At 59.7% G+C, this 57,671-nt stretch carries 47 protein-coding genes (2 of these 47 cut by a window edge); 14 read left to right on the forward strand and 33 right to left on the reverse strand.

Going from position 1 to position 57,671, the window contains the following annotated elements:
- The 9 genes from WX88_RS12375 to WX88_RS12415 form a co-directional block, all read right to left on the reverse strand.
- Window positions 1-936 carry the beginning of a hypothetical protein gene (locus WX88_RS12375; protein WP_046244706.1) on the reverse strand. Its footprint begins 1,158 nt before the window's first position, so the window shows 936 of its 2,094 coding nt (coding positions 1-936); it begins with the start codon at window positions 934-936; its stop codon lies off the left edge, out of view.
- Between the two features lie 208 nt (window positions 937-1,144).
- Window positions 1,145-2,830, reverse strand: coding sequence for an ABC1 kinase family protein (locus tag WX88_RS12380; protein ID WP_046244707.1), 1,686 nt, complete (start codon window positions 2,828-2,830; stop codon window positions 1,145-1,147).
- A 218-nt stretch (window positions 2,831-3,048) separates the two neighbouring features.
- Complete coding sequence (locus WX88_RS12385; protein ID WP_046244708.1) at window positions 3,049-3,516, reverse strand: phasin family protein; 468 nt, start codon at window positions 3,514-3,516, stop codon at window positions 3,049-3,051.
- A 272-nt stretch (window positions 3,517-3,788) separates the two neighbouring features.
- Window positions 3,789-4,760 (reverse strand): alpha/beta hydrolase, encoded by a 972-nt coding sequence (locus tag WX88_RS12390; protein ID WP_052732626.1) that lies wholly within the window; start codon window positions 4,758-4,760, stop codon window positions 3,789-3,791.
- A gap of 114 nt (window positions 4,761-4,874) precedes the next feature.
- Window positions 4,875-6,020, reverse strand: a complete 1,146-nt coding sequence (locus tag WX88_RS12395) for a lysophospholipid acyltransferase family protein (protein WP_231590691.1) — start codon at window positions 6,018-6,020, stop codon at window positions 4,875-4,877.
- Window positions 6,021-6,150: 130 nt separating this feature from the next.
- Window positions 6,151-6,822, reverse strand: coding sequence for a YggS family pyridoxal phosphate-dependent enzyme (locus tag WX88_RS12400; protein WP_046244710.1), 672 nt, complete (start codon window positions 6,820-6,822; stop codon window positions 6,151-6,153).
- Window positions 6,823-6,924: 102 nt separating this feature from the next.
- Window positions 6,925-7,947, reverse strand: coding sequence for a VWA domain-containing protein (locus WX88_RS12405; protein WP_046244711.1), 1,023 nt, complete (start codon window positions 7,945-7,947; stop codon window positions 6,925-6,927).
- A 148-nt stretch (window positions 7,948-8,095) separates the two neighbouring features.
- Window positions 8,096-8,983 (reverse strand): hypothetical protein, encoded by an 888-nt coding sequence (locus tag WX88_RS12410; protein ID WP_156176095.1) that lies wholly within the window; start codon window positions 8,981-8,983, stop codon window positions 8,096-8,098.
- 145 nt (window positions 8,984-9,128) lie between these two features.
- Window positions 9,129-10,031, reverse strand: coding sequence for a DUF58 domain-containing protein (locus WX88_RS12415; RefSeq protein ID WP_046244713.1), 903 nt, complete (start codon window positions 10,029-10,031; stop codon window positions 9,129-9,131).
- A gap of 36 nt (window positions 10,032-10,067) precedes the next feature.
- On the opposite strand from WX88_RS12415, the gene WX88_RS12420 reads away from it, so the two are divergent.
- Complete coding sequence (locus WX88_RS12420) at window positions 10,068-10,469, forward strand: DUF4296 domain-containing protein (RefSeq protein ID WP_052732627.1); 402 nt, start codon at window positions 10,068-10,070, stop codon at window positions 10,467-10,469.
- On the opposite strand, the gene WX88_RS12425 is transcribed toward WX88_RS12420, so the two are convergent.
- From WX88_RS12425 to egtB, 6 genes are all read right to left on the reverse strand, one after another.
- Window positions 10,462-10,806 (reverse strand): tRNA-binding protein, encoded by a 345-nt coding sequence (locus WX88_RS12425; protein ID WP_046244714.1) that lies wholly within the window; start codon window positions 10,804-10,806, stop codon window positions 10,462-10,464. The two genes, WX88_RS12420 and WX88_RS12425, sit on opposite strands and share 8 nt — an antisense overlap.
- A 12-nt stretch (window positions 10,807-10,818) precedes the next feature.
- Window positions 10,819-11,406, reverse strand: a complete 588-nt coding sequence (locus tag WX88_RS12430) for a DUF922 domain-containing protein (protein ID WP_052732628.1) — start codon at window positions 11,404-11,406, stop codon at window positions 10,819-10,821.
- 362 nt (window positions 11,407-11,768) lie between these two features.
- Window positions 11,769-13,148 (reverse strand): MATE family efflux transporter, encoded by a 1,380-nt coding sequence (locus tag WX88_RS12435; RefSeq protein WP_046244715.1) that lies wholly within the window; start codon window positions 13,146-13,148, stop codon window positions 11,769-11,771.
- Window positions 13,149-13,331: 183 nt separating this feature from the next.
- Window positions 13,332-14,480 carry a pyridoxal phosphate-dependent aminotransferase gene (locus WX88_RS12440; protein ID WP_046244716.1) on the reverse strand — a complete coding sequence of 383 codons (1,149 nt, stop codon included), beginning with the start codon at window positions 14,478-14,480 and terminating at the stop codon, window positions 13,332-13,334.
- Between the two features lie 24 nt (window positions 14,481-14,504).
- The gene (egtD, locus tag WX88_RS12445) at window positions 14,505-15,467 is read right to left on the reverse strand and encodes an L-histidine N(alpha)-methyltransferase (protein WP_046244717.1); all 963 of its coding nucleotides are present in this window, start codon (window positions 15,465-15,467) and stop codon (window positions 14,505-14,507) included.
- A gap of 158 nt (window positions 15,468-15,625) precedes the next feature.
- Window positions 15,626-16,930 (reverse strand): ergothioneine biosynthesis protein EgtB, encoded by a 1,305-nt coding sequence (gene egtB, locus WX88_RS12450; protein ID WP_046244718.1) that lies wholly within the window; start codon window positions 16,928-16,930, stop codon window positions 15,626-15,628.
- Between the two features lie 690 nt (window positions 16,931-17,620).
- Between egtB and WX88_RS27580 the strand changes: the two genes are divergently transcribed.
- Entirely contained in the window at window positions 17,621-20,599 is a 2,979-nt protein-coding gene (locus WX88_RS27580) for a GEVED domain-containing protein (RefSeq protein ID WP_052732629.1), read from the forward strand.
- 570 nt (window positions 20,600-21,169) lie between these two features.
- Here the strand turns inward: WX88_RS27580 and WX88_RS12460 are convergent.
- The 5 genes from WX88_RS12460 to WX88_RS27585 all read right to left on the reverse strand — a co-directional run bounded on the left by WX88_RS12460 (window position 21,170) and on the right by WX88_RS27585 (window position 26,370).
- The gene (locus WX88_RS12460) at window positions 21,170-22,219 is read right to left on the reverse strand and encodes an alpha/beta hydrolase (RefSeq protein WP_052732630.1); all 1,050 of its coding nucleotides are present in this window, start codon (window positions 22,217-22,219) and stop codon (window positions 21,170-21,172) included.
- A gap of 349 nt (window positions 22,220-22,568) precedes the next feature.
- On the reverse strand, window positions 22,569-22,982 hold the full coding sequence (locus WX88_RS12465; protein WP_046244720.1) for a hypothetical protein: 414 nt from the start codon (window positions 22,980-22,982) through the stop codon (window positions 22,569-22,571).
- A gap of 333 nt (window positions 22,983-23,315) precedes the next feature.
- A complete protein-coding gene (locus WX88_RS12470; protein WP_046244721.1) occupies window positions 23,316-23,885 on the reverse strand; it encodes a helix-turn-helix domain-containing protein in 570 nt (189 codons plus the stop codon).
- 216 nt (window positions 23,886-24,101) lie between these two features.
- Window positions 24,102-25,838: an FG-GAP-like repeat-containing protein gene (locus tag WX88_RS12475; protein ID WP_046244722.1), complete on the reverse strand. Its 1,737-nt coding sequence runs from the start codon at window positions 25,836-25,838 to the stop codon at window positions 24,102-24,104.
- Between the two features lie 127 nt (window positions 25,839-25,965).
- Window positions 25,966-26,370: a hypothetical protein gene (locus tag WX88_RS27585; protein WP_052732631.1), complete on the reverse strand. Its 405-nt coding sequence runs from the start codon at window positions 26,368-26,370 to the stop codon at window positions 25,966-25,968.
- A 582-nt stretch (window positions 26,371-26,952) separates the two neighbouring features.
- Here WX88_RS27585 and WX88_RS29450 point away from each other — a divergent pair.
- The 4 genes from WX88_RS29450 (at window position 26,953) to WX88_RS12500 (ending at window position 30,416) form a co-directional block, all read left to right on the forward strand.
- Window positions 26,953-27,222, forward strand: coding sequence for a KGG domain-containing protein (locus WX88_RS29450; RefSeq protein ID WP_046244723.1), 270 nt, complete (start codon window positions 26,953-26,955; stop codon window positions 27,220-27,222).
- A gap of 42 nt (window positions 27,223-27,264) precedes the next feature.
- The gene (locus WX88_RS12490) at window positions 27,265-28,329 is read left to right on the forward strand and encodes an o-succinylbenzoate synthase (RefSeq protein WP_046244724.1); all 1,065 of its coding nucleotides are present in this window, start codon (window positions 27,265-27,267) and stop codon (window positions 28,327-28,329) included.
- A 382-nt stretch (window positions 28,330-28,711) separates the two neighbouring features.
- Entirely contained in the window at window positions 28,712-29,977 is a 1,266-nt protein-coding gene (locus tag WX88_RS12495; RefSeq protein WP_046244725.1) for an aspartyl protease family protein, read from the forward strand.
- Between the two features lie 61 nt (window positions 29,978-30,038).
- On the forward strand, window positions 30,039-30,416 hold the full coding sequence (locus WX88_RS12500; protein WP_046244726.1) for a DUF423 domain-containing protein: 378 nt from the start codon (window positions 30,039-30,041) through the stop codon (window positions 30,414-30,416).
- Between the two features lie 299 nt (window positions 30,417-30,715).
- Here WX88_RS12500 and WX88_RS12505 read toward each other — a convergent pair whose 3' ends face one another.
- From WX88_RS12505 to WX88_RS12520, 4 genes are all read right to left on the reverse strand, one after another.
- Complete coding sequence (locus WX88_RS12505) at window positions 30,716-31,243, reverse strand: DUF1573 domain-containing protein (RefSeq protein WP_072053007.1); 528 nt, start codon at window positions 31,241-31,243, stop codon at window positions 30,716-30,718.
- Between the two features lie 239 nt (window positions 31,244-31,482).
- Window positions 31,483-32,913: an ATP-dependent DNA helicase gene (locus WX88_RS12510; protein ID WP_046244727.1), complete on the reverse strand. Its 1,431-nt coding sequence runs from the start codon at window positions 32,911-32,913 to the stop codon at window positions 31,483-31,485.
- On the reverse strand, window positions 32,913-33,092 hold the full coding sequence (locus tag WX88_RS30020; protein ID WP_156176097.1) for a hypothetical protein: 180 nt from the start codon (window positions 33,090-33,092) through the stop codon (window positions 32,913-32,915). The genes WX88_RS12510 and WX88_RS30020 overlap by 1 nt, the downstream gene beginning before the upstream one ends.
- A 198-nt stretch (window positions 33,093-33,290) precedes the next feature.
- The gene (locus tag WX88_RS12520; protein WP_316932325.1) at window positions 33,291-33,749 is read right to left on the reverse strand and encodes a PaaI family thioesterase; all 459 of its coding nucleotides are present in this window, start codon (window positions 33,747-33,749) and stop codon (window positions 33,291-33,293) included.
- Window positions 33,750-34,152: 403 nt separating this feature from the next.
- On the opposite strand from WX88_RS12520, the gene WX88_RS12525 reads away from it, so the two are divergent.
- Complete coding sequence (locus tag WX88_RS12525) at window positions 34,153-35,052, forward strand: DUF2911 domain-containing protein (protein ID WP_046244729.1); 900 nt, start codon at window positions 34,153-34,155, stop codon at window positions 35,050-35,052.
- A 230-nt stretch (window positions 35,053-35,282) separates the two neighbouring features.
- Here WX88_RS12525 and WX88_RS27590 read toward each other — a convergent pair whose 3' ends face one another.
- From WX88_RS27590 to WX88_RS27595, 5 genes are all read right to left on the reverse strand, one after another.
- Window positions 35,283-35,951, reverse strand: coding sequence for a phosphatase PAP2 family protein (locus tag WX88_RS27590; protein WP_197076769.1), 669 nt, complete (start codon window positions 35,949-35,951; stop codon window positions 35,283-35,285).
- A gap of 91 nt (window positions 35,952-36,042) precedes the next feature.
- Entirely contained in the window at window positions 36,043-37,419 is a 1,377-nt protein-coding gene (locus WX88_RS12535; RefSeq protein WP_046244730.1) for an aspartate kinase, read from the reverse strand.
- An 88-nt stretch (window positions 37,420-37,507) separates the two neighbouring features.
- Entirely contained in the window at window positions 37,508-38,119 is a 612-nt protein-coding gene (locus tag WX88_RS12540; protein WP_046244800.1) for a Uma2 family endonuclease, read from the reverse strand.
- Window positions 38,120-38,201: 82 nt separating this feature from the next.
- Window positions 38,202-40,847, reverse strand: a complete 2,646-nt coding sequence (locus WX88_RS12545; protein WP_046244731.1) for a PIG-L family deacetylase — start codon at window positions 40,845-40,847, stop codon at window positions 38,202-38,204.
- A 113-nt stretch (window positions 40,848-40,960) separates the two neighbouring features.
- Window positions 40,961-41,782 (reverse strand): hypothetical protein, encoded by an 822-nt coding sequence (locus WX88_RS27595; protein WP_156176098.1) that lies wholly within the window; start codon window positions 41,780-41,782, stop codon window positions 40,961-40,963.
- Between the two features lie 464 nt (window positions 41,783-42,246).
- On the opposite strand from WX88_RS27595, the gene WX88_RS12555 reads away from it, so the two are divergent.
- Window positions 42,247-42,663 (forward strand): helix-turn-helix domain-containing protein, encoded by a 417-nt coding sequence (locus WX88_RS12555; protein ID WP_046244732.1) that lies wholly within the window; start codon window positions 42,247-42,249, stop codon window positions 42,661-42,663.
- Between the two features lie 120 nt (window positions 42,664-42,783).
- Entirely contained in the window at window positions 42,784-44,508 is a 1,725-nt protein-coding gene (locus tag WX88_RS12560) for a S8 family peptidase (protein WP_082116005.1), read from the forward strand.
- 182 nt (window positions 44,509-44,690) lie between these two features.
- Here the strand turns inward: WX88_RS12560 and WX88_RS12565 are convergent, their stop codons facing one another.
- Window positions 44,691-45,494, reverse strand: a complete 804-nt coding sequence (locus WX88_RS12565; RefSeq protein WP_046244733.1) for an SDR family oxidoreductase — start codon at window positions 45,492-45,494, stop codon at window positions 44,691-44,693.
- Between the two features lie 288 nt (window positions 45,495-45,782).
- On the opposite strand from WX88_RS12565, the gene WX88_RS31990 reads away from it, so the two are divergent.
- The 5 genes from WX88_RS31990 (at window position 45,783) to WX88_RS12590 (ending at window position 55,772) form a co-directional block, all read left to right on the forward strand.
- Window positions 45,783-48,041 (forward strand): GEVED domain-containing protein, encoded by a 2,259-nt coding sequence (locus WX88_RS31990; RefSeq protein WP_156176099.1) that lies wholly within the window; start codon window positions 45,783-45,785, stop codon window positions 48,039-48,041.
- Between the two features lie 115 nt (window positions 48,042-48,156).
- Window positions 48,157-53,175, forward strand: coding sequence for a gliding motility-associated C-terminal domain-containing protein (locus WX88_RS12575; RefSeq protein WP_046244735.1), 5,019 nt, complete (start codon window positions 48,157-48,159; stop codon window positions 53,173-53,175).
- A 398-nt stretch (window positions 53,176-53,573) separates the two neighbouring features.
- Window positions 53,574-54,986, forward strand: coding sequence for a 23S rRNA (uracil(1939)-C(5))-methyltransferase RlmD (gene rlmD, locus WX88_RS12580; RefSeq protein WP_046244736.1), 1,413 nt, complete (start codon window positions 53,574-53,576; stop codon window positions 54,984-54,986).
- 56 nt (window positions 54,987-55,042) lie between these two features.
- The gene (locus WX88_RS12585; RefSeq protein WP_046244737.1) at window positions 55,043-55,324 is read left to right on the forward strand and encodes a GIY-YIG nuclease family protein; all 282 of its coding nucleotides are present in this window, start codon (window positions 55,043-55,045) and stop codon (window positions 55,322-55,324) included.
- A 73-nt stretch (window positions 55,325-55,397) separates the two neighbouring features.
- Window positions 55,398-55,772 carry a hypothetical protein gene (locus WX88_RS12590; protein ID WP_046244738.1) on the forward strand — a complete coding sequence of 125 codons (375 nt, stop codon included), beginning with the start codon at window positions 55,398-55,400 and terminating at the stop codon, window positions 55,770-55,772.
- A 135-nt stretch (window positions 55,773-55,907) separates the two neighbouring features.
- Here WX88_RS12590 and WX88_RS12595 read toward each other — a convergent pair whose 3' ends face one another.
- The 3 genes from WX88_RS12595 to thiL form a co-directional block, all read right to left on the reverse strand.
- Window positions 55,908-56,363, reverse strand: coding sequence for a YybH family protein (locus WX88_RS12595; protein ID WP_046244739.1), 456 nt, complete (start codon window positions 56,361-56,363; stop codon window positions 55,908-55,910).
- 120 nt (window positions 56,364-56,483) lie between these two features.
- Window positions 56,484-56,996, reverse strand: coding sequence for a YMGG-like glycine zipper-containing protein (locus tag WX88_RS12600; RefSeq protein WP_046244740.1), 513 nt, complete (start codon window positions 56,994-56,996; stop codon window positions 56,484-56,486).
- Window positions 56,997-57,133: 137 nt separating this feature from the next.
- Window positions 57,134-57,671, reverse strand: partial view of a thiamine-phosphate kinase gene (gene thiL, locus WX88_RS12605; protein WP_046244803.1) — the 3' portion only. Its footprint extends 491 nt past the window's final position; 538 of the gene's 1,029 nt are visible here — the last part of the coding sequence; the start codon falls outside the window, past its right edge — the gene reads right to left on this strand; it ends in the stop codon at window positions 57,134-57,136.

Raw genomic sequence — 57,671 nt, forward strand, 5'->3', positions numbered from 1 at the left:
GCCGGCCGTTTGGCGGTGCGTGTTGTACGGCCGGAATAAGCACAGCACCCGGTCGTTGCTCAGGTACTGGCGCGTGAAAATTTCGGCGATGAGCGCGCCGCCGGGCTCTTCCTGGTCTTCAATGCGGTAGGTGCGGTGAAGCTCAAAGCTACGGCCGTTATCAAGAATCAGCTCCACACCCCGGCGGCGGCTCACGTCGTCCATGGTCACGCTGCGCTGGTCGGGCGAAAGAAAACGCAGGCGGCTGGCTTTCACGTTGAACTCCTGCCTGAGCGCGGGCAGTTGGTAACTCAGCCTGCCGCTGGCCAACAGAGTAGGCCGCTCGGTTTGCAGCCGCAGCAGCAGGGTGTGGGTTCCCAGCTGGTTGGGCAACACGTGTAGCCGCAGCATGCCGTTGGCCTCAACTGCAAGGCGGTAGTCGAAATCGGTGCCACGGACCCATTCGCCGGTAGCATGCACATTGCGCACGTTGGAACTGGTGAGTTCAAACACCTTCTCCTCCCCCACAAATAACTCATTGTCATTCACCCGCAAACCCAACGAAGTGCGTGCCACTGGCAGCAGCGGAACCACCTGGCGGCGCACCGGCCGCCCCACCGAGTCGGTAGCCTGCTCCACCACCAGACGCAGAAAGCGGCTACTGGTCAGGTTCTGAAATTTCAGGCGCGTGCGGAAGCCGCCGTCATCTTCCTTGGTCAACGAGTCGAGCTGTTGATAATCGGGGTTGCGGCGCAGGCGCAATGGCTTGGTGCTACCCGCATTGGCTGGGTACAGACGCAGTTCGACGGTTTCATCGTCGCGCCGGTACCAGAAGTAGAGCGTAGACACATCCTGCACGGCCACCACGTGGCGGCTCAGTAGGTAAGTGGCGGTATCAGTGCGCAGGCTGGCTTCGCGCAATACGGGTGGGCCAACCGGGGCAGTTTGGGCTCCCACCAGCCCGGGAACGATTCCACAGAGGAAACCCAAAAGAACCCGAGCTACCCGGGAGCGTAAAAATGCAGACATCCAATCAAGCAGGCGGAAATATCGCCCAATGGCTACAAAGGTCGAGGGATACAGGGTCGGCCACAATGGTTTGCTACCAAAATAACGCGTTCTGCTTGTTTAGATAATCCTCCGGGGTGAGGTGCCCCCGCCAGCATTATCCTTTTTCCCGCCGTCTGGTGCCCAGCAATAATAGTATCAGCATCAAAAAGCCGGTTGCTCCAAGGCTCCACCAGGTTATTTCCGGGACGCCGCGCCGGTAGGGCATGTCGGGCGAGTAGTGGCCCAGCAATGTGAGGCCCGAGAATAACAGTCCGCCCACACTTAGCAGGGCCAGAATGGTGCGGCTCACCAACTGGTCGGCCTTGCGCATCAGGCTTTGGTAGCCCACCAGCTCAAACTTCAGCCGCAGCTCGCCCTTGCTGATTTTGCGCACGATTTGGCGCACGTCGGCCGGCAAGGTTTGGAGCAGCGCCAGGAGCTGGGTGCCCGTGTATTCGGCCTCGCTGAGCAGGTTTTGCCGAGAATATTGCTCCCGGATAATTTTGGCACCGTAAGGCCGCACAAACTCAAAAGTATTGAAATGAGGATGCAGCACCTTGCCAATACCTTCCAGAATAACCAACGCCCGCAGGATGAGGAACACCGCCCCCGGTACCTGTAATTTGTAGTTGTAGATGACCGTTTGCAGGGCATCCGCAAGGTCGCTCATGCTCATCTCCTTCACGTCGAGCGTCGCGAAATCCTCAATCAGTTGGCTGAGGTCCGACTCGAAGGCCCGCATGTCCCGGATTTCGGCGGTGAGGGCGAGACGGCGGAAATTGACGGCCATGCTGCGTGGGTCCTGCCGGGCCATGCCGATGAATACCCCCGCGAAGGCATATTTCTGCTGCTTGGTGAGGCGGCCCACCATGCCAAAGTCGATGAGCACCACCGTACCATCGGGCTGCACCAGCACGTTGCCGGGATGCGGGTCGGCGTGGAACACCCCAAACTCAAAAATCTGGGTCAGATAAATGTCCATGCCGGTTTCAGCCACGGTTTCGGGACTCAAGTTCCAGTCCAGCAGCTGCGCCTTGTCAGTAATTTTACAGCCACTGACAAATTCAATCACCAGAATACGCTCCGTACTAATGTCGCGGAAGGGCTTGGGAATGTAAAAGGTCGTGTAGTTGGCGTAGAGCTTGCGAAATTGCTCCATTGAACGCGCTTCGGCGGTGTAATCCAGCTCCTTGCTCATGCTGCGCTCGAACGCGTCCACGATGTCCTGCGGATTAGAAAGGCCCTGCTTTTGCAAGAAGCCGGAGGTGAGGCGCACCAATTCGTGCAGCAAGGCCAGGTCGGAGCGCACTTTTTCGCGCACGCCGGGACGCTGCACTTTCACCACCACTTCCTCTCCCGTCAGCAGCCGCGCCCGGTGCACCTGCCCGATGCTGGCCGAACCCAGCGGGGTGTCGTCGAATTCGCTGAAGACTTCCGTAATCGGGCGGCTCAGTTCTTCCTCGATTATCTGTCGGGCCACTGCCACGTCAAATGGTGGCACATTGCTTTGCAGCTTCTCAAACTCATCAATCAGAGCCTGGGGCAACAAATCGGCCCGGTTGCTCATGGCCTGGGCCAGCTTGATAAACGTGGGTCCCAGTTCCTCAATAATGAGGCGCACCCGCTCCCAGCGCGTGGTTTCGAACACCTGGCGGTCGGCCCGCTGCCAGGTCAGGCGGCGCGCCTGGCTCACGAGGCGGCGCAATGGCGTGGTAGTTACCACATCCTCAAAGCCGTAGCGTAGCAGCACCTCGGCCACCTGCCGAATGCGGTGGAGATTGGAAATCGTGTTTTTAAACATCAACAGTGAAAGTAGTGCCTACGGGCCGTAGCGCGAACGTTGAGGTCTACGGCCGCGAACGGCCCAAAAAATATCGGGCTAATAACGCCGTACCGCGAACCCCAACGGTCGGGCTACGATAGGGTCAAACCCAGTTACGTCCTAAACCAATTAACAAACAAAAGCCCCGCTCACATAATGCAAGCGGGGCTTTTTTATAAGAACGATAAGCGAACCGCCTACGCGTTGTCGCCAGTAGTAGCGGCAGGAGCACTCGCCGCTGCTGGCTTCTTCGCGGCGGGCTTTTTGGCCGCACCCGCACTGGCGGCGGCCGATTTCTGCGCCGTGCCAGCGGCGGAGCTCACTTTATCGGCAGCTTTTTTGGTGGCACCAGCGGCTTTGCTGGCAGGGCTGCTAGCGGGCTTGGCAGCTGCTTTAGTGGCTGGCTTCTTCGCGGCGGGCTTAGCTTTCGAGTCGCTCAGACCTACACTGCTCTTGATGCGCTCGGAAAGACCCTGGAACTGCTTTTCAAGCTCGGCGCGCTTGGATTCACCGCTTTTCAGCAGTTCATCCACGATTTTTTTACCTTCTTCCTGAGTAATCTTATTGTCTTTCACCAACTTCTCGATGGTGCTTTGTACCGACTTGCTGCCCTGAGCGATGTAGCCAACGCCGGCGTTAACGAACTTCTTAAACAAATCTTCCATGGTAAGGAAACGGGTTGGGGTGAAAAAATGAGAAGGGGGAAGTTATTGAATTAAAAGCCGTTGCTTTATAAAACTAGTATGCAAGCCGACTATTTTCGTTGCAAACCTACGAACCGTCTGTAATATAGTTGGGCTATGTACGCCGCTTTTTTTGAAAAGTAACTCAAAAAGGTCAAAATCAGAATTTATTTTTCCAACCCTCGGGCTTCTGGGACCTTCTATTTTGCGCGGTTGAGTACGCATCTACACAGGAGCAAGAGCTGAAAACGGCACTAAGCAGCACGACGACGGGCGATGGGGCGCCGCTCCAGGGGTAGCACCGTCGCCGCCACCTCCTGATTGGCCCACATCTTTTCCAGAAAGCGCGCTACCTGGTCGAGTGCTTGCCGGGCCTCCGGCACAATGCGCCAAAATAAGTGCCACCAATGAACCAGACCCTCAAATGGTTGAAACGTGACTGCCACGTCCGCCGCCCGGGCCTTATCGACGAATTTTACCACGTCGTCGTACAGCACTTCGGCCGTGGAAATCTGGATGAGCAACGGTGGCAGGCCGTGTAAATCGGCCTGGGAGGGGGAGAGCATTGGGTGCGTGAGGGCAGTTTTATGAGCGTAAAGGGGACCCCAGGTGCGCATTTGCAGAGCTTCGAGCAAGAGACCTTCTTCGCGGGCCACACGGCGCAGGGCAGTGATGGGCAGGTTGAGGTCCGTCCAGGGTGAGAGGCCGATACCGGCCGCGGGCAGGGCTTGGCCAGCCTCGCGCAGGGCGAGCAGCAGGGCCAGGGCCAGCCCGCCACCAGCCGAGTCGCCGGCAATGGCAATATCGTGCGGCTGGTGGCCGTGGCGTAGCAGCCAGCGGTAGGCCCGCTTGGCATCGTCGAGAGCAGCGGGGAAAGGATGGTCGGGTGCTTTGCGGTAATTGATAGTCAGCACGTTGAGGCCGCTGCGCTGGGCCAGGCTGCCTACCAGACTGCGGTGGGTGTTGAGTGAGCCCAGCACGTAGCCCCCGCCGTGCAGATACAGTAGCACGCGCGTGGGGTGAGCGCCGCGGGGCCGCAACCATTCCGCCTCGAGGCGATTATCGAGCTTCAGGCTCTCCAAATGCACGTGCCAGGGCATAAACTGGAACAGGGAGCCAGCCTCCATGGCCAGCCGCATGGCGCCAACGCTGGGCTTGCGGCGGGCCAATGGCGCCGCCGCCGCGGTGAGTAGCTGCTTGAGCAGCAAGTGCTGAAACGAGGGCATTGGGTGGGATAAATGCGGGAGGTGTAAGTAGCAGGAAGCGCGAAATGGAGTAAGCTGGCTAGTCTCTAAATTATACTTGTAACATGCTTTTATGCTAGGTTCAGACAGAAAATACTACGGCTTCTGACCTAGCTTATTACCCCGATATCCTTTGATAGCCAGCGGTATCCAGCCAAGCAAGGGGATAAAATACGCCAGGGTAATAGGATTGCGCCACAGCATACGCAACCATGCGCCGGGCTGGTCGAGTTTCATGCGAAAGTTGCGGCAGCCTTCTTTTACGTAAAGGCGCTCGAACTCGGTGAATACAGCAGGCCACGCGAAGGGCAGGAAGAACGGGAAAAAGCGGCGGTTTTCCTTCATGCGCTGCCAGAGTTCGCCCCAGCGGTAGGGTTTCTGGCCGTGGGCGAGCACGGCGGCGTCCATCTCGCCCTGCATCTGCTGGCGGATTTGCTCGGACAGGCCCAGGTAGTCTTCCCGGGTGAGCTCGGCGGTGGATTTGCTTGTGAGGTCGGTGGGGCGAATACGGGTGCCCATCACGAAGACGAGCTTGGCTGGGAAGGCCAAGTAGAAGGCCCAGGGCTGAACCAAGACCAGCAGCAGCAGCAACGTGAGCGGCAAAAACGGGATGCCTATTTTCTTGGTCAGATTATTAATCCCATCCCAGGAGTAGGCGTAGGGATTAAGGTATTCGGCGTTAATGGTGTAGAAAGGAACAATGTCGGTGCCGTGCTGCAAGGCCAAGCGAATCATGCTGGTAGCCAGGCGCTGAAGCTGGTACTTGCGGTTGAAGCCCTTGCCGATGCCGGGCACGCCTTCGGGGTAGAGCATCAGGTTGTGATTCTGGTAGTACATCATGGTTTCGAAATTCAGCGTCGTGGCGTCCACGCAGCCGCATTTCTTCCAGAAGTCCTTCACCAGGTAGGGGTTCATCAGAGCCGTTTGCGAGAGCAGCGGGGCTGAGAGTGGGCGCGGCAAGTCGCGCATGGAGCTGGTCTTGGGCAGGTACCGAAACAGGTGCGACAGAGCCACAATGGCATCCCAGGGGAAGGCCATGCCGGAGTGGTTCGAGGCGAAAATCAGCGGCCGGTCAGGGTTGTTGCGCTGCGGGAAATCCTCGAAACCCACCAGTTCGGAGCGAAACCAGACCCGGTCGAGCAGTTGCAGAATGTTCTCATCCACCGTCCGGGTGAATTCTTCCTCAAAATGGTCGTCGTAGATGTGTTGGTTGGCCGCAATGGCCGGCGGGGGGGAATTCAAGGAAGGACGAAAAATGAAGAATAAGGAATTATTCGCTTGGTAGTGAGAGAAAGGTAAGATTTTTATCGCATTCTAAACTCCTCTTTTCAAAGCGGGACGTTTCTTCCTCCTTCTTCAGGAAGCGCAATGCTCAGCGGCTGCCGAAAATGGCGCTGCCCACCCGCACTAGGGTACTACCTTCGGCCACGGCCAGCTGGTAGTCGCCGCTCATGCCCATCGAGATTTCACAAAAAGCGGCTTCGGCCGCGAAATACACATTTTTCAGGTGCTCAAAATAGCCGCGCAGCTGCTGGAACTCCCGGCGTAGCTGGGCTTCGTCGTTGGTAAAAGTGGCCACGCCCATTACGCCGGTGAGGCGCACATGGCGCAGCTCCCGGAAGGCTTCGGATGCCAGAATTTCCTCGGCCTCGAGCAATGAAAGGCCGGATTTTGTGTCCTCCTGGGCGATGTGGAACTGGAGCAGACCCTGGATGACGCGCTGGTGAGCGGCGGCGTGCTTATCGATTTCCTTGAGCAGCTTCAGGCTGTCGATGCTCTGCACGGTGTGCACGAAGGGCGCCAGCAGCTTCACCTTATTGGTTTGCAGTTGGCCGATGAGGTGCCATTCGATATCGGCCGGCAGTTGGGGCTGCTTGGCGGCCATTTCCTGGGGGCGGTTTTCACCGAAGAGGCGGGCGCCGGCGGCATAAGCCTCTTCCAGCCGCTCAACTGGGTGGGTTTTGGTGACTACAACCAAGCGGGCGGCAGTGCCGGTCAGCTCAGCGTCGATGCGATGGATATTTTCGGCGATGGAGGATTTCATTTAACAGATATCAGTTAATATTCAACATTCAGAAGCCGCCAGAAAGGCGCCGCTGTTCGGCCAATAGCATTGCAATCAACGGCTGTTGACTGTAAACGACCTTCAATCTTCCAGCGGATTGCTGAGAAAAGTGCTTCTGAGGAACAGCCACAGCAGCCACAGCCCAATGCTGAGCCACAAATAGGGCGGGTAGAAATCCTTGGTATTGCGGAAGCGCAGCTGCTTGATTTCAGACTTTTCGAGGCGATTGATTTGGTTGAAAACCTCGCGTAGACCGGCTGCGTCGGTGGCCCGGAAGAACTGGCCGTCGGCCGCGGTGGCGAGCTGGCGCATGGTAGTTTCGTCGAGGCGGGTTTGCACGTAGCGCGTGCGGCCGAGCGAGTCCTGCTTGTAGGGCACGAAGCCGTCCTGCCCCAGCCCGATGGTATAGATGCGGATGCCAAAAGCGTGGGCCAGCTGGGCGGCCAGCTGCGGATCGAGGCTGCCGGCATTGCTTTCGCCATCGGAGAGCAAGATGCACACCCGCGAGCGGGCCGTGGACTCGCGCAGGCGGTTGGTGGCCACACCCAGCGCCGTGCCAATGGCCGTGCCATCGGGCTTAATCATGCCCACGCGGAGGCTAGCGAGGTCTTCGCGCAGCAGGTCGTAATCGGTGGTGAGGGGAGCCAGGGAATAGGCTTCGCCGGCAAATGCCACGAGGGCCAGCCGGTCGCCGACGCGGGTTCTCAGGAAGTCGGCGGCAATGCGTTTGGCCGCTTCGAGGCGGTTGGGGCGCAGGTCCTGGATTTCCATCGAGCCCGACACGTCGAGGGCCAAAACCAGGTCGATGCCACGCCCGGACTGCTCCACCCGCTCGTTGGTGCGCTGGGGGCGGGCCAGGGCTACCAAGGCGAAGCTCATGCTCAGCCCGAGCACTACATCGGGCACGAAACGCAAGGCCGCGACCCAATCGCGCCGCACGGGCCCCGGCCCGAAAGCTACGCCCACCCGCGGCCGGCGGCGGGCCAGCACCCAGCGCAGCACAAACAGCAGCGGCACCGCCGCAATGAGCAGCAGCAGGCGTGGCTGCTGCCACTGGTAGCCGGCCAGCGTGGTATAGCGTAGAAGGTTGAGAAAGTCGTTCAAGCAGCCGCGAAGGTAGGATGTAGGGCGAAGCCTTTGCTTCGCCTAGCCCGCGCCAGTTTGGGAGAAGTTGTTTTTTGTTGTGCTGTTTAATTTGGGATGCGGGGGCGCGACGAGACGCACCACAACGAGACGCAGCGAAGGCTGCGTCCTACTGGGTTACGGAGGCGTAGCGCCGTTCGGCGAAGCCGCGCAGGCGCTGAAAGGCCCGGTCTACTTCCTTGGCATCCTCGGTTTGGAGATTACCATAAATAACTTTGTCGGTGGCGGTTAGCGCTTTGCGCACGTCGACATCATTCTCGAAGTAGGCCACTATTTCGCGGGTAGTGAAGGAATTAAGCTCACTGTTTTCCAGTCGGGCGAGGTAGTTTTTCCACAGACCAACGGCCCGCTCCACGTTGGTAGCCGAGCGGGATAGTTCGAACCGCTCGGTGTGGCGGGCAAACTGGGCCAGGAAGTAGCCGTGATTCTTGCGGAGCTTGTACGCCTGGTAGCGCCGCGTGAGGCGCCGCCGAAACAGCGTCGCGCTGCCGGCCAGCAGCAGCAGCGCCCCCGCAGTCCCGGCCAGCCAGTACGGGTAGTTAAATAGCGGCTCCACCGGCACCAGGGCCAGGTTTTGGCGCAGCGCGGGCAGTTCGGCCGCATCGGCGGGTAGTGGTGGGGCCGTGCGCAACAGGCGCACCCGGCTTGGCAGCGGCATTACGCTTAGGGTATCCTGGCCTTGCAGCACAACCACCGGCAGGGCCAAGGTTTGCACCGAATCGAGCTGGAAGGTGCGCAGATGGTAAATAACCCGGTCGAGGCTACGTTCCTGGCGGGTGTGCGTGGGGAAAAACGTTTTGCCAGCATATTCAAACGGCGCGAAGCGAGCCAGTGAATCCGGAAATACAACTTCCAGGTCGGGCGCGTGCTCGTAGCGCAGCTCGTAGTCCAGCGGCGCCCCCACAAGCACCGTTTTCTTCAGGAAACGACCTTGGGGTACGTCCGGCGGGGTCGGGCGCGCCGCAATCCCGCCGTTGAGAAGCAATAGTAGAATCAACGTCAAAAAGAAGGTCAGGCGGCTCGGACTGAAGATTATAGGCTCGGCCACTGCCCCTTTTTCCACAGCCGAATTATTCCTCCGCACGGGATTTTCCGGCTGGTGCCACCAGCCGGGCCAAAACCTTGCAATATTTTCTCTCCATTTATCCACGACGGCCCGACTGTTGGCGGTGACGAAACAGGTTGACGAGCTGGGGCACGAAGTCGCCCTCGGTACTCAAGGCGAGGAAGCCGGTGCGGTGGCGGCGGCAAATGTTCACCAGCTCGGCTTCCTGCCGGTCGGCGGTAGACTCGACGCGGGCCCGGAAACCGGGGGCCGAGGTATTCACCCAGCGCACCTCCCCGGTTTCGGTATCGCGCAGGGGCACGATGCCCAACGCCGGGAACCGGCGCTCTCGCGGGGCCAGCAACTGCACCACAATCAGGTCGTGGCGCTGCGCCAGCATGGTCAGTTCCCGCTCGTAGTTGCCGTCGATGAAATCCGAAATCAGTACCACCAGGCTGCGGCGCTTGATTAGCCCCAGAGCCTGCCGAATGCTCGCGCCTACCCCCGTGCGGCGCGAGGCAGGCACCAACGCAAACAACCGCTGAATGAGGGCGTACGCGGCCCGGGGGCCTTTTCCCGGCGGCATGTACAGCTCTTTCTGATCAGAAAACGCAAACAGGCCCAGCGCGGAACCTTGCCGGGCGGCCGAGAGCGCCAGCAGCCCCGCAATGTCGCGGGCTACATCGAGCTTGCGGCGCTCACCGTCGCCCACCTCCAGCGAGCCGCTCACGTCGAGCAGCACCAGCACCTGCTGCTCCTTCTCCTCTTTGTAGGTCTTAACGAACGTGCCGTGGCCCTTGCTGGATACGGCCCAGTCAATAGCCCGCACCTCGTCGCCGTACTGGTAGAGGCGGACATCATCAACTTCGAGGCCCGTTCCTTTGAAGACAGAGTGAAAATCACCCTGCAATTGGGCCTCCACCGCCTTGCGAATGCGGATTTCGAGGTGGCGCAGGCGGCGCACCAGGGCGGTGAGAGCCGGGGGCACGGAGGGGTTCATACTGGCGAAGCTACGGCTTGGGACTAACTTTGTGGTGTGAAATCATTCCGTCGTTACTGCCTGGGCCTGGCGCTGGCCCCTCTCCTACTGGCCGTGCCGGCCTGCCAGCGCCCTGAAGAGCCGCCTCAGCCCGCCGACCTCGTCCCCAAGGAGAAGATGATATCGCTGCTCGCCGACCTGCACTTACTGGAGGCCCGCGTAGAAAGCAGCCGTCTCTCGCCTGACTCGGCCCGGGCGCTCTATCTGACTCAGCAAAAGAACTTACTCTGGAAGCAAGAGATAACGGACTCGGCTTTCCAGCGCAGCTACCGCTACTACGGCATCCACGGCAAGGATTTGAATGATATTTACGGGGCCGTAATTGACACTCTGGGGCAGCGCGAGGCCAAGCTGAACCCCAAAAAACCCGCGCCCAAGCCGGGCGGGAAAGTTAAATAAGGCGGCTGCCGTCGGGCACGGGGCTGGCCACGCTGGCCAACACAATGTGCCCCTCAGCATCGGCAAAGCCGGTTATCAATACCTCAGAGCGAAACTTGGCAATCTGCTTGGGCGGGAAGTTGACCACGGCCAGCACCTGCCGGCCCACCAGCGTGTCGGGTGTGTAGTGGTGCGTGATTTGGGCGCTGGATTTTTTCAGGCCGATTTCCGGGCCGAAATCAATGAGCAGCTGGTAAGCAGGTCGGCGAGCCTCCAGAAACGGCCGGGCCTCGCGGATGGTGCCGACCCGCAAATCCACGTGCTCAAACTCAGCCCAGGTAAGTGGAGTGGTAATCATAAAATGCTAGTGCTATTGCACGGCAAAGGCCTGTAGCTGCGTCAGCCGAAGAGCGGTCTGCTTTTCCCAGAATTCCTGGCGCGCGGTGTTGAGGCCGTGGTTGGTATCCTGATCGTAGCGGTTTTGCTCGCGGTCCCACTCCGAATACACCGTTTTAGTGAAGTTATTAAAGGCAGGCTGGAGCTTGTTGCAATTCACCTTGGTTTGAAACGCGACCAGCTTTTGCCGGAGCAAGCGGGTGTATACTTCCGTGAGGTCGAAGTGGAGCTGCTCGTGGCGTAGCAGGGCGGGCGTGGCCGTTTTGGGGTCGCGAAACCACGACGTATTGGGGTCGAAAGTGGCCTGCACAGTGCCCGTGAACACAAAATCGCGGCAAGCCGCGTTGGCCTTGATATCGGCCGAGGTCATCGCGGCCAGCCGGTCGGACGGTCCCGGACGGCCCTGAAAGTCAGCCATGGTAAGCGGGCGGGAGGCCGACCACGGAATAGGCGCGGCGGCTGGCTTAGCTGCGGGGGCTTGGGAAGCAGTGGCCGTTGGCTTGGTTGCTGGGCCCTGCAAGAGTGCGGCCACCGCCAGGAAAGAAGTCAAAAACGAGAACATAGGAGCTGAAATTCAGAGCAGAATTAGCGTTGCTTGGCTGGCTGAACATTATTAGTCCCGCAAAAATTGCCCAGACAATTCAATTTACTGGTAGACTCGGCAATCAGCAACCCGCGGTTGCCCGGCGCCAGCGCGGTTTCGGGGTTGGTGTACTATAGCGGGAACTTTGTATTTCGCATCCTCGCGCCATTCCAGTCGTTCTGGAACGCGGACTACAGAGTCCGCGCTACGGCCTAGCCTGATATATGGAGGACGAAACTGTGCTACTGGCAAAACCTCAACTATTCAACAATGTACACGAGCTGCCTCGCTGCACTTCGCATGAATGCCGAATTAGTACCGGCACTCAACTGAATAGCGGGTTACTGAGCGGCGGCGCGCTCCTGAGCCGGTGCCGGCAATGCGGCGGCAAGCTCCGGCTCGGTTTCGCGGCGGAAGCGCACCAGCAGCACTCCCGCTACGATGCTCAGGCCCACGAGCAGGCCCGTCCACACGCCGGGCGCACCCAAATGCAGCTTAAACCCAAGGAAATAGCCCAGCGGCAACGCTACCGCCCAATACGCCAGCAGGGCCACCACGGAGGGCACTTTCACGTCTTCCAGCCCGCGCAAGGTGCCCAGGCCCACCACCTGCAGGCCATCAGACACCTGAAACAGGGCCGCGATGAGCAGCAGTGTCGACGCCTGCGCCACCACCTGCGGGTCAGTAATGTAGATGTAAGGCACCACATGCCGGGTCAGAACCAACAGCAGGCCCATTGCTCCCATAAACCCAAACGTGAGCCAATAGGCCGCAAAACCAGCCCGCCGGGCAGCCAGTAAGTCGCCGGCCCCGCGCAGGTTGCCTACCCGGATGGTGGCCGCCGCCGCAATGCCGCTGGCCGCCATATACGTCATGCTGGCCACGTCGATGGCTACTTTGTGGGCCGCCTCGGTGGTGACGCCTAGCCAGCCCGCCATAAGCAGTGATAAGCCGAAAGCGCCCACTTCCAAGGCCATTTGCACGCCGATGGGAGCGCCGAGGGCCACCACCCGGCGGATGGTGGCCGCCGCGGGCAGCCAGCTGGCAATGGCCGACCGCTCGGCCCGCAGGCGGCGGGCCCGCAGCACGTACGCGGCCATGGCGGCAGCCATCAGGGTACGGGCGGTGAGCGTGGCCCAGGCCGAGCCCATCATGCCCAGTTCGGGGGCACCCCAACGACCGTGGACTAAGGCGTAGCAAAGCAGGCCATTGAACACGTTGCCCAGCACCGAGAGCCACATGGCTTGCCGGGTGAGCCCCAGGCCTTCGGCAAACTCCCGAAATCCCTGAAAGACCATGAGCGGAAACAACGACAGACTGATGACCCGCACCCAGGGGCCGGCCAGGACCACTACCTCCGGTGGCTGCCCCAACAGGTGCATAAAAGGAGGTACGAGTTGGCCCAGCCCGGCCAGCACCAGCCCGGCCAGGGCGCTCATCCACACGGAGGCCACCAGCAGACGGCCGAGTGCGGGCAGGTCGCGGCGGCCATCGGCGGCGGCCACCAGGGGCACGCTACCCATGCTCAAGCCCACACCCAGCACCAGGAGCACACTGGTGGTACTCACGCCCACACCCACCGCCGCCAACGGCACCTTGCCAATGTGGCCCACCACCACCGAATCGACAAAATTCACCAGGACGTGGCCCAGCTGCGAAAGCATAACGGGGTAAGCAAGCAGCAGCGTGGGGCGCAGGTGCGGCCGAAATTCTTTCAACATAGCATCAATAAAACGAGCCCGGCAAAGGTACGGCTCTCCCACCGGGCAGGCGGACCACTAGGTAGCTCCAGCAGGGCGACACTAGGTTAATGAATGTCGCCCTGCCGGGCTTTTGCCTTTGCACCCGCTGTCGTACTGCCAACATGCTGCCCCAATGGGGCTACCGTCCTAATAATCCGAAAACTACGAGATATGAGCCATTGGCGTACTGCGACCTTCTGCCACGTAACTGGGCGATAAAACCGCTATCAGCCGCTTCAGGGCCTGCCGCATGTCGTCTTCCGCTACGGCGTAGGAGAGGCGGACAAAGCCGGGCGCTCCGCAGGTCGCGCCATCGACTACCGCCACCCCGGCCGCGGCCAGCTGCTGCACCAACTGCGCTGAGGCTTCGGGGGCAGGCAGGGCAGGGCCGAGAAAGCGGGTAAAATCAGCGAAAACATAGTACGTGCCTTCGGGAGCAATGACGGTCGGGGCGCCGGGCAAGTTGGCCAATGCATCAAGCAAGAACTGCCGGGTAGGCCGCAGCTGAGCGCACAGCGCTGCGCCAATGGCCTCGGCGGCGCGCGTGGCTGCCAGAGCGGCGGCTTGCGCCGGAATGGGCACGGGCACCCCGGTGCTGAATAGCCGGGCTGTTATCGCCTTGGCCAGCGCGGGCGGGGCCACCACGCAGCCCACCCCCCAGCCTGCCAGAGCCAGTGACTTCGAAAAACCGCTCACCACCACGTGCTGCTGATGCGGGTCGGGTAGGGCGAGCAGCGTCGGCACCGGCTCTGGCCCGAAACAGATGCCTTCGTAAATCTCGTCGCTTAGGACCCAGAGCTGCGGAAAATCTGCCGTTACGGCCAGCAATGCCGCCCACTCGGCCCGCGAATACACGCGCCCAGTGGGATTGTTAGGGTTGCTGATGATGAGCAGCCGAGTAGCCGGTGTGAGGGCCGTCCGCAGCGTTTCGGGTTGCAGGGCGTAGTTATCGGCGGCAGCCAGCGGAAGGGTGCGCAGCACCCCGCCGGCCCGCCGCACTAGGTCGTAGAACCCAAACCAGTTGGGCGTGGGCAGCAGTACGTCATCGCCGGGCTGGAGCATTTCGCTCAGCAGGGCAAACAGACCCGTTTTGGCGCCGGCCGTCACCACCACCTGGTCGGCAGTGAGATAGGTGGCGCCGCGCTGGCGGTAGCGCTGGACCAAGGCTTCGCGCAGCTCGGGCAGGCCGGCGGCGGGGCTCAACTCGAGCGGGGCCTGCTGCTGCTGCGCCGTGGCAAGGGCCGCCTGAGCGGCCTTCATCGCCACGGTGGGCACGGCGAAATTGCCGTAGCCGGATGCTAAGCTAATCATGGCTTCTGCGGTTGATAAAACGCTTTATTCTTCCTGCGTGGCCAGCACCACATCGGCAAAATCAGTCGCGGCATCGGTGAAAGAGGCTACTACCCGCAGCCCAGTCTCGGCGGCCAGCTCCGCTATCTGCGGCAAGGTGAACTTGTAGGAGTTCTCGGTATGAATTACCTCCCAGGCGGCAAAATCGAAGGTTTCGTCCAGCGCCGCGATGCGCACCTGCTGGGCCTGAGTGCTCATCAAGTACGAGCGCACGGCCCCGTTCAGGGGGTTGTAGTCGGTGTAGTGCTGCCAGTGGGCCAGGTTGAAGTCGGCTCCCAGCTCGCGGTTGAGGCGGGTGAGCAGGTTCAGGTTGAAGGCGGCCGTCACGCCCTGGGCGTCGTCGTAGGCGGCCCGGATGCGGCGCGGGTCCTTCTGCAAATCGAACCCAATGAGTAGCCGGTCGGCCGGGGCCAGGGGCGCGGCCAGCTGGCGCAGGAAATCCAGGCGCTCGGCCGGGCCGAAATTGCCGATGTTGGACCCCAGAAACAACACGGCTTTGTTGCCCGGTCGGGTACGGAGCTGAGCCAAAGCTGTGGCGTAGTCTTCGACCACCGGGGCCACGTGCAAGGTGGGCAGTTCGTGCCTGAGGGCCTCGACCAGGCCCGTCATGGCGCCTGCTGAGATATCGACCGGCGCGTAGGTGAACGGCGTGCCGGCCCGCAGCAATTCGCGCAGCAGCAGCTTGGTTTTGGCGCCGTCGCCGGCTCCCAGCTCCACCAACGCAAACTCCTCGCCTACCCGTGGGCTCAGGGCCGCCGCGATGGCCGCACCGTGTTCCTGGAAAATAGAAAACTCGGTCCGGGTAGGATAATACTCCGGCAACTCCATAATTTGCTGAAACAGCCGGCTGCCCGCATCGTCGTAGAAATACATCGACGAAAGTGCTTTGGGTGTTCGGTGGAGACCATCGGCCACGTGCTGCGCCAACTCCGTCAATACATTTATCATTTAGCAATTAGCAGTTAATCATCCGCCTGGAACCTGTGGCGAATGGACTTTTGAAGGGGCAAAGGCAGTTTCATCTAAATTACCGAAAACGAGTCTAATAGTTTGATGAGTATCAACTTATCCCGATTGTGGCGACTCCGCAACGGAGGTTAGCTATGCTACCGGGCGAGCCGGATGCCGGTGAACTGCCAGCGTTTGTCAGCGTGAAAAAAGTTGCGGTAGCTAACCCGGATGTGGCTTTCGGGCGTAGCGCAGGAGCCGCCGCGCAGCACCAGCTGGTTCACCATGAATTTGCCGTTGTACTCGCCCAGGGCACCGGCGGCGCGTTCGTAGCCGGGGTAGGCGTGGTAGGCCGAGTAGGTCCACTCCCAGCAGTCGCCCAGCAACTGGTGGCAGGCAGTGGGGTCGGCGTCGGCGGGAAGGGGCTGCGGGTCGAACCGGCTGCTTTCCAGCCAGGTGCCACCGCTGGTAGCCGCGCCGAAGTATCGAGCGGCGGTTTCCCATTCAACCTCGGTGAGCAGGCGGGCGCCGGCCCAGTTGGCGTAAGCGTCGGCTTCGTAAAAGCTCACGTGGGTCACGGGCGCATCCAGGGCTATAGCTTGTAGGCCGTGGTGGGTGAAGCGGTGCCAGGTTTCGTTCCGCTGCACCCAGTAGAGCGGCGCCTCCCACCCCTGGGTTTGCACCAGGTCCCAGCCCTCCCCCATCCAAAAACGGAAGTCCCGGTAGCCACCCGCTTCGACGAAAGCCAGGTAATCGGCGTTGGTCACCAGGCGGTTTTGCAGCTCGAAGGGCGCTACCAGCATCTCGTGCGCGGCCAGCTCATTGTCGAAACAAAACCCCTCCTCCTGAAAGCCCACTCGATAAATCCCGCCCGGCACCGGCAACCAAGACGCTTTGCTTAAAGAGGAAGTAGCTGGCGTGCTGGCTACTTTCTCCTCAAGCGGAGCATAGGCGGGGGCCAGGGGGCTGGTACTAAGAATGTATTTGATGTCGGTGGCCAGCAGCTCCTGGTGCTGCTGCTCGTGTTGCAGGCCCAGCTCCAGCAGCTCGTAGAAGGTAGCGGGCAGCTCATTGTGTTCGGCTAGTAGTGCAGCCAGGGCGGCGTCTACGTGGGCGCGGTAGGCCAGCACGTCGGCCAGGGGCGGGCGCGAGAGCGTGCCGCGGTCGGCCCGGTTCACGCGCGAGCCCAGAGAGTTATAATACGAGTTGAAGAGAAAGGCGTACTCAGGATGAAATTGCTCGTAGCCGGGGGCGTATTCTTTTAGCAGGAAGGTTTCCCAGAACCAAGTGGTGTGGGCCAGGTGCCATTTCGGCGGGCTCACGTCAAGCATGGGCTGCACCACGGTGTCTTCGGGCAGCAAGGGGGCACATAAGGCCTGGCTTTGCGCCCGTACGGCCTGGTAGCGGGCCAGCCACGACTGCACAACGCGGGGCGCTACTGGGGAAGCATGAACTTGGGGCATTAGGAACAGGTAAGAAAGAACAACCAGAACGCTAACCGTATGAACCGGCCCGAGGTTGCACCGCCTCGCGAATATCGGCTGGCTCGAACCTCGAACTTAGACCAGTCCTGGAGCGGCTACGTGGGAGTTGCACTGGAATCGTTTGGTGTGTGGAGCCCAAGCGACTGACCGTTATATGAAACCGGGGAACCGCTGCGGGCCATGGCACTGGCCTGATCCTACCCGCTATAAAACAACCCTTTCAGTGCCTCAATGCCCCGTTTTGGTGCAACTCCGACTGCACCCTGCTTCTTTCTCAGCGCCAGTGTTTCGTCATTTCGGTCATCAGCCCTATTGTGTTGTTGGTCACTGTTTTTTAACCGTTGGACCATGTTCCGCGTCCGTTGGACACTAAAGCAACTCGCGCGTTTGGGTATCGCCGCTGAGGGAGCAATCTTTGTAGAGGACAATAACCATCTATTTTTCAATCAATTCCAACCACATGGTTTTGTAAAAAACCTTCTCTGACGGTAGTGTTAGGCGACTTCTGTTTGCCCAAGACCTGAGTAATGGAGTATCTCGCTCGGGCCACTAAAAGACATAAACGGTCGAATTGTGCTAACAACTCGATAATCATTTTTTTACTACTCATTCGCTTACCCGATTCTGCCGGGCTCTCAACTGCCACCATTCATACTTTCAACTTATCTGATGAAAATCTTACAATCGTTTGGGCTCAGTGCAGCCTTACTTTTAGCCGGGCTCGGCGCCCAGGCCCAGCAACGGCCGGCGGGCCCCAGCTACCCGCTCGGGACCAGCCAGGCGCTGGTGCGGCAGCTTGAAACACAGGTAGATGCCAGCGCCCGCCGCGGTGGCACCACCGTCACACTGCCCGTGTCGGCTACCACAGCCTTTACCGGTAAGGTCAATCACCGCGAGGATTTGGCGGCGACCGGTGAGTATGTAGTTGGAGAAATTGCTGGCGTGGCGGGTTCATCGTTCTCCCTGCGCATCGAGGGCAAAGAGGTGGAAGGCACCATCGTGCTGCGCGCCACCCGTGAGGCTTACCGCTACTCAGCCGATGCCCAAGGCAACGTGTCGGTGCAGTCGGTAGACATCAATAAGGTCCTTTGCATTGACTATAACCAGCCCGTGGGTTACCGGGAGCCAGCCCCAACCCGCACGGCTAACCGGGCTGCTGCGATAGTATCGTTGCAAAGCCTGCCTGGCGCCAAAGGCTGTGTACTACTCGACTTCGATGGTCAGTATGTATCGGGCACGCGCTGGAACAACGGCAACCCCATCAACGCCGCGCCGGCGGCCATCGCCAACGACAACGCTAAGATTCAGGCCTTTTGGGAGCTTGTGAGCGAGGACTTCCGGCCGTTCAGCATGAATATCACTACGGATGAGGCGGTATTTAACAGCTACCCCAAAGGCTTGCGGATGCGTTGCATCGTGACGCCCACCACTACTGCTGCGCCCCGCGCGGGGGGCGTGGCCTACGTGGGTTCCTTCAGATGGACCGACGATACTCCTTGCTGGGTGTTTATGAGCGAACCCAAGAGCGGGGGCGAGGCCTCCTCGCACGAGGTGGGCCACACCCTGGGCCTGAGCCACGATGGCCGCATCAGCCCTCAGGAAGACTACTATAGCGCGCAGGGCAGTGCCGGTGCCTGGGCACCCATTATGGGCGTAGGCTACTACAAGCCCGTCTCGCAATGGAGCCGGGGCGAATACAACTCGGCCAATAACAAGGAAGACGACTTGGCCATCATTGCCAGCTCTACGTACAATGTGGGCTACCGCGCCGACGACCACAGCAACAGCACAACCAGCGCCACGGCCCTGGCCCGCAGCGGTACCAGCCTGTCGGGCAACGGCATCATTGAGCGCGCGGCCGACCAGGACTATTTCTCCTTCACGACCAGCGGCGGCGCTGTGAGCCTGAATGTGAACACCGTGAGCCGCTACGGCAACCTCGACATCGTAGCACGCCTCTTCGACAGCGGCGGCGGGCTGCTGGGCACCTACGATACTGCGGGCAACAACAACCTAAACGTTTCGATCAGCACCACTCTGGGCGCGGGTACTTATTACCTGCAAGTCGACGGCACCGGCTCCGGCAACCCAGCTACCGATGGCTACTCCGACTACGCCTCGCTGGGCACATTTACCATTTCTGGTACCGCCCCGACGGGCGGTGGTGGCACTACCCCTCCGCCTCCACCCACAGGTGGCAGCTACTGCGCCTCGAAGGGCGGCACCCAGCAATATGAGTACCTGGCGCAAGTAAGCCTGGGTAGCATTAACCGCACTTCCGGGGCTGATGGTGGCTACTACGATGGCACGGCCGTGAACACCAACATAGCCCAGGGCTCGGCCCAGACGATTACCTACCAAGCCGGTTTCCCATCATCAACCTACTCTGAGAATGTGAAGGTGTACATCGACTGGAACCGAGATGGCGACTTCGCCGACGCTAGTGAAACTGTGGCCTCGGGCACAACTAGCAGCGCAACCGCACAAACCGCTTCTTTCACCGTGCCCGCCACGGCTACGACCGGTAAAACCCGCCTGCGCGTAGTACTGAGCGACAATGCCAGCACCACCAGCTGCGGCAGCTACGAGTTTGGTGAAACTGAAGACTACTCCGTGACCGTGACCACGGGCGGTACCACACCCCCGCCCACTACCAGCTGCGGCGTAGCTGCGGGCCTGAATGCTTCGGCCCTGAGCAGCAGCGGCGCCACAGTGGCCTGGACGGCCGTGTCGGGTGCTACGTCCTACAACGTGCGGTACCGCAACACGAGCACCACGACCTGGACCAGCACCACGAGCACCAGCACCAGCAAAGCCCTCACCGGCCTGACGGCCTCGACCAACTACGAATTCCAAGTACAGACGGTGTGCAGCAGCGGCAACAGCGCCTTCAGCGCTTCGGCCACCTTCACCACGGGTACCACTACCACTCCCCAACCGCCTACCACTGCTACCTACTGCACTACCAGGAGCAGCAGCCAAGACTATGAGTGGATTGACCTCGTGAACCTGGGCAGTATCAACCGTACGTCCGGAGCTGACGGCGGCTACTACAATGGCACTGCAACCAGCACGAGCATCGCGACCGGTTCTTCCCAGACTATCAACTTCTCGGCGGGCTTCGCTGGCGACATTTACACCGAATACTGGAAAGTGTACATCGACTGGAACCAGAACGGCGTATTCACCGATGCCGGGGAGTTGTTAGTAAGCGGTAGCACCTCGAGCGCCGCTACCTTCGGCGCTACCTTCACGGTGCCCACTACTGCCAAGCTTGGTCAGACCCGCCTCCGGTTGGTGATGAGCGACAACTCGGCCACCACCAGCTGCGGTAGCTACGACTTCGGCGAAACCGAAGACTATACCGTGAATATCACCGGAGCCGCTGCTACTGCTGCCCTCGTCGACCCCGCAACTGCTGGTCTGCTCAACGTGTACCCGAACCCGGCCACGGACCGCCTGAATCTGGAATTGCCCCTCAATACTGAGGTATTGAAGGTGTCGGTGCGGGACGTCCGCGGCACCTTGGTAAGCGGTTGCAGCTACGAAAATGGTCAGCTCAACGTATCCGGCCTGGCCAGTGGCCTCTACACTGTGCAGGTAAGCGACGAGCACCACATTTTCACCCAGCGCTTCATCAAGCAATAACCATCAGCTTTCCATCTTTCTTTATCAACAGCCTGGCCCAACAGCCAGGCTGTTTTTTTCTATTAGAGCCTATCCGAAAAAATAGGGCATGTTTTCAGACAGTGTTGGTACAAGCAAGGTGTAGAAAGGCTTCGCAGCTGCCCCCTTCTTTTCTCAGCGGGTGAACCAGAAATAGGTGCGCTCAACCGCCCAGCGGCGGGCACCATAGCCGATTGGCGCAAAGCAGCCTCTTCGCCGCGGCTTTTGAAGTGGTCGGCCGCATTGCTCCACCAGCCTGCGCGTCGTAACTCTTAATCAGCGCAAAAGCCCTGCAGAAACTTGTCTGTGACGGGCCAAGATAGCACGAGCAGCGAGTCGAAGACAACCTACAGCTACGTTACTTCGTGGACAGTTCTATCGTGGACTCAGGCTTATGCGAGCACCATGGCTTCCAGGTATTTGGTCTGCTGCCAGGGACATAAAGACCATAAATGAAATACTAGCGCAACCAGGCAGTGTCTTTATCATCAGCTGTTGATTCGCACGCATCAACAAAAAACTCAAGGACAGTCACGCTTCGGATGGAGAACCTTACTTCTCGACCCAATCCATAAACTCTTCGAATACTTTCATGAAGCCATTATCAGCTTGCTGAGTGCTATTTATCGATGAGGTTCTAAAAGAATGGTCATAATGAGGATACACATTGAAGCTTAAATTCCTCTTTTTATATCTGATAAACTCAATGGGAATCAGATAACTTGATTCAATCGGAACGGATGTGTCTAATGCGCCAACCGCTACGAAGAGTGGAACCTTGATTTTAAGCAAATTATTTATGGAAGGTTCTGTGAACGTGCTCCACCGCTGATAAGAGTGCCCGCGCCACTTCTTGTCAATATTATGCGGGTCGTTTTCGATGTCACTAATTTGGGTGAGCAAGGAATTAATCCGGACCTTGGCTTCCTCCTCCGTGATTTCCCCTTTATGAACAGCCCGACGAATAAATAAGACATAGTCATAATACTGGGTATCTCCACCACCCGCCCAGTAGCCAATGTGCGTTATGCTTTTATTCACCGTTCCCAACTTGGCTGCCACATGGCTACCCTCGGAGTGGCCAATGAGAACTATTTTGGTTGGTTTTTTAACCAGGGTTTTCTTAACAGCCTTTATGACCTCATCCCCTTGCCACACCCGGTAATCCAATGACTCGGTCGTGTAGAATGATTTAGGAGCTTTAAATTCTTGAGAAGTATTCGGAATAGCGTTATTCCAAAAGAAAGGAATTCCCTTCTTCGAAATAACTACAAAGGCATAATTGTTTGGTATCCTGTCTAAATCAAAAGGTACGCTACTGGTTCTGTAATTAAACCTTTGAATTTTTCCAGCCTCATTCCCAGTTATTTTTATAGTATCAATCGTAACTCCTGACGTGAAGAACGGCTCTTTTCCGGAGCCGTGGAAAAAGATAATGAAGCCGGTTTTTTCTTTAAAACCACCTTTTGCATAAACGTGGTAGTTTATCGTGTCGCGGTTTTTGATAATTTGATAGTGTTTATACTCATCAAGTTTGGGAGCATACTGAGCAAAGGAAATGAACGGTGTTACTACGAAGGCGAAGAACAGTAAGAATTTCATTTTCTTGATTTGTGGGCTTTTGGCGTATACCACCCATGAGCCAGGTTTAACCACCGTTAGTGTGATTACGTAGCATTACGCCCAATAGCGCAAAGGAAGACTTATTAATTCGGGACTCCGTTGCATCAACATGGCTATTTTACTTTTCGGATAGGCTCTTAGGTAACCCACATTGTGGCTTACTGATGGGGGCGATAATGTCTATTCTGCCTCTAACGGGGGCGTCGGCGATTTTCCAGCTATACCACACTGACTCCTGACCGCCGAATAGTCAAGCTCCACGTATCGGCCGGACAACAAAAAGCCGCCCGTCGCATCTAGCGACGGGCGGCTTTTGGCTTATGCTGCCCTAGGCCGAGAGGGTGGCCCGGTGGGGAGCGATGCCGGCTTTAATAGCCGTCAGGGGGGCTACCTGGCTGGCAATCTGCTCAGCGTCTACTTCGCCCAGGAAGCCCACCACACCCGTAGTCAGGCGCTTGCGCTTGACCAGGGCCGTGCGCTGCACCTGCAGGGCAGCCAGCTCGTCGGTGGCTTCCTCCCGCGTTTGCGCATCAATGCTCGCCACACCCAGCAGGGCGGTGTTCGACGCGATTTTACTGTCCACTTTCGCCAGCTCGGAGCTGGTGCTGGCCTTTGTGCGGTCGGCCCGCTCGTCGGCCAGGTCGAGGGTGGCATCGCGGACGGTGAAGGTTTTCAGCTCGAACTCGAGTTCGTCCTTGGCCTCGTCGCATTCGGCCCAGGTGGTAAGAGAGGAATAATCCATAGGGGTTGAGAAAAGGGTTATGATAATTACTTTTTCAAATATGAATAAATACCATTAATAACGAACCTGATGGCTTTTGCCCTTTCGTTGCGGTGCTATCCCGTTCCACTGCTTGTCCACTGCTTGCTACCTCCTACTTTCTTCTACCAATGGCACAATGTGAAGCAAGACGTGGAAATAGCCGGGGGTATGGGCAAGCGGTTGAATAGCACAACCAGGCCGTCATATCCCGATGCCATACAGCCAATAACCGTCGCGCCCGCCCCGAAGGCCAACATTACGTTACCAATGCCCCGAATACCTACTCTTAGCCGCTCTGGCCGTGGGGCCGCCTTAGCCCGGCAGCGCCAGGGCCAGGGCTGCGGCCTCCGCTTCGAGGGCGATGACCCGCGCCCGGAGCAAGTGCCAGCGCGTGGTGGCCTCGGCGGGCAGCGGCCGGGCCTGCCGGTGCAGCCAGTCGGCCCGCCAAGCCGCGCGGGCCGTGGCATTATCGGCGGCGATGTTGGGCGAGTCGGGAGCCCCGAGCAGCGCGGGCAGGGCCTGCGCCCACCGCTCGGCCCGGCGGGCCTGCTGCGCTAACTGGGCAGCCTGCGCCCGCAGCCGGGCCGCTTGCTGGAGGCACACGCGGCGGCGAAAATCCAGTGCGCCCGCGTCCGGGGCGAGGGTGCCAGGCGGGAGCGGCGCGGCCTCTACTTCCGGCACCGGCGGGGCGGCGGGCAAGTGCGCCACCAAGGGGAGCAGGGCCTGAAGCACATCGGCCGTGAGGGAGCGCCGGCCGGTTTCCAGGGCCCGTACCAGCGCGGGACTCACGCCGAGGTAGAGGGCCAACTGCTCTTGGCGCAAGCCAAACCAGGCCCGCACGCGGGCTACCAGCGAAGTAGAGGGGACGGCACGGCGGGACATAGCAACAGGCGAGAAGAATGTGTGCGGTATTTTCAGATTTTACAAAAATACCGCACACAATTATTTAAAAAAGTGTGCGGTATTTCTACAAAACCTGAAAATACCGCACATCTTTTTTAACTATGCACACAGGAAGTAACACGAAAAAGCATCGGTAGGAAACGCCGGCGTGATAGAAGCCAGCGCCTGCAACGGCGCGTCATACAAGAAGCCGCTTCAGCGGCGCACCAATAGCCGTTGCGGGCGCTGGTTGGCGCGGGCCGGGTCGTGGAGGAAATAGAGCCCAGCGGGCAGGCCCCGCAAGTCGAGCGCCGGGCTGGCGGCCGACCAGGAGAAGCGGCGCTGCACCCGGCCCAGGGCATCGCGCAGCTCCAAGCTGGCGGCGGGCCGGGCCCCGGCGGCGGGGCGTAGCGTCACCCGGTCGGTGGCCGGATTGGGGTACAGCTCCCAGGCCGGCGCGTTCGTGGCGGCGCGGGTGCCCAGCGCCGTCCCCCCCGTGATGGTGTAGGTCTGGTTGGTGGCCAGGTTGGCCAGCTCTGCGCCCGGCTGCCCCGGCCGCCACGTCACGGTCAGCGAGTCGGCGGTGAGGGCTGCGCCCGTGCCAAAGACCGTTTCGAGGGCCGTGCCGCAGTAGGCCCCATTGGTACTCATCACGGTGCGCTGCTGCCAGCGGCCGTTCACCTTCAGGCGCAGCACCGCCCCGATGCCGCCGCGGTTCACGCCGGGCACGGCGATGCGCACTTTCACGTAACGATTGGGCCCACCGGTGTTGCGAAACAGCAAGTCCTCTGCAAACGCGCCCACGTTGTACACGTCCTCGTAGCCGTCGTTGTTGTAGTCGCCCAGCGCTAGGCCCATCTTGTTGGCCACGGTGTCGGCGAAGGCCAGGCCCAGCACCCGGGTGAAGGCCCCGGTACCGTCGTTACGGTAGAGGAAGTTGCGGCCCCAGTTGCTCACCAACAGGTCGGGGTCGCCGTCGTTGTCCACGTCCGAGGCAGCCGAGCCGAACGAGTCGCCTCCCCCGCCCAGCGGCGAGCCAGTCAGGCGGGTGAAGGCCCCGCCGCCGTCGTTGCGGTAGTAGAAGTTGTCGTTATTGGAAGTGATGAAGTTGGTGTCGTTGGCCACAAACACATCCTGGTCACCGTCCTGGTCGAAGTCGGCCCAGGTAGCCCCAATGGAGTTGCCGCCGTCGCTCACCAGCGGCCCAGCCGTGATTTTGGTGAAGCCCGCCGCCCCATCGTTGCGGTAGAGGGCATTGTTCTGAGCCGCGTAGCCCGTTGGCGTCTGCCCAAGGCCATTGGTTACGAACAGGTCCACGTCGCCATCGTTGTCGTAGTCCACCCAGGTACCGGCATAGGACGTGGTAGCATCGGTCACGACCGGGCCAGTAGTGATTTTGGCAAATGCTCCGCCACCCAGGTTGTGGTAGAGAAAGTTGGGCGTATCGTCGGCATTGGCCACGAACAGGTCCAGCAGGCCGTCGTTGTCGTAATCGCCCCAGGCCGCTCCTACCGACCAGGCTTGGTCGGTGCCAAAGGGCGCGGCCGTCACCCGTGCGAAGCCCGCTGGACCGTCGTTGCGGTAGAGAGCGTTGCGGCCTGCATCTGGGCCGTTAGGTACGAACAGGTCCACGTCGCCGTCATTGTCGTAGTCGGCCCAGTACGCCCCCAGGTTAGATGCAGGCGCATCAGTAGCTAGCAAGCCCGTGGTCACGGGGACGAAGGGGCCGTTGCCGTCGTTGCGGAAGTATTGATTGGGGTCGCCATTGTTGGCCACGAACAGGTCCAGGTCACCGTCCTGGTCCACGTCAGCCCAGGCCGCACCGTTGTTGAGATTGGCCGCCGTGGTGAGCGGAGTACCGCCCACCGGTTGAAATTGCGCTACGGCCGGAACCGATGCCAGCAGCAGCAACCCCGACAGCAGCCGGGAAGCATGAAGAATAGTTGTTTTCATTCTGAATAAAAGAAAAGTGTGAACTGGTGATGAGCAGCCGAGGCCCCAGCGCCGTAGCGCCGAGGAGCCGACATATTAATGGACGGAAGACCGGTATCTGCTTTTTGCAACTCGTGCAACCAGCCCATCAGACTGGCGTTGGCCGTGCGTAAAGCAGTTGGCAATTTGCGGATATCCTAACAAAAACTAAGTTCAGTTCGGACAAGGCTAGGGTGGGCACCCGACAGTAGCGCGCCGCCGTGTCGGGGCCAGCGGCTAGGCACGGCGGTACCAACGAGCCCACTACCACTGGCAGCATATCCCACTGCTGCCGGAGCAGGTTGGGTAATTTGCCGTCGCGCTCCTGCTGTTTCAGCTGCTTGGCTAAGTAGCAGCGGCCGTTGCAGCGCAACAACGGCTGCAGGGCCTTGTTCACGCAAAAGCGCGCCGTGAGGGCTGCTTGGTTCGGTGCATAGTCCACCACCAGCACCTCGCGGCGGAAGGTTTGCAGCAACACCAAAGCCGCCAGGACGTAGGCTAACAAGGACTTCACAACGCAGCAGCTACTGATTCGAGGCACGAAAGTACTTCTTAACCTCCAACGGCAGGAATTCGCGCTAGCAAAAGGGCAGCCAGGGAGCAGTTGGCCAGCAACATTTGTGCAAAAACGACTCTCCACTCCATGCGTAATGCCTATTCATCTTTTGATACGCCCTGCGAATAAGGCAACACGGCGGTAGAATCATCTGCCAACTAAATTCTCTATCGTTGTTTTCTGCTCCTGCTCTCGGCGCGGCATGCCCACGACATGTGGCTAACTCGATTAGCGCTATGGGTTTCGACTACGCTGGGTAACCTCTTCTGGACTTACACCAGAATAAGCTTAACAATAACGAAGCGCCAGCCCATGAGGTTTGAGAGCCGACTTGGTAAGTACCCTTAACCAGAACAAGTACTCAGACAAACACGCATAGCTCTTCAATAAGTACGTAGAAGCTCTTCAGTAGAAGTTGGTATTTACGCTTATATTTGACCTAAATCACAACTAAACAGCGAAATAAGGGTAGGATTATCACACAATGTGACTACCATTGTACCGCATTACTCCACAACCAACATCCTTCCACAAACCCCAATGACAAACTCAGCATCCACCACCGCATCTGCTGCAGCTGCTGCCGCAAAAACCGTAACCCGTCCTGCTAATCGCGTAGGCACCAAAAGCCGCCGTGGTTTCGCCGCCATGAGCCCCGAAACGCAGCGTCGCATTGCCAGCGAAGGCGGCAAAGCTTCCCACGCCAGTGGCCGCGGTCACCGCTTCTCGGCCGAGGAAGCTCGCGATGCCGGCCGAAAGGGTGGCTTGGTGAGCCGCCGCGGCAAAACAGCGGCCAACGCCAGCAAGTAAGGGCACGACGGCTGAGCGCCCCCGGCCGCGCATCTTTGCGGCATGCTTCGTCTCAGTTTCTCGCAGCGCGCCCTGCGCTTTAATTTCCCTGCCCGCACTTCCCGGGGCGCTCTGGCCGAGCACGTGGCCTGGTACCTGTGCCTGACCGACAATGCCGACCCGAAGACCTTTGGCTTGGGCGAAGCCGCGCCACTGGCCGGCCTCAGCCCCGATTACGGACCCGATTTTCCGGCCGCGGTGTCTTCCCTTTGCGACCGGTTTAATGCCGGGACATTTGCCACCTTCCGGGCGGCCGATGTCCCGGCATTTGTCGGTCCGGGCTTGCCGTCGCTGGTGTTTGCGCTAGAAACGGCGGCTCTCGACCTAGCCGGCGGTGGCCGGCGCCAGCTCTATCCCAATGCTTTCAGCCAAGGCCGGGCCGCGTTGCCCATCAACGGCTTGGTATGGATGGGCGATGCCGCTTTCATGCGCGAGCAGATTCGGCAAAAGCTGGCGGCGGGGTACTCGTGCCTGAAGTTAAAAATCGGTAGCCTCGACTTTGCCACTGAATTAGCCCTACTGGCCGAAATCAGGGCCGAAGCCGGTCCCGACCAACTCATTTTGCGGGTAGATGCCAACGGCGCCTTCACCCCGGCCGACACCCCGGCCAGGCTGGAGCAGCTGGCGGCTTTCGGGGTGCACTCCATCGAGCAGCCCATTGCGGCCGGGCAGTGGCCCGCCTTGGCAGCCCTGTGCCAGACTTCGCCCATCCCCATTGCTCTGGATGAGGAGCTTATCGGAGTGAGCGACCCGGCCCGGCAGGCGGCGCTGCTCGATGAGGTGCGGCCCGCTTACATCGTCCTCAAGCCGACCCTACTGGGCGGCCACGCCGCCACCCGCCGCTGGATTGCGCTGGCCCAGGACCGCAACATTGGCTGGTGGATTACCTCCGCCCTCGAATCAAACGTCGGCCTCAATGCCGTGGCCCAGCTTACGGGCGAGTACGAGCTCCACGGCTTTGCCCAGGGGCTGGGCACGGGCCAGCTCTACCACAACAATGTGGCCGCGCCCCTGCACATCAAGAACGGCGCGTTGCGCTACGACCCGGCCGGCGCGTGGGAGCTGTAGCCTAGCTATTTGGTAATCTGCTTGGGTTAGCTTAAGCATAAAGGCAGCCGTGCTGGGAGAGCGTCCTGCTGGGAGGTTGTCATGCTGAGCGGAGCCGAAGCATCTCGCGGGCCACCACTAATCTTTTTCCTGGCGATTGAATTACTACCCCACGCGAGATGCTTCGACTCCGCTCAGCATAACAACCTCCCCAATATGACAACCTCCTGCATAACAACTTTCCGATACGGTACGCTTTGTCGCAGCCTCGGGAATGTGCCTGAATGGTTTTTGCAGGGGAGCGGGCATGCGCAGTGAAGACTGTGCGCTACGATGAGTACTTCCGTTAGGTAAAGGCGCGTCTTATTCGCTTAATTTACCAAATCGGTTGTGCCTCATAACTATGTTCATCCTGCGTTTTGTGTGTTTGCTGGTTTTCCTGAGCTTTTGCGGGGAAACAGGCCGCCCTGCGCATGCCCAGCTTCCCACTGAGGCCTCCCCTTTCCAGTTTCAGCAAGCCAAGCGGAAGCAAGTCCGGGTGCCTATTGTGCTGCAACGCAACCTCCTGGTAGTACAAGCCATGCTGAACGGGTATGGGCCATTTAACTTCCTACTTGATACCGGCGTAGGCACTTCCATTATTACATCGGCAGCACTCGGGGATTCGCTGCACCTGCGTCACGGGCAAAACTACCGGGTAGTGGGCGCGGGCGGCCTCGACTCAGGGCTGCTGGCTTATCAGACTGATAGCGTGCGCGTCAGCCTACCCGGTGTAGTGGCGCCGGCCATGACATGGCTGGTTCTTTCCGAAGACGTGCTGAACCTCTCCGGCTACGTGGGGCTGCCCATTCATGGCATTCTGGGCTCCGAGCTGTTTCGCAGCTTCGTAGTGACGCTGCAGCCCGAACAAGGCAATATGCTGCTCAACGCCCCCGCCATTTACCGGACTCCTCGCGGTAAAAGATGGGCGACGGTGCCCATTTCCATCGAAAAAGACAAGGCCTACTTCACCGCCTTGGTGCAACTCACCGATTCGCTCGCCCTGCCCCTCAAGCTGGTGCTCGATACCGGCGCCAGCCACGCGCTATCCATCGAGCTCGATTCTGATTCCCGCTTGGTGGGGCCCACCCGCCGCCTGCCCTCCGACCTGGGCCGGGGCCTCACGGGCACGGTGCGGGGCTTTTTGGGCCGCGTGGGTTCGGTTCAACTGGGCCGCTACACCTTGCGGTCGGTACTCACCTCCTTCCCCGACGCGGCCGATGTCCACCACCGCATCGACGTGCCGCGCAATGGCAATGTGGGCTATGAGTTGCTCAAGCGCTTTTCGCTCGTCATCGACTACCCCCACCAGCGCCTGCTGCTGCGCCCCAACCTCAGTTTCCGGGAGGCGTTTGAGCACGACATGAGCGGGCTGGACCTGCTCGCCGCCGGGCCCGACTTCCGGCGCTACCTGATTCTGCGCGTCGAGCCCAACTCGCCGGCGGCCATCGCGGGCCTGGAGCCGAACGAGGAGCTACTCAGCATTAATTTCATTCCCGTCAGCGCGCTTTCCCTCACCCAACTCGGCCGCATGATGCACTCCGAAGATGGCCGGGTGCTGCTGATGGTGCTGCGGCGGCCCAACGGCGACCTGCACACCGCCACCGTCCGCCTCAAGCGGCAAATCTGAGCGCCAACCCGCGCCACCAGCCGTACCTTCGCCCCCGGTTTCAACTCTTGCCTGATTCTCTATGACTGCTCGACTTTTGCTTCAACTCGCGGCCCTGCTCGGTGGGCTCGGCGTCGCCATTGGGGCTTTCGGGGCCCACGCCCTGCACGACACCCTGGTAAAAGCCGGCCGCCTCGACACCTTTGAGACGGCCGTACGGTACCAGTTTTATCACGTTTTAGCCTTGGTGGCTGTCGGCGTGCTGTGGACCGCCCGCCCCGAGCTGCGCACCCTGGGCACCACCGGCTGGCTCTGGCTGGGTGGCATCATCGTTTTCAGCGGCTCGCTCTACACGCTGTGTTTCACAGGCATTACCAAGCTGGGCGCAGTAGCTCCAATTGGCGGGCTACTGCTAATGGCCGGCTGGCTCAGCCTGATACTGGCCGTTCGGGAACTGTAGCTTATTGCCTGTAGCCTGATATCAGTTAATGTGCTGGAATTAAACAGCCTGTCCTGTTAAGCGAAGTTGGAGCATCTCGCGTGCCACCACTACTCCAATTGTGCAATGATGCGCGCAAGATGCTTTGGCTCTACTCAAGTGGTTATTTTTACTCGACCACTTAAAACTAAGAAATCAGGAGGCTAGCTCGTGTTAACTAAATGCTGGACTCAACGCTGGCTCCTGGCTACGTACAAAACGGAAAAGGGCCGCTCGCATACGCGAGCGGCCCTTTTCCGTTGGTCAAGGGCTGTAGCAGCTTACTTGACTTTGGCTTTGATCTTGGTGTCGCCGTTTTTCTCTTTGATTTTTTTACCGTTGTCTTGTACCATCGCGGCAGGAGCTTCTGCTTTCGCACCGGCAGCAGCGGTAGCTGACGCTTCTTTTACTTCGCCCACCAATGAAACGGTGGTGCTACCAGCCGTAGCGTTCGACTCGATGGTCAGCACTTTGTTCTGCATGCCCATTTTGCCGGCAGAGTTGAAGTGAGCGGCAATGGTACCGGTTTTGCCGGGCAATACCGGGTCTTTGGTCCACTCGGGGGTGGTGCAGCCGCAGCTCACGCCAATGTTAGAAATTACGAGGGGAGCAGTGCCCGTATTCTTGAATTTGAAGGTATGGTCGACGGTACCACCCTGAACCACAGAGCCAAAGTCGTACTTCACCTCTTCGAACGTGATGGCGGGGCCAGCCGTCGGGCCAGCTGGTTTAGCCGGCTGCGTAGCCTGGGCCTGGGCAGTGTAAGCGGCAGCAGTCAGGCTCAGAGCAAGGAGCAAGGTTTTTTTCATGAAACGGAAATATTAGAAAGATTTAGGAGGGGTTGAGTTTAACAAATTTACTGGTTTTGGCAGCACAGGCAAATTTATGACCAAACTAAGCGCCAGCACCTGAAGAGGTGATGAAGCCTATTCAACCCTTCAATTAACATTTAAATTCTTGGGCAGAACTGCAACTGCCCAAATCGGCAGCATTTTGCTGGCAACAAACAAGTTAATCTAAATCTAGAACAGCCAATAAGTATTCTTTTTTACTCCTGCTCCGGTGGCTCGCTGAGGAGCTTGGGCTGAAAATTCAGCAGAAACAACCGTTCCGACGCTCGGGTAATGGCCGTGTAGAGCCAGCGCGCAAACTCCCCCGCCAGGGGCTCATCTGGCTTCAGAAAGCCGTGGTCGACGAATACGGCCTGCCACTGCCCGCCCTGGGCTTTGTGGCAAGTGAGGGCGTAGGCAAATTTCACTTGCAGCGCATTTAGGTAAGGGTCTTTGCGCATTTCCTTGTAGCGCTCGGCCTTGGTTTTGAGGTGGGCATAATCCTCGCTCACGGCCATATACAAGGCATTGTTGCGGTCCGATGGCAGGGCCGGACTCTCGGTGTGCAGGGTGTCGAGTAGCAGCTTTACCTCTATTTCGGGCTCGTCAGGGTAGTCCACGAGTCGCACTTGGGCTTGGGCGAAATGGAAGCCGTAGACCTCCTCGCGCCGGATAATTTTGGATATTTGCAGGAAGTCACCGTTGGCTAAAAAGCCTATTTCGGAGTCTTTGGGCAGCCAGAAATAGTTGTTGCGCACCACCATGAGGTAATCGCCGCCTTCGATTTCCTCCTCCGCATCGAACAGCGCCCGTCGAATAAGCTGGTTATACTGGTTGGCGTTGCGATTCGAACGGCAAATGATGGTGGTATTCTCGTGACCAAAGTTGCGGTAGGCCCAGCGTAGGCCGTCCTCCAGCTTATCGCCGCCCATCTTGAAGATGTCGCCGAAGCCCTTGGTGTGCAGCTGGATGTTGGGGGCCTCCTCACGGAGTTCCTCGCGCAGCTCTGTAGCATTTACCAAAATGCCTGATTCCTGGGCCTGGCGCATTACCTGGCGCAGCTCCACGCTGCCCACCGTGGCACGGAAGCGGTGGGCGAGTAGCTCCGGGTCGAGGGCCGGGCTCAGGAGCTGGCCCACCGGCGGTAGCTGCGCGGTATCGCCGATGAGCAGGAGCTTATTACTCGTTTTCTCGAAGACAAACCCCATCAAATCATCAAGCAAGCCGCTTTCGCCGAAGGCTTTCTCATCCGAAATCATCGAGGCTTCGTCCACGATGTAGAGCATCTGCTCGGTCCGGTTGGGCTGGCGCTGGAAGTTGAGCCGCTCGCTGGGCGAACCGGAGGTCTGACGGTATATTTTCTTGTGGATGGTGCTGGCAGGCACCCCCGCGTAGCCAGCCATTACCTTGGCGGCGCGGCCGGTGGGGGCCATCAGCGTGTACTTGCGCTGGAGCTTGTGCAGCCACTGCACCAAGGCACTGACTACGGTGGTTTTGCCCGTGCCCGCGTAGCCCCGCAGCACGAACACCTTGCGCCCCGGCAGCTGGTCGCGCAGGAACGCATCGAGCTGCGTGAACAGCTGGGACTGGTCGTCGGTGGGTTCGTAAGGGAAATAGTCGCGGACGGAGGGGGTTCTAAGTTTTAGCATTATTTAATTCTATGCAAATCACCATCTATGAAACCGGTGTAAACTGGAATATTATTACCTAAAAACGAAGCCTCGACTTGGCTTGTGTTCAAGCTTCTTTTTAAGAAGTCCATCACCACTTCTAACACCTCATTCCAGCCTGTTACTTCATCACTATACACGAGTTCTTCTTCTGCCAAGAAATCAGGGGATAAGAAGCCCAATCATCATCCATTTCATCATGCTTTTCCGAACCTGCCAAGTAGACTAAATAACCTTCCTCTTCTTCGGATAGCCCAAAACGAAAGGCAACAATTTTCTCACTAGGTTTTTCAGTTAGGAGAATGGTTTGTAACCACCGTTCCAGGCGCAATTGTATTGAGTTCATAAATTCCGTTTCAAGGAGCTGGCTCAATTACGGCCATGGTAGCGCTGGCCTTGGCAATCAGCAGGTCATCGCACCACACCTCGGCTTCGCAGAAGTGTAGGCGCCGCCCAGCTTTCAACACCCAACCGATTGCTTTTAATTTCTGACCGACGCCGGGATTGAGGTAAGAAATTTTTAAATCGGAGGTGACGACGCCGAAATCATCCGGCACGAGGGTGACGGCGGCAAAGCCGGCCACCAAATCGGCCATGGTGGCGATGAGGCCGCCGTGGGCAAAGCCGCGCTGCTGCTGATGCTGTTCGGCCATCGCTAGCTCGGCCTCGACGCGACCGGCAGTTATCGTCGTCAAATCGGCCCCGATGAGGTGCATAAACCGTTGGCGAGTGAGCTTGCGACGAATGCGGGCTTCAAGGTCATTTGCGGCATCAGAAGCAGCTGGTAAACCGTTGGTTTGTTGGATGGAAGACACTGAAAGTATTTATGTTTGCTTGAGAGAAAGCGGTATGCTGCCTACTACACCGGCTTTGTACTAACTTGTACTTTTGAGCAGGTCCGAGAACTTCTTAGTACCCCAGAACTGCTTTCTCAGCAGCTCAGCGCACATCTGCATCCAGAGGGGCAAAGGTACAGGGCTAATATTATGACGCGGCAAATTGCAAGGCTGCGCGACGTTCCTAAGCACTTTCTGATGGGCACTTAGCTCCGGGCTTGGAATGCTCCACGTCAGCCTGATAGTATGGCTTGCGAGCGGAGCACAAATCGTGGATTCACCCAAGTTCTTGTTGTTACTCATTCCTCCAAAAGCCACATGCCTGGCACAACCTTTGTAATTTTAGCCCTCACAATTATCCCATTAACCTTTTTTCCCGCTGATGAGCAAGCATTTGCTGAATTTCTCCACTACCCTGGCTACGGCCGTTACGCTGCTGGCCGCTCCGGCTGCCCATGCTCAAATCACCACTCCCCAGCCCAGTCCTAAAAGCACAGTGACGCAACGCGTAGGTCTGACGGATGTTACCATCGTGTACTCGCGCCCGAGTGTGAAGGGCCGGCCTATTTTTGGCGATTCGACGACCAAGGCAGTTGTTCCATTTGGGCAGCGCTGGCGCACCGGTGCCAATGCCACTACCAGCATCAAGTTTTCGGATGATGTGACCGTGGAAGGTAAGAAAGTACCGGCCGGCGAATACGGCATCTACACCATTCCTGGCAAAACGCAGTGGACCGTAGTGCTGAATAAGGCCCTCAAGCAAGGCTCTGAGGTGAAAGGCTTCAAAAAAGCCGATGATGTAGCTTCTTTCATCGTTAAGCCTTATAAGCTCGGTAGCAAGGTAGAAACCTTCACCATCGGCTTTGTCGATCTGACCCCGGCCACCGCGAACGTAGCCCTAGAATGGGAGCTGACCGGTGTTAAATTCAAGGTAGTGGCCGATGTGGACACCAAGGTAATGGCCCAGATTGACGAGAAAATCACCAAAAGCGCCAGCCCCGCCCCCGTGGACCTAGCCTCAGCCGCGGTGTATTACTTAGACAATAATAAGGACCTGAAGCAAGCCCTGGCCTGGATAGAAAAAGCCAATGCCGCCGAGCCCACCAAGTTCTGGAACCTGAACACGGAAGCCAAAATCCGCCTCAAAATGAAAGATTACGCCGGAGCCACAAAAGCGGCCGAAGCGTCGAAAAAAGCCGCCCTCGCCGCCACCCCACCGAATGCCGAGTACGCCAAAATGAACGACGAATTGGTGGCTGAAGCTAAGAAAATGGGTAAATAGCCCGGCACCTATCACTGCGAGTTAAGCGCGGCCATTGGATATAGTTAAGCCAAGGGATTGCTGCAAGCCTCGGCTTGTTTACTTTAAACGGCTCCGTCCTATTGGTCGGAGCCGTTTTTTTTGGAATCTATGTCCAAGTCGTCCGGCTACCTTCCCTTTTGGCTTCGCGCCTCAAGCAAATTGGGGCCTGCCCCGTAGGGTCACGCAAGGTTCCCGACCCGCTCCATTGGTTACGCCTCCACAGCATCGGCTCTAGCAGGCCGGGGCCGGCCTAACAGCCCGAACAAGAACGTGAGGGCGACCACTAGCCACAGCGAGAACCAGACGTCGCTTAGGTAGTGCGCGCCCAGCACCAGCCGCCCCAGCCCAATAAGGCCCGGCAGGACTAGCAACGGCCCCTGCCAGCGCGGAAATGCCACGGCCAGGGGCAGAAACAGGCTGAAATAAATGGCAGTGTGCGCGGATGGAAAAGAATCGTTGTGCGGCCCCGTTGCCCACAGACCCGAGCCGGTATAGCCCGCGCCGAACTGCACTTCCGGCCGGAGCCGGTGCACCACGCCCTTCAGCACCTTGGCCAGCACCATGCTGAACTCATGCGTGAGCAGGAGCACAAGGAAGATGGTCGCACCGCGTTTTTTCAGAGCGTAGCGGCCAATTGCGAAGGCCAGCCCCAATGCCAAAAAGATGATGGGCAAGCCCAGCACATGTGTCATCAGCGCATTGTGAATGGCATCGGCGCGGGCCGTGAGCGGGCCGAAGAATGGCACTGCCCAGCCAAAATGCTGGTGAATGAACGAAGCCAGGGGCTGGTCGAACCAGAAGATGAGCAAGGCACAGGCCGGCAGCGAGAGGGCCGTGAAGCGCAAGAACTGACGGAGCGTCATCAAATAAGTATGCATCAAAAAGCCCGTAACATCATACTGAGGATGGGAGACCATCACGCTGAAAAGACCGTCCTGCTGCACTTAAGCATATTAATCTCCCCTCTCGTTATCCCAGCGCCTTATTCAGGGCGATGATGGAGTCCTCGTACTGTTCGCGGCTGACGATGAGCTGAATGTTCACCTTGCGCAGGGTGAAGCCGGCACTGAGGATGTTGATGCCTTCGTCGGCCAGCGCGCCGGCGGCGCGGGCCAGCAGACCGGGCTCGTCGATGTTGGAGCCGATGAGGCAGACCATGGCCGCGTTCTCGACGGTCACCTTTTCGTATCGGGCTTCCAGCGCGGCCACCAGCTCCGCCTTGAGGTCTTTCTCCCAGATAAGCAACGTGATGCTATTAGCACTGGTGGCTTTAAAAATGTAGCTGATGTCGAGGTCGTAGAAGGCCTGCATCAGATGTAAGTCGAAGCCCACGGTGCCCACCATCAGGGGGTCGTAAACGTCAATAAGCACTACCCTATCGGTGCCGGTGATGACTTCGACGTGCTTTTTGGTCGATACATAGTCGCGGGTGATGAGCGTGCCGGGATGCTCGGGCTCGAAGGTGTTTTTGATGCGCAGGTCGATGGCATTTATTTCGAGCGGCTTCGAAGCCTTGGGGTGAATGGCCTCCATGCCGACGTCGGCCAGCTGGTCGGCCACGTCGTAGTTGGTGAAGCCGACCGGGCGGCACTGGTCGAGGCCCACCAGCTGCGGGTCGGCGGAACAGAGGTGGTACTCCTTATGAATAACGGCCTCCTGGGGCCGCACGGCCACCGCAATCTTGCTGAAAGTGACTTCGGAATAGCCCCGGTCGAATTCGCGCATGATGCCCTCGGTGCCCTTGGTGTAGCCGGTGGCAATGCAGATGGTCCGGGTAAAATCAATGCCGGCAAAGGCCTGCTTAATGCGCTCGTCAATCGTTAGCGCTTCCGCATCGTCGAACCCGCTGAGGTCGACGAGGGTGGCATTCACGCCCCGGTTTTGCAGGATATTAACGGAGTTGAAAGCCGAGTGCGCTTCGCCGATGGAGGCCAGGATTTCGCGGGCCGCCTGGAGGATGTTGGCACTATTGACATAGCCCGACGCCAGCACGTTGGTGAGGCTTTCGAGGTAAGTTTGGGCCTGATTGATGCGCTGCTGAATGGCGGCGTCGGCCACGGCCAGGTCGAGGCCCAGGGGCTCGTAGGTTTTGTTCAGGGCCTTGAGTTTGGTGGCCACGTCTTGCAGCGCCTGCCGAAACTCCCGGTACTGGGTGATGTGGTGATAGACGCCGGGAGCCCCTGTTTTCTTGTTTTCGAGCAGCCAGTTGGTGACGTTGGCGTAGGCGGAAACCACGAAAATGCGGTTGTATAGCTCCGCGCCCTGGCGGTTGTGGAAGATGATGTTCTGGAGGACATCGGCGAAGGCGGTCATGGAAGTACCGCCGATTTTTTCTACTGTGAGCATGTGCGAACGTACGCCTCACCCCCGGCCCCCGAGAGGAGGAACCGAGTAGGCGCAGGGAATTAATTGAATTGGAGCCGGGCGTGAGGCGCTAGGCCGGATTGTCTGAGAATACATCGGCCCAATCCAGGTTCAGGCCCGGCAGGGTGCGGCACGGAATGGGCCCCGGCCCGGCGTACTCGCCCACCAAGCGGTAGCGGGCGGTGGTTTCGTCCAGCACGAACACCGACAGGTCGTTATCGTGGGGCAGCACTATCCAGTATTCCCCCACCCCGGCTTCTTCGTAGAGGTCGAATTTATCTTTCCAGTCGCGGGCGGCGGTGCGGGGCGATACCACTTCAATAATCAGGTCGGGAGGGCCCAGACAGCCCCGGGACTCTATCTTGGTCGGGTCACAAATGACGCAGATGTCCGGCTGCACCACGGTGTGAATGGCCGCGTCGGCCGTTGTGCCGCGCTTGGGCAGGCGCACGTCGTAGGGGGCCACGCGCACCTGGCAGCGCTGCCGCCGCAGGTGCGCCTTCAATTGGAAGTGCAGTTCCCCCACTAAGTCCTGGTGCCGGTCGGTGGGCGCGCTCATGCGGCGCATGATTTTGCCGCGCAGCAATTCCACAAGTTCGGTAAACTGCCAGCTGACATAGTCGGCGTAGGAGTAGGAGCCGTTCGGGTCGAGCTGGTCGAGGGAGGTGATGGGTGCGGGCATGAAGCAAAAATACGTTTGGTAGTTCCGGTCGTTGGCTACGCCGACCTTCGGTTCAACGACGAGGCGCAAATTATCGCGCCCATTACTGCGCCGCTTCCTTCCCGTAGGAAATCATATTGGTGATAAGCCGGTACGCCCCCGGTACCCCCGCCGGCAGCTCCCGAAACAGCGACAACCCGGTGTAGATGTAGTGCCCCTTGCCATAATCAGCCACCAGAATGGCGCTTTCCTTGGCCGACTCGCCGGGGTCGTGGCTCGAAATGACAGTCTGGTACTTGGGGTCCCACTGCGAGGGGTAGTACAAGCCCTGCTCCTGCACCCAGCCCTTGAAATCCTGCTCCGTGATGGTGTTCGGGGCCTTCAGCAGTGGGTGTTTCGAGAGCGTCACGGGGGCATCTTCCACCGTCACACGGTCAGCCGACATGGTGAAGGGGTACGGACCGATTTGCGGCAGCACCGTGCCACGGTTCACCACGTACTGCACCACCACGTTGCCGCCCTGTTCGATGTATTTGAGGATTTCGGGCTGCTGGGTTTTAAGCCGGTCCACGGTATTGTAGGCGCGGATGCCGACCACCAGGGCATCGTATTTCTTCAGGTTTGCCGCCGTGAGGTCTTCGGGCTTGAGCAGGGTCACGGTGTAGCCGATTTGGCGCAGGGCGTCGGGCACTTCGTCGCCCGCGCCCATGAGATAGGCCACGTTCTGGCCGCGCCGCTTCAGGTCGAGCTTCACCAGCGGGGCCACGGCTTCGGGAAAGAGGAACTGCGTGGGGATGTGCGGGTACTCAATCTTCTGGATGCCGCGGGCGTAGGCCTGGCCGGCCACGGTGGCGGTGGCGCGTAGCTCGGCACGGCCGGGCGCGGCGCCAGCCAGGGGATGCACCTGGAAGTTCACGGTCAGCTCCTCGTCTTTGGCGGCGAGGGTGAAGGGGACGGTGGCGGGCGCGCACTTCCAGCCGGCGGGCAGGGCCAGGGCCAGGCTGCCGCTCACCCCGGCGCGCCCGGCCCGCAGCGTGACGGGCACGGTCTTGGGCTGGGCATCGGCGAAGACGTAGGAACGGGCGGGCGGCAGGTTCACCATAACCGGCGGCACCACGGCCAGCGGCTGGTAGAGTTCGCCTAGCACAGGGTCGGTGTGTTTGTATTGGACAGGGACGATAAAGTTTAGTATTTCTTTATTTATACTGACCAGAAATTCAATAATTGTGACCGGAAAATTCTCGGGTAAGCTTAGTACATCTTTTTTTAAAACTGCTCTAATTACAGAAGAGTGACCATGCACCTTAGAACGCTTTATTTCGACTGTATCGGGAATTACATACATTCCAATGGTCGGGGAACTCCGTAACCAATATGGTTGGGAAATACTTTGCTGTACCGGTATTCGAAGTGGGTAAACCTTTTCAATGGTTTTACCTGGCCCAACTTCTTCGTCAATTACAGCCCCTGGAATGTACATTAAGCTAGCACTGCTTTTAGTGCGTAATTCCGAATCCTGCTGCGAATCACCAGTTGTTACTGCAATTAGTTTAATCGGGATGGCAGACCGATTTATGGCGCTTATTGTTAAGTCGGATACACTATTCTGAGTTAATGTAGACACCGCTGAAGTAGCGTTTAAATAGAGACCAATGCTAGCTTGAATTAACTTATCTAGCTCAAGTTTTTTTTCTTGTACCCAGAGGACACTAGAAGAATTATACTCGTCTTTCTGCGTGAATAGCTTGTTTGTAGCTGCCTGCACTTTCAGCAGCCCCGCCACGCTCGCACTCGGGTTGCTCGGGTCATACTTGCGAATCACCTCCTCAATCAATTTCCCCACGGCCGCGCCGCCGGGCACCCGGTTCCAAGTCATATCCACGCCCTCGAACGGGTCTTTGGTGGCCTTCTCCCCTTTCACCTGCTGGAAATACTCCAGCGCCTCGCCCCGCTGGGCGGCCGAGCCGAAGCCCTGGCTGCGGTGGTTGGAGCGGCTGCGGGCTGCGATTTCGCCGTAGCTCTGGCCCAGCAGGGGATTGTATCCTCCCGCATCTAATTTGAGGTAGCCATCCATGTTTTCGCCGGGCTTCACGAAGAAGCTGCCGGTGTTCCAGAACAGGCGCTTGGGCTGCCAGGGTTGCACGTATTTCAATTGTTCGGGGAAGCGCTTGGGGTCGCCGGCCGCGTCGAAGGCCTCAGCGGCGAGGATGGCGCTGGCCTGGTGGTGGCCGTGGCCGGCGCGCGGGTCGGGCGGAAAGCGGGTGATGAGCACATCGGGCCGGCGCTGGCGGATAACCCACACCATGTCGGCCAGCACCTGCTCCTTGTCCCAGATGTTGAAGGTCTCGTCCGAGGTTTTCGAGAAGCCGAAGTCGTTGGCACGGGTGAAAAACTGCCGGCCGCCATCCAGCCGCCGGGCCGCCAGCAGCTCCTGCGTGCGAATCACCCCGAGTCCCTCACGCAGTTCGGGGCCGATGAGGTTCTGGCCGCCGTCGCCGCGGGTGCAACTCAGGTAGCCGGTTTCGAGCAGCCGCTCATTGGCCATGTAGGCGATGAGGCGGGTGTTTTCATCGTCGGGATGGGCGGCGATGTAAAGCACCGAGCCCAGCACATTGAGCTTTTTCAGCCCCAGCAATATGTCCGAAGACGTGTAGGTCTTGGGCGTTTGGGCCAGGGCCTTGCCCCTGAAAAAGGCAGAATGGAGAACAACAAATGCCCCGAGGGCAAGAAAGCGGAACGATGAGCGCATGAGCGAAGAAACCGGAATTGAGGCCGTGAAGTTACCAGCGCCAGCCGTTGCCACCGATGCCAGCCGATGACGCGCCCCCCTGGCCCGCGCCAACTATTCGCCGGCCAAGGCAATTACCGGTTGCCCCTTGGGCGAGTAACTGCGTAGCGCCGCCGGTTATCTTCCGTGAACCGTAGAGGAACCGTCCAGGTCCACGGCTGCCAGCGGCCCAAACGGTAGCAGGCGCCCCACTCCTGGCGTGCCACCTGGCGGGCCGCCGCCATCGCTAGCGAATCATAAGGCGAGCCGCTGCCCTTCCGCAGCACCACCCGACAGCGATGCCCGGTACTATCGGGCCGAAACTCGATGAAGACCTGCTTTGCCTCCGTTCCTGCTTGCACAGGCACCCGCGACCAATTCAGGGCATAGTATAACTGCTTTGTAAAGTCTTCCCCTCTGCTGAACGACCGTGTATTGCAGCCGCTATTATTAAAGGTCCGCTCCCCCACCAGCTTTCCCTCGGCGAAGGTCAGCAACCAATCTTTTTCATAAATGGACCCGGAGCCCAGGTGCTCGTAGTGCAGCAAGTTACCCAGCACCACGTCCAGCTCCCCCGTGACCCAGGTCGCGCTAATCCGGTGGGGGTCATCCAATGGAAACCACTGCCGCAGGACGGCCACCGATATTGGCTGGCCGCCGCAGGGCCGCACGGCCACCAGGTAAAGCCGGTCATTATCCAGCTGCCAGGTGGCCTCGTAGCCCCGCCAGCAAGCCGTGGAGCCATCGCCGCGCAGTTCGGCCGGCCGTTGCGGCAGCCGCTTAAGCCACTGCTCCAACGGGTTCGAATACAGACGCAGCGTATCCCCGTGGTAGACCAGCCAGTCCGGCGTTTGCGCGGTGGCCCCGGCCACGTAGGGCAGCAGGCCAAGCAGCAGCAAACAGAGCAAACGTATCATGCGCAAAAAACGGGAGGCAGCCCGTGAAGCTCCTGATTACCCACGTCATCAGGTCAAAGCCAGACCAAAACAGTGCGAATGTAGCGCGAACCCTATAGTTCGCGTCCCCGCACCGTTAAAAGTCGTTTGGCCATCGTTCAGAGACGTAAACCACAGAATTCGCGCTACTTTAATCATAGCACAGCCCATGTTAGCCCTAAAATAAGCTGTGTAAGCCACCAAATACACTGTGTAAGTCATAATGGACGTTGTAAAAGCCTCGTAGTAGAATGTGTAAGCCATATAAGGTCTTGTATATGCCCCACAGTAAGATGAAACATTCATAATTGGCCATGAGATAGACTACATGGCCTGTGTGTAAGCCAAATTAGGCGATGTAATAACCACTATATGAATAGTAATTAGCCGAATATTATGTAAGTTAGCCAATAGTCTAGCTGAATTAGCCCTACATCTCCCTGGCAATGTCCGATACCCCCGATAACCTCGCAACGGCTTTTGCCCGGCGCATCGCCGAGCGCGACAATCCCCCGCCGCCCCCACCGCTCAGCCCGGAGCCAGCCGCCGTCCAGGCCCGGATAGAAGCGTGGCTGGGTCGCACCTATCCCTTGCGCGACGCCCGGAGCCGCCTGCGCATGGGACGCATGCTGCTGGCCCTCGTGCAGCACCCCGAGCAAACCACCAGCGAATTGGGTGCGGCAGCCGGCCTGCCCAACCGAGCCGCCGCGCGCGTCATCGCCCGCCTGAGCGAGCTGGGCCTCACCACCTGGGAGCACCGCAGCTATTGGCGCTACTGGCGCCTCACCCCCACCGCCGAGGACGCGCTGCTGGCCGTGGTGGTGGGGCCGGGGGCCGGGCCGTCCGCGTTGCCGGGGGCATAGCGGCCCGCGCAACATTGGGCCCACCGGGCTCGTCTTTGCCTCCGCTGAACTTCATTTGCACCGTTTTCGGTTTACTTCCTCACAGCGGCTGCCCGGATGCGCGGCCTTATTCTTGTTTGTATGACGGTTACCTTTCCCCGCGTTTCGCTGCCGCTGCTGCTGGCCGCCACGCTGTTTTCTTCGTGTGCCCGCCGGCCGCAGGCCACCGTGCCCACCGCCTCTACCGCCGTGAGCACGCCCGCGCCGGCTACCGCACCAGTGGCCCCCGCCGCCCCGGCTCCCGCAGCCAAGCCGGCGCCCATCGGCGACCAAAGCGCCGCCCAGTGGTACCTGAAAGACCCGCAGCTCGACAAAGTGCCCGGTGTGGGCGCCACCCGCACGTATACCGAGTTGCTGAAATCGTTGACCCCAACGCCCGTAGTGGTGGCCGTGATTGACTCCGGCATCGACACCACGCACGTCGACCTCAAGCCGGTGCTGTGGACCAATACCAAGGAAATCCCCGGCAACGGCATCGACGACGACAAGAATGGCTACGTGGACGATGTGCACGGCTGGAACTTCCTCGGCGGGCCTGACGGCCGCAACATCAACGCCGAGACCCTCGAAATGACGCGCATCGTGGCCGCCGGCCGCAAGCGCTTCAAGGGCAAAACCGCCGCTACTGTGAAGGCCACCGACAAGGCGGCTTTCGCCCTATATCAAAAAGCTGAAAAGTCCTACGCCGCCCGCCTCAAGGAGGAAACCGAGCGCAACCAGCAGGTAGAAAGCATGGTCGGCCCGCTCACCATGATGGTAAACAACATGAAGCAGGCCCTCGGCACCGAGAAGCTGGACACCACCACCCTGCGCAACGCCAAAACCGACGACCCCAACATGAAGCGCGCCGTGGCCGGCATGCTCGAAATGATGAACCAAACCGGCGCCACCGACGCCGATGCCCTGCTCAAAGAGCTGGAAGACGGTGCCAAGCAGGAGCGCAGCATGCTGGAAAACTCCCTCAACCTGGACTTCAACCCCCGCGCCGACATCGTGAAGGATAACCCCGAGGACATGACCCAGCGCTTCTACGGCAACAACGACATTCAGGGCCCCGACCCGCTGCACGGCACCCACGTATCGGGCATCATCGCGGCCGTACGCGACAATAACCTGGGCGTGCAAGGCATTGCCGCCGACCCGGTGCGCATCATGACCATACGGGCCGTGCCCGACGGCGATGAGCGCGACAAGGACGTGGCCAACGCCATCCGCTACGCCGTCGACAACGGCGCGCAGATTATCAATATGAGCTTCGGCAAGGAATTTTCGCCCCAGCGCCCGGCCGTGGAGGCCGCCTTCAAATACGCGGCCAGCAAGAACGTGCTGCTGGTGCATGCCGCCGGCAACGAGAACAACAACCTCGACGTGTCCGACAATTACCCGGCCTCGTTCTACCTCAACAAAGCGCCGGTTCCCAACCTGCTCACCGTGGGCGCCTCCGGTCCCAAGGACAACGCCAACCTGACGGCCAACTTCTCGAACTACAGCAAAAAAGCGGTGGACGTCTTCGCTCCCGGCGTCGGCATTCTCAGCACCTTGCCCGGCAGCACGTTTGGCAACGAAAGCGGTACCAGCATGGCCTCGCCCGTGACGGCCGGCGTGGCGGCGGTGCTCAAGTCCTACTTCCCCAAGCTCAACGCCACTGACCTCAAGCGCATCATCATGCAGTCGGCCCGGGTGCACCACACCAAAGTAAAAGTGCCCGGCACCGATAAGGAGGCTGATTTTTCCACCCTTTCCGTCACGGGCGGCGTAGTAGATATGTACGAAGCCGTGAAGCTGGCCCAAAAAGCGACGCTGTAACCTCAGTAGTCAACCTGCCTAAACGGTCGGTCATGCTGAGCGCCGCCGAAGCAGCTCGCATCCAGCAGTAACCTAATTGCGGCGCAACTGCAAGCCAGATGTAATGCGCTTCCTTTTGCTCGGATTACATAAAGACGTGAAACAAAAAGCCCCGCAATTGCGGGGCTTTTTGTTTGTTGCTGCTACAGCACGCCTTTTTCCTCCTTCTGAAAGTGACTCAGCACGAGTTTGTCCATTACCCCCGGCAGCCACTTATTCAGAAAGACCGTGAATTTCCCCTGCCCGGTAAGCACCAGCGTGCGCTTGCGCTGCTGCACGGCCCGGAGGATTTCGGCGGCCACGGCTTCGCTGCTCATCATGGCGCCCTCATCGCGCGGCGACTCGCCTTGGGCGGAGCCATCGGCAGCCAGCGCCACCTGCCGGATGTTGGAGGAGGTGAAGCCGGGTGCGGCCGTGAGCACGTTCACGCCCTGGTCGAGCAATTCGGTGCGCAGCGCTTCAAGGAAGCCATTCATAGCAAACTTGGAAGCCGAGTAGCCGGTGCGGCCCGGCAGTCCCCGGTACCCCGCAATGCTGCTAATGCCCACAATGCTGCCCTTGCTGGCCAGCAGGTGCGGCAGGGCAAACTTGGTGGTGAACACGGTGCCGAAAAAATTGGTCTGCATCAGCCGCTTAATAACTTCCAAATCAGCATCCTGAAAGCGCGCCCGCATGGAAATGCCCGCGTTGTTGAGCAACACATCGAGGCCGCCGAAGCGGGCCACGGTTTCCTGTACCGCGCGGGCAGCGGCGGCCTCGTCGCCCACATCGGCCCGCACCGCCAGGTGGGCAATGCCGGCAGCCGCCAGCACCTGGGCCGTGTCGGCGAGCTTGGCTTCGTCGCGACCGGTGAAGGCTACCTGGTAGCCGGCGCGGCCAAAGGCCAGGGCGCAGGCCCGGCCAATGCCCGATGTGCCACCCGTAATGAGAACGGTGAGTGTTGACATAACAGTAAAATAACAATCCGGCAGCGGCCCCCGGAAGAGCAGTGAGTAAATAGGGGCTGCAAACTTACGGCCGAGTGCTGCGATTGTTGAGCGCCCTTATTACCCCCACCCGCGCCCCCAAAACAGCCCAGCCGCTGGCGCGCAGAGCACCCGTAAATTCAAGCATTGGCTAGCCCGGTTGAGGGGATAGCCGATGAAAGTCTGTCAGTGAACGATTTTAACTGGACTGTGTGCTTTTTCTGCTTACATTTATCCACTTTATTCTATTGAACTCCTTTTAAATACCGTATGACCCCACGCTTACATTCCCGGTTTCGCGTTACCCCCGCCGTTGCGGCTGTTTTGTTGATGGTAGGGTTATCGCCAGCGGCCTTCGGCCAGACTTGCCCCATAGCGGCTACCTGCACCCCCGGCCGGGCCACCAGCCCCCAGGCAGGCAGCTTCAACATGGGCATCTTCAACGTGACGGTGGGCAACAACCTCATCAACAAAACCAGCGTGGGCCAGGCCGACGGCTACCAGGACTACGGCTGCACCACCAACGCAACCCTGGCCGTGGGCCAGAGCTACCCCATCAGCGTGCGCACCGGCCTCAATGCGCCGGAAAACGTGCGGGTCTGGATTGACTATAACAACGACGGAGCCTTCACCGGCACCAACGAACTGGTGTTCAGCTCCAACAACAGCATCCAACACAACGGTACCCTCACCCCGCCGGCCACGGCCACCCTCAGCACCAACCTGCGCATGCGCGTGGCCGCCGACTACGCCCTGGGCATAATTCCCACGGCCTGCTCCACGCCCCAGTATTCGCAAACCGAAGACTACAGCGTGCGACTGATAGCCAACGTGAACCCACCAGTGGCGGCCTTCACCACCAACGGCACCATTACCTGCTCGGGCTGCGTGCAGTTTACCGATGCCAGCCAGAACCTGCCCACGGCCTGGCTCTGGAACTTTGGCGACGGCACCACCAGCACCCAGCAAAACCCCAACCACTGCTACACCACGGCCGGCACCTATACCGTGACGCTGCGGGCCACCAACGCGGCCGGCACCAGCGCCCCAGCCAACGCAAGCGTTACTTATAACTCAGTAGTGCCGCTGGCGGCCAGCTGCACACCCCAGACGCTCAACTTCTTCGCCAACTACGGCATCACCCGGTTCCGGCTGGGTTCGATTGACAATACCTCTGCCAACGGCAGCGCGAGCTACCAGGACTTCACCTGCCCCCAGCGCACCGACCTCACCGTGGGCAGCGCCTATCCAATGATTATCACCACGGGCGGCGTCAACGCGCACGACATCCGGGTGTACCTTGATAAGGACAACAACGGCACGCTGACCGCCGCCGAGCAGCTGTATCAGAGCCTGAACACGGCCACCCCGGGTGCCACCACTACCCTGACCATTCCGGCGACGGGCGTGGTACTCAACCAGCCCTTGCGCCTGCGCGTGGTAGCCGATGCTGTAAGCTCCACCACTGCGGGCCCCTGCACCAACCCCGCCAGCGGACAGGCCGAAGACTACACCGTCATTCTCTGGCCGGTTACCACGCCGCCCACCGTCAACTTCAGCAGCAGCTACGTGCCCGGCACCTGCTCGAATCCCATTCAGTTCACCGACCTCAGCACCAATGCGCCCACGTCCTGGCTCTGGAATTTTGGCGATGGCACCACCAGCACCCAGCAAAACCCCTCGCACCAGTACACCACCACGGGCACCTACACCGTGAGCTTGTCGGCCACGAATATCATTGGTACCGCTACTGCTACCCAGCCCAACGCCGTGACGGTGCAGGTACCCTGCCTGACCTACTGCGCCTCCAATGGCACCGGCGGTGGCGGGGCGGGGGGCCCGCTCCCCAGTCCCTTCTATATCTCCGCGGTGGCCGTGCCCAATGCCCAGCCCGCGTTTAGTAATTCTACGGGGGTCGCCACCGGTGGCTACGCCAACTACACGGCACAGCCCATCAGCATCGCCAACCAGGTAAACCTGACGGTGCTATCCAACCTGAACACTACCCACCGCACCACCGTGTGGGTCGACTGGAACACCAATGGCCAGTTCGAGGCGGCTGAGCTGGTCGCCACGGGCATAACCACGGGTGTCATGTTCACGAGCAATTTTCTGGTTCCTAGCGCCGCTAGCGGGCGGAGCTTCCGCATGCGGATAAATGTCGCCATTAATACCAGCACCGCCTTCCCTTGCGCTACCAACATCCTGAATGCGGAAGTAGAGGACTATCTGCTCCAGGTACGCCCTCTGGCCAGCCGCGATGCGCTGGCGCTGCCCGCCCTCAGCCTCTACCCCAACCCCACCCTCGACGGCCGCCTGCACCTACGCCTGCCCGATGCCAACGCCGCCGGCCTCTACGCCACCGAGGTGCAGAACCTGTTGGGGGCGACTATCCTGCGTACCGCCCTGCGCCTGGGCCCGGCCGCCGATGCCGAACTGGACCTGAGCAGCCTGCCCGCGGGCGTGTACGTGCTACGCCTGCGCGATGCCCGCGGCCAAACCGCCCTGCGCCGCGTGGTGCGCGAGTAAGCTGCCCCGCAGCCTTGCCTTCACTCTTACCTTTCCTTGAATTGAACCTTCGAATGCCGACGACCAAGTGGTCGTCGGCTAAGGTCTGCCGCTTTCCTACCCTTCACTTTTTTATATGTTCAAAACTTTACTCCGGCCTCTTTTTGGGCTGACCCTTCTCCTGGCGCTGCTCATACCAGGGGTTCGTCCGGTGCAGGCCTCACACTTACTGGGCGGCGAGATGAGCTACCGCTACCTCGACGCTAATGGCCCGGCCGCCAGCCCGTTTCGCTACGAGATAACGGTGACGCTGTATAGCAACGGCCTGTGGTTTAGCAACCCGGCAGGCTACGCGCCGCCGCCCACTCTGGCGCAGGTCGACTTTTATAACCGCACCACGGGCACCAAAGTCCAGACTGTCGTTATTCAGCGCACCTCGCCTAACGGCAACAGCAATTTTAATCTTCCTCCGCCCATTGCGCCCGCCGTACCGGTGGGCTGCACGGTGCAGGGGCCCAGCCAGCCTTTTTACCTGTGCAAATACGTGCAGACGGTCAATCTGCCGGTATCGTTCGAAGGCTACTACGCCGTGTACTCGGTATCGGCCCGGAACAATTCGCTAACCAATATTAACAACCCCAACAGTGGGGGTGGTGGCAACGTCCCCCTGACGCTGTACGTGAGCATGGCCCCGCCGCTGATTACGAACCGCTCACCGGTTTTCTCGGATACGGCCGTGGCCATTGTGTGCAACAACGACACTACCATTACCCTCAACAACGCGGTTGACCCGGACGGTGACCGGTTGGTTTACTCGTTTGGGACGCCCTATGGGTTTCTCAACAACGGGGGCTTCACCTTTCCACCGCTGCCACAGACCGTTCCATATTTCCCAGGGTTCAGCGCCGCGACGCCGTTTGGCCCGGGCGCCGGCAACTTTGCGCTTATCAATGCCATTACCGGGATTGCCAAATACGGAGGCATGGCCAATGGCCTCTACGGTGTCGCGGTCGATGTATCGGAATACCGCACCATCAATGGGAGCGAAGTCCTGCTGGGCGTCACCCGGCGCGACTTGCAGCTGGTGGTATCCACTTGTCCGCCCACCCCGCCGCCGGTGCTGCCCCCCACAACGACTACGCCTCGTAACTACACCATTGAGGAAGGCCAAAGCCTGAGCATTCCGATTACGGCGACGCAGGCAAGCAGCAACCACCCGCTGGTGCTCACGGTGAACAGTGCCTTGCTCGACGGCGCGGGCCCTTTTAACACCACCTTCAACGGCAGCCCCGGCGTGGTGCAGCCCGGCAACCTGACGGGCACCGCTACCGCCACGGGCAATAGCGCCGTGAGCGGCACATTCGTGTTCAACTCAGCTTGCGGCAATGCCCGCGCCACGCCCTATGACTTGGCCGTGACCGTGAAAGACAACGGCTGCGGCGGCAAGCTGGCCTCCGACTTGTTCCGCATCACTGTGACCCGCGCCGCGGCGCCCAACGACATCACTGGTCCGACCACGGTGTGCAACCCGGGCACGGCGCGCACCTACACCGCTGCCGGCCCGGTGCCGGCCTCCTACCGCTGGCGCGTGGTGGGTGGCACCATCACCGGCGGCCAGGGCACCAACGCCGTGCAGGTAACTTGGGCCAATGCCAACACCACCGGCACCATTGTAGTGAAGGGCATCTCGGGGTTTGGCTGCCCCACCGACTCGGTGGTGAAAAGTGTAGATATCCGCCCGCTGCCTGCGCTGGCGGTGGCGGCTACTGCCACCAGCATCTGCCTCGGGGCCTCGACCACGCTCGACGTCACCGGCCTGCCTGGTCTCACCTACACCTGGACCGGCGGTGGCCAGACATCGACCGGCACGAGCCTGACCGTTTCGCCGACCGCCACCACCACTTACACTGTAACCGGCACCGACGGCACCTGCACTACCTCGGCCAACGTGACGGTGACCGTGACTCCACCGCCCACCGCCAACGCGGGCCCCGACCGCAATGTGTGCCCCAACGTAGCCTCAACCCCGCTGGGCACTGCCCCGATTGCGGGCGCCACCTACAGCTGGAGCCCGGCCACCGGGCTGAGCAGTACCACCACGGCCCAGCCCACTGTGACCCTGCCCAACACCACCGGCGCCCCCATCACAACGACTTACACCCTCACCGTAACCACTGGCGCCGGCTGCACAAGTACCGGCACCGTGAATGTGACCGTCACCCCGGCCGCGACGGCCGATGCCGGCCCGGCCCGCACCACCTGCTCGGGCGTGGCATCGGCACCGCTAGGCACGCCGGCCCTGCCGGGCTATACCTACAGCTGGAGTCCGGCCACGGGCCTAAGCAGCACCACCGTGGCCCAGCCCACCGTAACGCTGCCCAACACCACCGGCGCCCCCATCACGGCGACTTACACCGTCACGGCAACCAGCGCTTTGGGCTGCCCGGCCACCGCGACGGTGGTAGTAACGGTGAACCCGGCCGCGGTAGCCACGCCGGGACCGGCCATCAGCTTCTGCTCGGGTACGGTTTCGGCACCGCTGGGCGGCACGGCGGTGCCGGGCACCACGTATAGCTGGAGCCCGACCACGGGCCTGAGCAACCCCACCATTCTCAACCCAACGGTGACGGGCATCAATACCACCGGCGCCCCCATTATCCGGACCTACACCCTGACGGCCACCACGGCCAACGGCTGCTCGACTACGGCCACCGTGGACGTGACCATCAACCCCGCCGCCGTGGCCGTGGCTGGCGCCAACCAGGCGCTGTGCGCAGGCTCGACCACTACCCTGGGGGCCGCCCCGGTGCCGGGCTACACCTATAGCTGGAGCCCGGCCACCGGCTTGAGCAGCACTACCGTGGCCAATCCCACCTTCACGCTGCCCAGCCTGAACCCCACCCCCATCGTCTTCACTCTGACGGCCACTACCAGCAATGGCTGCGTGAGCACCAGCACCGTGACCATATCCGTGAACCCGGCCGCCGTGGCCAATGCCGGCCCCGCCGTGTCGGTGTGCGACGGCAAGCGCGTCACGCTGGGGACGCCGGCCCTGCCAGGCTACACCTACAGCTGGAGCCCGGCCACGGGCCTGAGCAGTGCTACCGCCGCTCAGCCAGTGTTTACGGGGGTGAATACCACCGCCAATCCGCTCACGGTGAGCTTTACCCTGACGGCCACGACCAGCAACGGCTGCGTGAGCACCAGCCCCGTAACCGTGACCGTGAACCCACGGCCGGCCGCTGAAGGCATTACCGGTCCGGCTTCCGTTTGCCCCACCGTGACGGGCATTGCGTATTCAGTACCCAGCCCGGCCGCTACGGCTTACACCTGGCTGATTAACGGAGGCGCCATTACCAGCGGCCAGGGCACCCCGGCGGTAACCGTGAACTGGGGCGTGGCGACTACCGGGGCTTACCTCAAGGTATTCCGCTTGAATGCCCAGGGCTGCTCCTCAGACACCACCACGCTGCCCATCGTTATTAATCAAATCCTGCAAACCGTGCGGCCGACTGGCCCCGGCGACGTGGTGGCGGTGGCCCCAACGCCCCGCTCCGTGTGCCAGGCCGATGGTCCTTACACCTACCGCAGTGGCTCGTTTGCCAACGGTTCCAGCTACTCTTGGTTGATTATCGGGGGCACGCAGGTGAGCACGCTGCAAAACACCGTGACCGTGAGCTGGGCGCCCGTCACGGTGCCCACCATCGGCAAAATCGTTGTGACGGAAACCAGCAACCCCAGCGGCGGCATCTGCCGCGGCACATCGGATACGCTGCGGGTGCTCATCAACCCCTCGCCCCGCCCTAATCTGGCCATCGTGAGCCCGGTGCGCGTGTGCCAGACCAATGGCCCCGTCACATTCTCGCTGCCCGGCGGTTTTGCGGGGTCGACTTACGTGTTCCAGCTCAATGGCACCACGCTGGCCGGCACCGGCAACACCCGGACGCTGGCCACGCTGCCAGCCCCCGGCACCTATTCGCTCACGGCCCAGGAAACCACGACGGCCGGCTGTGTCGGGCCCCGTTACACCACGCCCTTCACGGTGAGCCCCACGCCGGCGGCCCCCACCATCTCTGGTTCGGGCTTTGTGTGCAACACGGCTACGGCCCAGCAATACGCCATTACCAACCCTGCCCCCGGCGCCAGCTACCAGTGGACGGTAGTGGGTGGTACCGTCACGGCCGGCGGCACCAGCAGCCAGGTGACGGTTTTGTTTAACGCCACTGGCCCCTATTCGGTCAGCGTCGTTGAAACCAGCGCCAGCCCGGCCCTGTGCGCCAGCCCCGCCACCACGCGCACCATTCTGCTCGATAACCCGGCTATTGCCCTGACCAACGCCTCAGTTGATGCCGCCAGCAACAGCCGGATTATCCTGACCTGGAGCGCCCCCCGCAGCGGCAATACCCCGAACCCCGTGCAAGTCATGCGGCGCGTGGCGGGCGCGGGCAGCTTCGTTTCGGTGGGCACGGTAGCGGCCTCGGCCACTACTTACACCGATAACAGCTCGGTTGATGCCTCGGCCAATTCCTACGAATACCGCCTCGACCTCACCAATGGCTGCGGCACCCTGCTCTCCAGCACCGTGGCCCAGACCGTGCGCCTCGTGACTACCGCCACGCCCGGCACCGGCGGCTACGACCAGGGCAGCACCTCCCTCACCTGGAATGCCTTCGCGGGCTTCCCCGTGAAAGAGTACCAGGTGTTCCGGCGCACTGATGCCGGCACCGCCGTTCTGGTGAAAACCGTGCCCGGCACCGACCCACTACGAGCCACCATCCCCAACGCGGACCCTGGCTCCGTTACGGGCGCGGGCTTCAACCAGAACTTCCGGGTGGTGGCCGTCGGCACCGGAGCCACGCCCCTGCTCTCGAATTCGAACGAGGCCGGCGTGAACTTCGCCAACGACACCAAGACCTATAACATCATCACTCCCAACCGCGACGGCCTGAACGACGTGCTGGTAATTGACAACATCCAGCTCTATCCCAACAACACCTTCACCGTGTTCAACCGCTGGGGCCGCGAGGTATACAAAACCACCAACTACCAGAACAACTGGGGTGGCGACGACAACATAGCCGCCGGCAACTACTTCTACCTCCTCACCCTGCCCAACGGCACGAGCCTCAAAAACTGGTTCGAAGTGGTAAAATAACCCTTGCTTCCTCCTAGCTCAAGAAAAAAGCCTCCGATGGGAGGCTTTTTTCTTAGCCACCGGCGTCAGGGCCAGCTTACACTAACGTGCGTCCGCGCCCAATTAGGCCGAGTCGTCACATCATTCCCATAACAAACCGGAAACTCGAAATCAGTCGGCCATATCAGAGACGTACGCCAACGCCCGAGATTTATGCGACATTTTTTTACTTATGGCAAATTGTGTCACGTTTAGAATGTAACATAATTTGACATAAGTAAAAAAATGTCACGTTCTAAACGTGACAGAAATCATCATAAGTAAAAATTTGTCACACTCTGTTCAGCCCCTTCCCTCCCAGCCTTGAAATCCGGAGAGCCGGGATGAATCCGTGGTTCAGACAGTAGCTTTGTGTTCTTATGAGCAGAGCCAAAAACATACCCGCCGAGTTACTTCGCAACGTTAAAATCCAGGACATGGTGGCCGAGGGCAAGTGCCTCGTCCGGGTCGAAAACCTTGTCATCTTCGTGTCCCAGGTTGCCCCCGGCGACGTGGTGGACTTGCGCGTTACCAAGGCCAAGAAGAGCTTCCTCGAAGCCGTTCCCGTCAAGTTTCACTCCTATTCGGAGCAACGGACCACGCCGTTTTGCCAGCATTTCGGCGTTTGTGGCGGCTGCAAGTGGCAGCATCTCACCTACGATGCCCAGCTGCACTACAAGCAGCAGCAGGTCATCGACCAGCTCACCCGAATCGGTAAAGTGGCGCTGCCCGAGATTCCGCACATCCTCTCCTCGCCGCAGCGCACCTACTACCGCAACAAGCTCGAATACACCTTCAGCGACAACGGCTGGCTGACCACCGAGCAGATTAACGACGATTCGCGCACCTACAACCGCGAGGTGCTGGGCTTCCACACGCCCACCCGCTTCGATAAGATTATCGACGTGGAGCACTGCTGGCTCCAGCCCGAGCCGAGCAATGAAATCCGCCTTTTCGTCCGCGACTATGCCCACGAGCACGGGCTGGCCTTCAACAACCTCGTGCGCCAAACCGGCCTGTTGCGCAACCTCATCATCCGCATCGCCCAAAGCACCGGCGAGCTAATGGTGATTCTGCAGTGCTACCACGCCGACCCAGCCATCGAGCCCCTGCTCGACGCCCTCTACGCCAAATTTCCCGGCATCACCTCCCTCAACTACGTCCTCAACAGCAAGGGCAACGAAACCTTCCACGACCTGGAAATCGTGACCTATAAGGGCAAGCCCTACATCGAGGAAGAGATGGAAGGCCTGCGCTTCCGCATCGGCCCCAAGTCCTTCTACCAAACCAACTCCGAAGGCGCCCACCAGCTCTACAAAGTAGCCCGCGACTTCGCCGACCTGCAAGGCGACGAGTTGGTGTACGACCTCTACACTGGCGCCGGCACCATCGCCAGCTTCGTGTCGCACCAGGCCCGCAAAGTCATCGGCGTGGAGTACGTGGAGCAAGCCGTGGCCGATGCCCACGTCAACGCCGAAATCAACAACATCACCAACACGGAGTTCTACGCCGGCGACATGAAGGACATCCTCACCGCCGAGTTCACCGCCCGCCACGGCCGCCCCGACGTCCTCATCACCGACCCGCCCCGCGCCGGCATGCACCCCGACGTAGTAGCCCGCCTACTAGAGCTGCGCGCGCCCCGCATCGTCTACATCAGCTGCAACCCCGCCACCCAGGCCCGCGACCTGGAAATGCTCGACGCCGCGTATAAAGTCACCCGCGTGCAGCCAGTGGATATGTTCCCGCACACCCACCACGTGGAGAATGTGGTGGCGCTGGAGTTGAAGTAACACCTGTCATCCTGAGCGCAGCGAAGGACCTTATCACGTCTAAACGATTCGTTGTTATGTCGTATTACGTTTATATCACCACCAATCCAGCTAAGACAGTACTGTACATCGGCATCACCAACAACCTTTCGAACCGCATGACGCAGCATTATACTCAAAGAGGCTCAACTCAAACATTTGCGGGCCGCTACTTCTGCTATAATTTGGTGCACGTGGAAGAATACCAGGATATTAATGCTGCTATTGCGCGCGAAAAGGAATTAAAAGGCTGGACACGAGCTAAAAAAGATGTCTTAATTGCCATTGACAATCCTGAGAGGCTTTTTATTCAAACCTAGATAGGACGCGACCGTGATAAGGTCCTTCGCTGCGCTCAGGATGACAGTTTAAACAACGAGTTTAATAATTATCATGGACTACTTCAACGACCCCGAACTCAACGGCAAATACCTCGGCACCATCACCAAGGATTTCGTCGTCGTGTCCGATACCCTGCTCGAAGCCTCTTCCCAAATCCGCAAGGGTGACTTCAGCAAGTATCCCATTTTCGTGTTTGCCAAGCAGGAAGTGCCCCTCGGCGGCCTGCTCGTCAATGCCGACGAGCTGAATTTGGAATGGCACGTCTTCGCCAGCTACCTGGAACTGTTCGTGCAGCAAGGCATCATTAGCGAAGAGGGCATCGAAGGCTTCCAAGCCACCTATAAAGACCCCGACGAGTTCTGCTGCCTATTTGTGCTCGACGAGGAGTTTACGAACTTCGTTTTCGTGCCTTACCCGGAGGATTAGCACATTAGCCCCAGCGGGGCGGCATGTCGGTAGTAAATCCGGGATTATGTTAAGAACGACAAAGCCCCAGCGGGGCGACACTCGTTGAACGAATGCCGCCCCGCTGGGGCTTGCTCAGCAGATTGTAAATACTTCCTAATTCCGGCGCTGCACTGGCAAGTCTTCCAGCTGCGCGTAGCTCAGCTTCCAGGTCTTATCGGCCCCCTTTTTCCACAGGAAGATGTAGTTGCCTTCGCCGAAGCCGCTGGGCTGGCCGGGGCCGGACGGTAGCACATCTACCGAGAACGTGCCGGCCTCGTAGGCGCTGTTGGCATCAACGTTCGAGCTGACCACACTGGTCTTCAGGCTGCTGATGGTTGGCAGGGTTTCGCGCACCCATTTTTGCGCCACTTCGTCTTTGCCCTTCCAATGGGCGGTGCCTTGCACGAAGCTCACGTCGTCGGCCAGCATACCGGTAATCTTGCCGGAATCCCGGCTGTTCCAGGCCCCGATAAAGTCCTGGTCCAGGCGCTGAACGTTCACGGCTTCGTCGGCCTTCGAACAAGAGGTGAGCACTACGGCTACAAGCAAACTATAGAATAGGGATTTCATAAATCCAAAAGGTTGATGAGGAGGAATAGAGTGGACGCCATCATCCATGATAACGAAAGGTTTTAAGGAACAAACCCCGGACGCGCAGGCCCAGGGTTTGCATCTCAATCAAGCCGGTAACTACCAGCTCTTGTGGCGGTACTCCGAATTCGAATAAGGCTTCGATGCATCGCCATACGAGTCGTTGGGCAAGTACGCGGCGTTTGATATCGCCGGCTGGGCACTGCCGCTCACCATGGCGTTCGAGGCCGCGAGGCTATTAGCGGGCACTGCCGCCGCCTGGGTTTTAGCGGCTACCGCCTCGCGGCGGGCCAGGGCGCGGCGGTACTCTGCTTCGCGGGCAGCAGCGGCACGGTTGGCGGCAGCTATGCGGGCGGCTTCTTTGCGCTTGTTATCCGTGTGCTTGCCGATGGCGTAGCCGGCACCGGCCCCTACTACGCCGCCCACCACGCCACCAACAGCCCGGTTGCGCTTGTTGATTACGGCGCCCAGAATGGCGCCCGAGCCACCGCCGATAACGGCGCCCTTGGCTTGGGGGCTCCATCCTCTGCGTTCCTGGGCTTGGGAAGGAGTTGCGGTGAGCATAGTGCTCAACAACACAATCAGGCTGAAAATATACGGGAGCTTATTCATGACAGAGGGCTTAAAAAGTTGAGAAGAAATAGCTGGGTTTGGCACAACAGGCACAATCAACATGCCACCCTAGCTCCTTCCTTTGCCCTCCTAACGGTTTAGCTTACCTAATGTTAATTATCGCACGACGAACTGGGTTAAAAACTCGTCCAACCCTGCGCCTGAAGCGGCACAGGTTGGCCGGCCCTCGTGATGAGGTTGGCACCCTCACTGGCTTCAGTGAGGTGACCGATGATGGTAATGTCGGGATGGTTCTTGAGCTTTTCATGGTCCGTCACCGGCACGGTGAATAGCAATTCATAGTCCTCCCCACCATTCAGGGCGCAGGTGATAGGGTCGAGGTTGAACTCGGCGGCGGCTTCCAGCGTGGGGTTGGCCAGGGGCAGAAACTCAGTGAAGACCCGGGCGCCCGTGCCGCTGGCCTGACACAAGTGCAACACCTCCGAGGCCAGGCCATCGGAGATGTCAATCATGCTGGTGGGGCGCACGCCCAGCTCGCGCAGCTCGTGCACGATGTCAAGCCGGGCCTCGGAGCGCAACTGGCGCTGCACCACGTACTCGTAATTGGCTAGTTCAGGCTGGGTTTCCGGGTCGGCGAGGAAGGCTTGCTTTTCGCGCTCCAATACCTGTAGGCCCAAGAAGGCCGCGCCCAAGTCGCCGCTCACGCAGAGCAAA

The sequence above is a fragment of the Hymenobacter terrenus genome (genome assembly GCF_000972495.1).
In the GTDB taxonomy this organism is placed as follows: Bacteria; Bacteroidota; Bacteroidia; order Cytophagales; family Hymenobacteraceae; genus Hymenobacter; species Hymenobacter terrenus.

Bases quoted from the DNA above. Each gene is read 5' to 3' on its own strand.
- WX88_RS27590 (WP_197076769.1), bottom strand. From the start codon at position 35,951: ATGCATACTTATTTGATGACGCTCCGTCAGTTCTTGCGCTTCACGGCC.
- rlmD (WP_046244736.1), top strand. From the start codon at position 53,574: ATGAGCAGAGCCAAAAACATACCCGCCGAGTTACTTCGCAACGTTAAA.
- WX88_RS12415 (WP_046244713.1), bottom strand. From the start codon at position 10,031: ATGAACCCCTCCGTGCCCCCGGCTCTCACCGCCCTGGTGCGCCGCCTG.
- WX88_RS12565 (WP_046244733.1), bottom strand. From the start codon at position 45,494: ATGTCAACACTCACCGTTCTCATTACGGGTGGCACATCGGGCATTGGC.
- WX88_RS12475 (WP_046244722.1), bottom strand. From the start codon at position 25,838: ATGAAAACAACTATTCTTCATGCTTCCCGGCTGCTGTCGGGGTTGCTG.
- WX88_RS12575 (WP_046244735.1), top strand. From the start codon at position 48,157: ATGTTCAAAACTTTACTCCGGCCTCTTTTTGGGCTGACCCTTCTCCTG.
- WX88_RS12505 (WP_072053007.1), bottom strand. From the start codon at position 31,243: ATGAAAAAAACCTTGCTCCTTGCTCTGAGCCTGACTGCTGCCGCTTAC.
- WX88_RS12560 (WP_082116005.1), top strand. From the start codon at position 42,784: ATGACGGTTACCTTTCCCCGCGTTTCGCTGCCGCTGCTGCTGGCCGCC.
- WX88_RS12510 (WP_046244727.1), bottom strand. From the start codon at position 32,913: ATGCTAAAACTTAGAACCCCCTCCGTCCGCGACTATTTCCCTTACGAA.
- WX88_RS12460 (WP_052732630.1), bottom strand. From the start codon at position 22,219: ATGAAATTCTTACTGTTCTTCGCCTTCGTAGTAACACCGTTCATTTCC.
- WX88_RS12435 (WP_046244715.1), bottom strand. From the start codon at position 13,148: ATGTTGAAAGAATTTCGGCCGCACCTGCGCCCCACGCTGCTGCTTGCT.
- WX88_RS12500 (WP_046244726.1), top strand. From the start codon at position 30,039: ATGACTGCTCGACTTTTGCTTCAACTCGCGGCCCTGCTCGGTGGGCTC.
- WX88_RS12585 (WP_046244737.1), top strand. From the start codon at position 55,043: ATGTCGTATTACGTTTATATCACCACCAATCCAGCTAAGACAGTACTG.
- WX88_RS12380 (WP_046244707.1), bottom strand. From the start codon at position 2,830: ATGTTTAAAAACACGATTTCCAATCTCCACCGCATTCGGCAGGTGGCC.
- WX88_RS12600 (WP_046244740.1), bottom strand. From the start codon at position 56,996: ATGAATAAGCTCCCGTATATTTTCAGCCTGATTGTGTTGTTGAGCACT.
- WX88_RS12590 (WP_046244738.1), top strand. From the start codon at position 55,398: ATGGACTACTTCAACGACCCCGAACTCAACGGCAAATACCTCGGCACC.
- egtD (WP_046244717.1), bottom strand. From the start codon at position 15,467: ATGATAAATGTATTGACGGAGTTGGCGCAGCACGTGGCCGATGGTCTC.
- WX88_RS12465 (WP_046244720.1), bottom strand. From the start codon at position 22,982: ATGGATTATTCCTCTCTTACCACCTGGGCCGAATGCGACGAGGCCAAG.
- WX88_RS29450 (WP_046244723.1), top strand. From the start codon at position 26,953: ATGACAAACTCAGCATCCACCACCGCATCTGCTGCAGCTGCTGCCGCA.
- egtB (WP_046244718.1), bottom strand. From the start codon at position 16,930: ATGCCCCAAGTTCATGCTTCCCCAGTAGCGCCCCGCGTTGTGCAGTCG.
- WX88_RS12490 (WP_046244724.1), top strand. From the start codon at position 27,265: ATGCTTCGTCTCAGTTTCTCGCAGCGCGCCCTGCGCTTTAATTTCCCT.
- WX88_RS12540 (WP_046244800.1), bottom strand. From the start codon at position 38,119: ATGCCCGCACCCATCACCTCCCTCGACCAGCTCGACCCGAACGGCTCC.
- WX88_RS12525 (WP_046244729.1), top strand. From the start codon at position 34,153: ATGAGCAAGCATTTGCTGAATTTCTCCACTACCCTGGCTACGGCCGTT.
- WX88_RS27595 (WP_156176098.1), bottom strand. From the start codon at position 41,782: ATGATACGTTTGCTCTGTTTGCTGCTGCTTGGCCTGCTGCCCTACGTG.
- WX88_RS27580 (WP_052732629.1), top strand. From the start codon at position 17,621: ATGAAAATCTTACAATCGTTTGGGCTCAGTGCAGCCTTACTTTTAGCC.
- WX88_RS31990 (WP_156176099.1), top strand. From the start codon at position 45,783: ATGACCCCACGCTTACATTCCCGGTTTCGCGTTACCCCCGCCGTTGCG.
- WX88_RS12385 (WP_046244708.1), bottom strand. From the start codon at position 3,516: ATGGAAGATTTGTTTAAGAAGTTCGTTAACGCCGGCGTTGGCTACATC.
- WX88_RS12440 (WP_046244716.1), bottom strand. From the start codon at position 14,480: ATGATTAGCTTAGCATCCGGCTACGGCAATTTCGCCGTGCCCACCGTG.
- WX88_RS12390 (WP_052732626.1), bottom strand. From the start codon at position 4,760: ATGCCCTCGTTTCAGCACTTGCTGCTCAAGCAGCTACTCACCGCGGCG.
- WX88_RS12595 (WP_046244739.1), bottom strand. From the start codon at position 56,363: ATGAAATCCCTATTCTATAGTTTGCTTGTAGCCGTAGTGCTCACCTCT.
- WX88_RS12495 (WP_046244725.1), top strand. From the start codon at position 28,712: ATGTTCATCCTGCGTTTTGTGTGTTTGCTGGTTTTCCTGAGCTTTTGC.
- WX88_RS12425 (WP_046244714.1), bottom strand. From the start codon at position 10,806: ATGATTACCACTCCACTTACCTGGGCTGAGTTTGAGCACGTGGATTTG.
- WX88_RS12430 (WP_052732628.1), bottom strand. From the start codon at position 11,406: ATGTTCTCGTTTTTGACTTCTTTCCTGGCGGTGGCCGCACTCTTGCAG.
- WX88_RS12545 (WP_046244731.1), bottom strand. From the start codon at position 40,847: ATGCGCTCATCGTTCCGCTTTCTTGCCCTCGGGGCATTTGTTGTTCTC.
- WX88_RS12555 (WP_046244732.1), top strand. From the start codon at position 42,247: ATGTCCGATACCCCCGATAACCTCGCAACGGCTTTTGCCCGGCGCATC.
- WX88_RS12400 (WP_046244710.1), bottom strand. From the start codon at position 6,822: ATGAAATCCTCCATCGCCGAAAATATCCATCGCATCGACGCTGAGCTG.
- WX88_RS12535 (WP_046244730.1), bottom strand. From the start codon at position 37,419: ATGCTCACAGTAGAAAAAATCGGCGGTACTTCCATGACCGCCTTCGCC.
- WX88_RS12470 (WP_046244721.1), bottom strand. From the start codon at position 23,885: ATGTCCCGCCGTGCCGTCCCCTCTACTTCGCTGGTAGCCCGCGTGCGG.